The organism is Novosphingobium sp. SG720 (genome assembly GCF_012275365.1).
GTDB lineage: Bacteria > Pseudomonadota > Alphaproteobacteria > Sphingomonadales > Sphingomonadaceae > Novosphingobium > Novosphingobium rhizosphaerae.
The window spans coordinates 1-43,967 of the sequence record NZ_JAAZQN010000011.1; the positions used below are offsets into that span (position 1 = coordinate 1).

29 protein-coding genes, 2 tRNA genes and 3 pseudogenes are annotated in these 43,967 nt (G+C 63.8%); 17 read left to right on the forward strand and 17 right to left on the reverse strand.

What is annotated here, in order from left to right; all coding sequences use genetic code 11:
• Positions 1–234: 234 nt before the first annotated feature.
• From FHW94_RS22115 to FHW94_RS23490, 5 genes and pseudogenes are all read right to left on the reverse strand, one after another.
• Positions 235–555, reverse strand: coding sequence for a hypothetical protein (locus tag FHW94_RS22115; RefSeq protein ID WP_168558014.1), 321 nt, complete (start codon positions 553–555; stop codon positions 235–237).
• Between the two features lie 95 nt (positions 556–650).
• A complete protein-coding gene (locus tag FHW94_RS22120; RefSeq protein ID WP_022676098.1) occupies positions 651–1,736 on the reverse strand; it encodes an AI-2E family transporter in 1,086 nt (361 codons plus the stop codon).
• Complete coding sequence (locus tag FHW94_RS22125) at positions 1,733–4,300, reverse strand: cation-translocating P-type ATPase (RefSeq protein ID WP_168558015.1); 2,568 nt, start codon at positions 4,298–4,300, stop codon at positions 1,733–1,735. Before FHW94_RS22125 ends, FHW94_RS22120 begins: the two co-directional genes overlap by 4 nt.
• Before the next feature lie 256 nt (positions 4,301–4,556).
• Positions 4,557–4,964, reverse strand: a pseudogene (locus FHW94_RS23485) (IS5 family transposase); the annotation flags it as partial.
• Positions 4,904–5,368, reverse strand: coding sequence for an IS5 family transposase (locus FHW94_RS23490; RefSeq protein WP_349237588.1), 465 nt, complete (start codon positions 5,366–5,368; stop codon positions 4,904–4,906). The gene FHW94_RS23490 and the pseudogene FHW94_RS23485, both read right to left, overlap by 61 nt.
• Before the next feature lie 92 nt (positions 5,369–5,460).
• Between FHW94_RS23490 and FHW94_RS22135 the strand changes: the two genes are divergently transcribed.
• Entirely contained in the window at positions 5,461–5,820 is a 360-nt protein-coding gene (locus tag FHW94_RS22135; RefSeq protein WP_028657806.1) for a DUF2750 domain-containing protein, read from the forward strand.
• 261 nt (positions 5,821–6,081) lie between these two features.
• On the opposite strand, the pseudogene FHW94_RS23495 reads toward FHW94_RS22135, so the two are convergent.
• A pseudogene (locus FHW94_RS23495) lies at positions 6,082–6,397 on the reverse strand (helix-turn-helix domain-containing protein); the annotation flags it as partial.
• Positions 6,398–6,570: 173 nt separating this feature from the next.
• Between FHW94_RS23495 and FHW94_RS22145 the strand changes: the two are divergent.
• Positions 6,571–8,697 (forward strand): TonB-dependent siderophore receptor, encoded by a 2,127-nt coding sequence (locus tag FHW94_RS22145; RefSeq protein WP_168558017.1) that lies wholly within the window; start codon positions 6,571–6,573, stop codon positions 8,695–8,697.
• 1,465 nt (positions 8,698–10,162) lie between these two features.
• The gene (locus tag FHW94_RS22150) at positions 10,163–10,891 is read left to right on the forward strand and encodes a cistern family PEP-CTERM protein (RefSeq protein ID WP_168558018.1); all 729 of its coding nucleotides are present in this window, start codon (positions 10,163–10,165) and stop codon (positions 10,889–10,891) included.
• A gap of 47 nt (positions 10,892–10,938) precedes the next feature.
• Here the strand turns inward: FHW94_RS22150 and FHW94_RS22155 are convergent, their stop codons facing one another.
• The gene (locus FHW94_RS22155) at positions 10,939–12,471 is read right to left on the reverse strand and encodes a tetratricopeptide repeat protein (RefSeq protein WP_168558019.1); all 1,533 of its coding nucleotides are present in this window, start codon (positions 12,469–12,471) and stop codon (positions 10,939–10,941) included.
• Positions 12,472–13,023: 552 nt separating this feature from the next.
• Between FHW94_RS22155 and chrA the strand changes: the two are divergent.
• Both chrA and FHW94_RS23510 read left to right on the forward strand, forming a co-directional pair.
• Positions 13,024–14,328, forward strand: a pseudogene (chrA, locus tag FHW94_RS23755) (chromate efflux transporter).
• A gap of 23 nt (positions 14,329–14,351) precedes the next feature.
• Entirely contained in the window at positions 14,352–16,073 is a 1,722-nt protein-coding gene (locus tag FHW94_RS23510; RefSeq protein ID WP_246866352.1) for a Fe-Mn family superoxide dismutase, read from the forward strand.
• Between the two features lie 318 nt (positions 16,074–16,391).
• Here FHW94_RS23510 and FHW94_RS22175 read toward each other — a convergent pair whose 3' ends face one another.
• From FHW94_RS22175 to FHW94_RS22185, 3 genes are read right to left on the reverse strand one after another with little or no spacing between them, the layout of a single operon-like run.
• Positions 16,392–16,733, reverse strand: a complete 342-nt coding sequence (locus tag FHW94_RS22175) for a DUF3088 domain-containing protein (RefSeq protein ID WP_168558020.1) — start codon at positions 16,731–16,733, stop codon at positions 16,392–16,394.
• A gap of 19 nt (positions 16,734–16,752) precedes the next feature.
• Positions 16,753–18,150 carry a PepSY domain-containing protein gene (locus tag FHW94_RS22180; RefSeq protein ID WP_168558021.1) on the reverse strand — a complete coding sequence of 466 codons (1,398 nt, stop codon included), beginning with the start codon at positions 18,148–18,150 and terminating at the stop codon, positions 16,753–16,755.
• Between the two features lie 22 nt (positions 18,151–18,172).
• Positions 18,173–20,272: a TonB-dependent receptor gene (locus FHW94_RS22185; RefSeq protein WP_349237589.1), complete on the reverse strand. Its 2,100-nt coding sequence runs from the start codon at positions 20,270–20,272 to the stop codon at positions 18,173–18,175.
• A 380-nt stretch (positions 20,273–20,652) separates the two neighbouring features.
• Here FHW94_RS22185 and FHW94_RS22190 point away from each other — a divergent pair, with 380 nt between their 5' ends.
• The 5 genes from FHW94_RS22190 (at position 20,653) to FHW94_RS22210 (ending at position 24,204) form a co-directional block, all read left to right on the forward strand.
• Positions 20,653–21,324 carry a UTRA domain-containing protein gene (locus FHW94_RS22190; protein WP_168558023.1) on the forward strand — a complete coding sequence of 224 codons (672 nt, stop codon included), beginning with the start codon at positions 20,653–20,655 and terminating at the stop codon, positions 21,322–21,324.
• 78 nt (positions 21,325–21,402) lie between these two features.
• Complete coding sequence (locus FHW94_RS22195) at positions 21,403–21,678, forward strand: metal-sensing transcriptional repressor (protein WP_168558024.1); 276 nt, start codon at positions 21,403–21,405, stop codon at positions 21,676–21,678.
• A gap of 17 nt (positions 21,679–21,695) precedes the next feature.
• Entirely contained in the window at positions 21,696–22,682 is a 987-nt protein-coding gene (dmeF, locus tag FHW94_RS22200; protein ID WP_168558025.1) for a CDF family Co(II)/Ni(II) efflux transporter DmeF, read from the forward strand.
• Positions 22,683–23,273: 591 nt separating this feature from the next.
• Positions 23,274–23,732, forward strand: a complete 459-nt coding sequence (locus FHW94_RS22205) for an Arm DNA-binding domain-containing protein (RefSeq protein WP_168558026.1) — start codon at positions 23,274–23,276, stop codon at positions 23,730–23,732.
• Between the two features lie 256 nt (positions 23,733–23,988).
• Complete coding sequence (locus tag FHW94_RS22210) at positions 23,989–24,204, forward strand: hypothetical protein (protein WP_168558027.1); 216 nt, start codon at positions 23,989–23,991, stop codon at positions 24,202–24,204.
• 201 nt (positions 24,205–24,405) lie between these two features.
• Here FHW94_RS22210 and FHW94_RS22215 read toward each other — a convergent pair whose 3' ends face one another.
• Together FHW94_RS22215 and FHW94_RS22220 are read right to left on the reverse strand one after the other, a co-directional pair.
• The gene (locus FHW94_RS22215; protein WP_168558028.1) at positions 24,406–26,640 is read right to left on the reverse strand and encodes an EAL domain-containing protein; all 2,235 of its coding nucleotides are present in this window, start codon (positions 26,638–26,640) and stop codon (positions 24,406–24,408) included.
• A gap of 460 nt (positions 26,641–27,100) precedes the next feature.
• Positions 27,101–30,100, reverse strand: coding sequence for a TonB-dependent receptor (locus tag FHW94_RS22220; protein WP_168558029.1), 3,000 nt, complete (start codon positions 30,098–30,100; stop codon positions 27,101–27,103).
• 319 nt (positions 30,101–30,419) lie between these two features.
• On the opposite strand from FHW94_RS22220, the gene FHW94_RS22225 reads away from it, so the two are divergent.
• A complete protein-coding gene (locus FHW94_RS22225; RefSeq protein ID WP_168558038.1) occupies positions 30,420–30,914 on the forward strand; it encodes a gluconokinase in 495 nt (164 codons plus the stop codon).
• A 48-nt stretch (positions 30,915–30,962) separates the two neighbouring features.
• On the opposite strand, the gene FHW94_RS22230 is transcribed toward FHW94_RS22225, so the two are convergent.
• The 3 genes from FHW94_RS22230 to FHW94_RS22240 all read right to left on the reverse strand — a co-directional run bounded on the left by FHW94_RS22230 (position 30,963) and on the right by FHW94_RS22240 (position 36,138).
• The gene (locus FHW94_RS22230; protein WP_168558030.1) at positions 30,963–33,989 is read right to left on the reverse strand and encodes a glycosyl hydrolase family 28-related protein; all 3,027 of its coding nucleotides are present in this window, start codon (positions 33,987–33,989) and stop codon (positions 30,963–30,965) included.
• Positions 33,990–34,102: 113 nt separating this feature from the next.
• A complete protein-coding gene (locus FHW94_RS22235) occupies positions 34,103–34,780 on the reverse strand; it encodes an FCD domain-containing protein (protein WP_168558031.1) in 678 nt (225 codons plus the stop codon).
• Between the two features lie 14 nt (positions 34,781–34,794).
• Complete coding sequence (locus FHW94_RS22240) at positions 34,795–36,138, reverse strand: gluconate:H+ symporter (protein WP_168558032.1); 1,344 nt, start codon at positions 36,136–36,138, stop codon at positions 34,795–34,797.
• Positions 36,139–36,470: 332 nt separating this feature from the next.
• On the opposite strand from FHW94_RS22240, the gene FHW94_RS22245 reads away from it, so the two are divergent.
• The gene (locus tag FHW94_RS22245) at positions 36,471–36,680 is read left to right on the forward strand and encodes a LuxR C-terminal-related transcriptional regulator (RefSeq protein WP_210425824.1); all 210 of its coding nucleotides are present in this window, start codon (positions 36,471–36,473) and stop codon (positions 36,678–36,680) included.
• A gap of 611 nt (positions 36,681–37,291) precedes the next feature.
• On the opposite strand, the gene FHW94_RS22250 is transcribed toward FHW94_RS22245, so the two are convergent.
• Positions 37,292–37,365: transfer RNA gene (locus FHW94_RS22250), tRNA-Gln, on the reverse strand.
• A 545-nt stretch (positions 37,366–37,910) separates the two neighbouring features.
• Here FHW94_RS22250 and FHW94_RS22255 point away from each other — a divergent pair.
• From FHW94_RS22255 to FHW94_RS22275, 5 genes are all read left to right on the forward strand, one after another.
• A complete protein-coding gene (locus FHW94_RS22255) occupies positions 37,911–39,035 on the forward strand; it encodes a Ppx/GppA phosphatase family protein (RefSeq protein WP_168558039.1) in 1,125 nt (374 codons plus the stop codon).
• A gap of 19 nt (positions 39,036–39,054) precedes the next feature.
• On the forward strand, positions 39,055–39,771 hold the full coding sequence (locus FHW94_RS22260) for an RlmE family RNA methyltransferase (protein WP_168558034.1): 717 nt from the start codon (positions 39,055–39,057) through the stop codon (positions 39,769–39,771).
• A 98-nt stretch (positions 39,772–39,869) separates the two neighbouring features.
• Positions 39,870–39,943 (forward strand) — tRNA-Cys (locus FHW94_RS22265).
• A gap of 152 nt (positions 39,944–40,095) precedes the next feature.
• Positions 40,096–42,624 (forward strand): DegT/DnrJ/EryC1/StrS family aminotransferase, encoded by a 2,529-nt coding sequence (locus tag FHW94_RS22270; protein ID WP_168558035.1) that lies wholly within the window; start codon positions 40,096–40,098, stop codon positions 42,622–42,624.
• The gene (locus tag FHW94_RS22275; protein ID WP_168558036.1) at positions 42,621–43,682 is read left to right on the forward strand and encodes a glycosyltransferase family A protein; all 1,062 of its coding nucleotides are present in this window, start codon (positions 42,621–42,623) and stop codon (positions 43,680–43,682) included. The genes FHW94_RS22270 and FHW94_RS22275 overlap by 4 nt, the downstream gene beginning before the upstream one ends.
• A gap of 97 nt (positions 43,683–43,779) precedes the next feature.
• On the opposite strand, the gene FHW94_RS23105 is transcribed toward FHW94_RS22275, so the two are convergent.
• Positions 43,780–43,967 (reverse strand): hypothetical protein (locus FHW94_RS23105; protein WP_210425822.1); only part of this gene is annotated, 188 nt, incomplete at its 5' end.

Sequence of the window (43,967 nt, forward strand, 5' to 3'; positions counted from 1 at the left end):
GGATGAGCAGCGCGAGGCGCTCGCCTCCGGCACAATGACTGTCAGGATTGCAGCGGAAGATCGCCTTGTAGATGACCTCATGGCCGCGATAGCGAGCGCTGATCGTAACGGGGGTGAATGAGCGTCCAGTCCGCAGCACTTCACGTCTTCCCCGCCTTATACCCACTGTCCCGCGCCGCCTAGCACGGGAGTTGTCTCAAATTGCCCTTACTGAATCCCTTTGGGGCGTCCGTCTCAATGGCAGATGTTGCGGACGATCCGGAAAGTCCCCTCTGGGACGCGGATTGACCCGAACCGACCTTCGTTCATCGGCTCAAACATCGGCGCCAGGATGCCCAGGGCGGCGGACGGTCCGGAACGGCAGCTTGAAGCGCGCGAAACAGGATAGCCGCCATTCGGATACGCAAAAGCCCAGGGGACAGCACACGACCAGAATGCGAAGTTCGGCACCGGCAGATCCCGACCAACTGAAGCCGTTTCCCGGCGTGCGTGAACGGCATTCCTCCCGGAAGCCGCCAAAGCCATCCAATTCAGCGGTTCGGCAGCAGTGCGCATCTTTCGGTCTTTCAGGCCAGACCCCACGCGCCGCCGGCAAAGTATCGCGGGGCCGAACAAGCCTGCCGGAGGCGCCGCTGCAATCGCAGCAGCACCTATTCGGCGCGGTCGATCGCCGCAGAAGGTGCTGCGAGGCTCTGGATCTGCCACAGAGTCAGGAACAACGCGGCGATCACCGGGCCGACGACGAAACCGTTGAAGCCCATCAACTCGAACCCACCCAGCGTCGCCACCAGCACCAGATAGTCCGGCATCCGCGCCTCGCGACCGACCAGGATCGGGCGGACCACGTTGTCGACGCTGCTGACGATGAAGAACCCGCAAAGGAACAGGACCGCGCCCTGCCAGATCGCGCCGGTCGCGAACAGGTAGAGGGTTACCGGTACCCAGATCAGCCCCGTGCCGATCGCCGGGAACAACGAGAACACGCCCATCGCCACGCCCCACAGCAAGGCACCGGGAAGACCCAGCGCCCAGAACACCAGCCCACCCGTCGCGCCCTGCAGGATGGCGACGATCAGGCTGCCCTTGATCGTCGCGCGGATCACCGCAAGGAACTTGGCGGCAAGCATCGCTCGCTGGTCCGGCGCCAGCGGGATCGCGCTTTCAATCCGCGGGGCCAGCCTGCGCCCGTCGCGCAGCAGGAAGAAGGTAATGTAGAGCATCACGCCCAGCGACAGGAAGAAGGCGAAGGCATCCTGGCCGATACCCAGCATCTGCGCCGCGACGGGCTTGATGCTGTTCGCCAGGCCTTGTCCGATTCTCGTCTGGATCCCGACCACATCGCTCAGTCCCAGATCAGCCAGCCATGTCTGCACCCATGCCGGCAGGCGCGCCTCTGTTTCGACGAACATCCGCGCCAGATCGATCTCGCCGCTATGCAGTCGCGCGTAGAAAGCTGTCGCCTCGCGGAGCAGTGCGCCGCCGAGCAGCAGCGCCGGGCCGACAACAACGAGGGTGATGACGCACAGCGTTGCGAGGGCGGCTAGATTTTGGCGTTGCGGCATTGCCCGCAACAGGCGGCGGTTTAGCGGATCGAACAGCACCGCGGCGATGATCGCCCATAGAATTGCACCGGAAAACGGGGCGATGAGCCAGAAGAAGATGAGTGTGATCGCGCCGACCAACGCGATGAGGAAGAACCGCGAGGGGGCGGCGCCGGGATGCAAAGGTGCCGTCATTGCGCGCGTTCGGGCGTGGGGGCGAAGGCCGGCGCCTTGCCGGCGATCGCCCGTCGGACCAGCGGCTTGCACCCTTCGAGCAGGACGAGCAGCACGACGCCCAGGCCTGCCGCCAGCCCCATGTCATCCCAGGCGATCGATCCGAACGTCAGCAGCGACTGCGCCCATGGCAGGAACAGGATCGCTGCCGCCACCGCAACGATCGCGGCGACGACGTACCGCAGCGCCGCGTTGTGGCGAACCAGCGCATCGCGCAGCGAGGCATTGAACGACCGGTTCACGAGGATCAGCGCAACGATCTCGGCGACCAGCGCAAAGAAGACCAGCGCGCGCAACTCGGGCTCGGGCATCCCCGAGTGATGCTCCACGAGCAGCATGATCGCGACCATCCCGAAGGCAAGCCCGCCCTGGAATACACTCCAGACGATCATCGGTAGCGAGAACAGCGCCTCGGCCGGATCGCGCGGCGGACGTCGCATGGTGTCTGCCTCCTCGCGTTCGGCTTCGAACACCAGCGCACAGACCGGATCGATCACCATTTCGAGGAGCGCGATGTGGATCGGCCCGAACAGGATCGGCAACCCCAGGAACAGCGGCAGCAGCGCCAGTCCCGCGATCGGCACATGGACCGCGAAGATGAAGGCCATCGCCTTGCGGATATTGTCGTAGATCCGCCGCCCGAGCCGAACCGCCTGCACGATCGAGCCGAAATTATCGTCGATCAGCACAATCGCGGCGGCCTCGCGCGCGACATCGGTGCCGCGCTTGCCCATCGCGACGCCGATATCAGCCGCCTTGAGCGACGGGGCGTCGTTCACGCCGTCGCCTGTCATCGCGACGACCTCGCCCGTTGCCTTCAGCGCCTGGACGATGCGCAGCTTCTGTTCGGGCATGATCCGGGCGAAGACGGTGATGGTTGGTAGGCGCGCTGCCAGCGCGGCATCGTCGAGCTGTGCCAGTTCGTCCCCGGTGAGCACGGCGCCCGCGGCGATCCCTGCCTGCGTCGCGATCGAGCGGGCGGTTGCGGCATAATCGCCGGTGATCATCACCACGCGAATGCCCGCGCGCCGGCATTCGGCGACGGCAGCCGGCACGCTGGCGCGAAGAGGATCGGCCAACCCTACGAGCCCGGTTAGCGCATAGGCATAGTCCTGCTGCGTTTCTGCCCAGTTACGGTCCGGCGGGGTTGCCGTTGCGACGGCCAGCACGCGCATGCCGCGCACCGCCATCGCCTCGACGGCAGCGGTGAGCGCGGCGCTTTGGTCGGAGGGTAATCGACAGAGGCGGGCAATCGCTTCCGGCGCGCCCTTCGCCGAAAGGGTGAGAGCGTCTCCATTTTCCCAGACATTCGACATCGCCAGCAACTCGGGCCGCAGGGCATAGGCGTGCGTGACAGACCCGGTCGGCACCGGGATGGCAGCCACCGCCGACCGAGCCTGGTGGATCGCGATCTCCATCGGATCGGACGGTTCGACCGCGCTGGCGAGCGCCGCCGTGGTCAACAGAGGGTGATATGCATCGGGAAGCGGCACGTCCGGTGCCAGCGCGAACGTATCGCCCGACGGCAGCCAGAGCGTGGCGAGTGCCATGCGGTTCTCGGTCAGCGTGCCCGTCTTGTCGGTGCACAAAATCGTCGCCGAGCCAAGCGTTTCAATGGCTGTCGAGCGCCGGGTCAGTACCCCGGCCTTGCCGATCCGCCATGCGCCCATCGCCAGGAACACCGTCAGCACGACGGGAAATTCTTCGGGCAGCATCGACATGCCGATGGCGATTCCCGCCAACACCGCCTCGATCCAGCCACCGCGCAGCACGCCGTAGAGCAGCACGACCAGCAGCGCGACTGCGCCGCCGCCGATCCCGCACCAGGTGACGATCCGGGTTGTTTCGCGTTGGAGGCGCGGCGTCTGGGTATCCATCGTCGCGAGAGACTGTCCGATGCGGCCCATCGCACTGTGCGGCCCGGTGGCCGTCACGCGTGCGATGCCGCTCCCTCGGGCGACGAGCGTGCCGGCGTAGACAAAGGGCTGGTCCTCGCCGCCTGCACTGGCGGGCGCTTCGGCGCCAGGTTCACGCGCGACTACCTTGCCGACGGGCAGAGATTCTCCGGTCAGCAGCGACTCGTCGGCCTGGAGATCAGCGGCTTCGACCAGCACCGCATCGGCGGCGATCCGATCGCCTTGTTCCAGCACCAGCAGATCGTCGCGCACCACCTCCCGCCCCGGAATGTGTTGGCGCGCTCCGTCGCGGATCACCAGCGCCCGCGGCGCGGCGAGACCTCGCAGCGCCTCGAGTACATGTTCGGTGCGCGCCTCTTGGATCACGGTGACGACGATAGAGAAGGTGGCAAATGCCAGCAGGATCACTGCCTCGGTGCGATTGCCGAGAAGCAAATAGGCAATCCCGCCGAGAAGCAGCAGCGCGAGCATGGGTTCGCGCAGTACCTCCAGCGCAATTCGCAGCGCCGAGCGCCGATCGGGGCGGGGGAACTCGTTGGCGCCCTCCTCCGCGAGCCGGTCAGCCGCGCCCTTGGTGGAAAGTCCGTTACACTGGGCGGCTTCGGTCATAGCTCCAAGGTCTCGCAATCGAAAATCCGGGGGCGGCGGAGCAGTTTTGAACCAGTCCGAGGAAGGCTGGGAGCGGTCGAGGAGAGCAGACTAACAGACTTCACGCTCGCCCAAGCAGCTTTTCGAAGATCTTTCGGTGCTGTCGCTATCCAAGGTTGAGGGAGAGTCGTGGAAAGTGCGCCGGCCCTGGCATGCGCAGGCAGAGCTTCGCCGCGGCGGTCGAAATGCACAGCGGCCATCCGCAGACTGAAGCAGCCTAGGCGGCGTGGACAAATTTGAGCCAGTATCTGGCGGTGGCGAGATAGACCATTCCGAGGAAACTATTGGCAAGCTGGTCGTAGCGGGTTGCGATGGCGCGGTTGATCTTGAGTTGTCCGAACATGCGCTCGATGCGGTTGCGCAGCTTGTAGAGCGTCCGATCATGCCCGATTTTCACGCGGCGGTTTGACCGGCCAGGGATGACGGCCTCGATTTCCCGTTTGGCAAGGTCGGCACGGATTGCGTCGGCGTCGTAGCCCTTGTCGGCGAGCAAAGCGTCGGGTGCGCGCTCGGGTAGGCCGATCAAGGCGTCATAGGCCTTGCAATCTGCCGCCTCACCGACTGTCAGATGGAAGGCGAGCGGTCGTCCGAGCGCATCAGCCAAGCAGTGAAGTTTACTGGTGAACCCGCCCCGCGAGCGACCAAGAGCGCGTCGATGAGTCCCCCTTTTCCGCCCGCTGCCGAGACGTGGGCGCGAACGGTGGTACTGTCGATGCTGTAGTGACCGCTGTCCGCCATGATCTCAGCCAGCGTGACTGCCACGGTCTCCCAGACCCCGGCTTCGCTCCATCGCCTGAACCTGCGACAGATGGTGTTCCAGCTACCATATTTTGGCGGCACGTCGCGCCACGGAGCGCCGCAGCGGAGCCGCCAGAGGATGCCGTTGATGATTGAACGGTTCTGCTCGGGCGGCCTGCCGCGACCACGGTTCTCAGGTTCAATCGGCAGCAAGCCTTTCAAAATGCGCCATTCCGCCTCACTCAGGTCACCCCTGCTCAAGCCTGCCTCCAAAAAGCAGCCTTGAATCAACCCGCTCGGCTCGCGTCAAGCTTCCTCCGCGCACATGACGCTCGAAGTCCGCCTACTTGCGGGAATCAGGGTTTGATGCTCAATTTTGAACCATGAGCATTTCTGCAATCAACGCCGATGTCTTCGTCTCCGAAGTACTGAACAGCGCACAAGTATGGGGCATCAAGGATAGGGATGGCTTCCCGACCTCGACAAACGCGTCCGGCGAAACCGCAATGCCCTTTTGGTCGTCGGAAAATCGGGCCATGTCGATCATCAAAAGCGTCCCCGCGTACTGCGACTTCACCCCGGAGCCGATCTCGTTACCGACGTTCGTCGAACGGTGGCTACCCGGCTTGCAAAAGGACGGCCTCTATTGTGGGCTTAATTGGACCGGCGCACGCGCAACAGGATATGATCTATCTCCGGCTGATCTGATGGCCCGACTGGAGGCGGCCCAAAGAAAATCCTAATCCCGCGCAACAGCGAATTTGTCCACGCCGCCTAATCCACCCGCAAACGCGGCGATGCGTGGACCGAGTTTTATCCTCCTGCCACCACGACGACAGGGGCACCAAGCATGGCGGCTATCCCCCACCTGAAGACGCTCGCGCACAGCGCAGTCCACCTGACGCAGGAACCGCGTGCCGACGAGGACGCCCACAACAAGCTCGTGGAGATCTACTGTGTCACACTGCTCATGGCGTCAGACACCAGGGTCCTTCTCGACCATGGAGCCACTGGACCAGATCGATCAGGTGCCAACGCACGACGCCATGGACTGCCGGGAACGGGCCGCGCTCGACAATATCGACTAATGCCTGGCGCTGAGCATTGTTAAGTCGTGAACGGGCCCCGAGTGCCTTTCCATCAAGCAAGCCGTCGGGACCACGGGCATTGAACCGGAGCACCCAGCCCCGCCAAACTGAAGTCCGACACCACCGATAGAGCCAGAAGGCGGCGCGCTGGGTTCGCGTGCTTGGTCGTCCGCGCCAATCGGCGCAGTGACGCACCGTCAAAATCGTCCCGTAAACCAATCGCTGTCCCCATGGTGCCGATCTCCAATCTGCCGGCGCCATTGAGTCAGATTTCCGCGGTCTTGGGCATCCTCCGTGAGTCAGTCACCGCGCGGTGTGGTATAACTCCTCTCCACACCTAAAATGCGATTGACTCGCAATAGCGTTTTTGCATAGGAGGCCCCGCCGTGATGAAGAGGGGGTTCCATGACGCATAAATTCTTCCTGCCGTTCTTGTCCGCTACGATGCTGACAGGAGGTGCTGCTTGTTCTGTTGCCTCTGCGCAGGAGGTCGAACAGGCAGCGGATAAGAGGCGTGTCGATGAGGAGATCATCGTCGCCGGCCTCAAGCCCGATGAGGGCCAGAACAGGATCGGCGAGAATGGCGCGATGGGCTCGAAAGTCTTACTTGACACGCCCTATTCCCTGACCGTCGTCGATGCAGAGGACATTGCCCGGCGGCAGGCCAACAGCATCGCGCAGATCTTTGCCAACGATCCGTCTGTTTTCTCCTCGGCACCGGCGGGATCGACCAACTGGTGGGGTACTCAGATTCGCGGGCTAGGCGTGCGCAACTATTATATCGATGATGTACCGTTGCTGCTGTACTGGGGCGGCGACTTCCCGCTGGAGCCGATCGAAAGCGTCACTGCGTTGAAGGGCCTGACCGGCTTCATGTACGGCTTCGGCGCCCCGGGCGGTGTGATCAGCTATCGCACCAAGCGGCCGACCAGCGAGCCGATGCTGACGACCGAGATCGGCTATCGCACCAACAGCGTCTTTTATGCCCGGGCTGATGTGGGTGGCCCGCTCACCCGCGACGGCAGACTTGGCTATCGGGTCAATTTGGGCGGAGAAAAGGGGACCGCATATAACCAGGCCGGGGTGAACCGGCTGGTCGGGTCGCTGGCGCTGGACTATGCGATCAATCCCAACCTCAAATGGCACGCTACCGCGACATATGAGGACAGCAATCTTCAGCACGAGCCGTTCCAGTTCTACTGGGCAGACTATGTCGGGAGCGAATTGCCCCGCCCGACCTATGATTATTCTAAGCTCAACGTCGACAATAGCTATTACAAGGCGCGGACGCTGGCCACAGCCACCGGGTTCGACTGGGCGTTTGCCGATGGCTGGTCCGCACGGCTGACCTATGGCTACACGAGCAAATTCCATCGCTCGAACAAGATGTTCGTCTATATGCGCAATCAAGCTGGCGACTATGATGGCTATGCCTATAATTTTGCCGAGCTGGACAAGAACCATTTCGTGCAAGCGATAATGCAGGGCAACGTCGTGACGGGCCCGATCCGGCATGAGATCGTGGCGGGGGCATCCTTCCAGCTCATGGACAGCGCCTTTGGCTATAGCGACAAGGATTATTACTGGGGCAACGACTTCAATGGTAACATCTACCAGGATCAACCGTTTCGTGTGACGCGTCCGATCAGCTTCGGAACCGATGGCTGGCCGACACGGGAGCGGCAGGAGGCCTTGTTCCTGAGTGACACGCTGCATATTGGCGAGAATCTCCAGGCGATGCTCGGTGTGCGCCATACGCAATACAGGCTGTTTGATCTGGACGGGGATCCGTCGGTCGATTCCGGTTATCGGACAACGGCGGTGACGCCGACGCTCGCACTGATCTACAAACCCGCGCCCTATGTCTCGGTCTATGGCAGCTATGTCGAGGCGATGGAGCCGGGCAGCCGGGTCGGGGGCGAATATGCCAATGCGGGCGAGGTGCTGAAAGCGACGCTCAGCCGTCAATATGAAGTCGGTGCCAAATATGAGCATCAGCGGTTGAGCCTGACGTTGGCAGGTTTTCGGATCGAGCGCGCCGCCACGATCGATCGCATCGTCGATGGCGCGCGCCGGCTGACGCAGGACGGCCTGACGCTGTACAAGGGGGGCGAGGCGATCGGGAGCTATCGGCTCAGCGACGATCTCAAGCTGGGGGCGGGCGTGGTTTATCTCGATTCGAGCATTCGTAATGTGTCAGCCGGCAACGAGGATCTGCGCGGCAACGTGCCGGCAGGCGCGGCCAGATGGCAACTCACCAGCAATGCCGAATATCATGTTCCCGCCATTCCCGGCCTCAGCCTGCACGGCAATGTCCGCCATACCGGCAAAGCACCCACCAATGACAGCAACAGCCTCTACGTTCCCGCCTATACTACGGCGAACGCGGGCTTCCAGTTCGACACGCTGCTCGATGGACGCAAGGTGACTTTCACCGGCAACGTCAACAATCTGTTCAACGCCAAATACTGGACCCAGACCAACATTGGCGAGGGCATAAACGGGACCCTGAGCGTCCGCCTGTCATGGTGACGAGGCAAGATGGCGCCGACGGTGGGCCGGCTGAACGGCAGCCTAGCCCAATTTTGAACTTGGAACCTGCCGCTCCACAATCGGCTCAACCTAACTTGTTCCAAGGCATAGCGACGCCGAACGCGTGAACGTCGGCTTCTGCCTCGAGCCGACGTTCATCGGTCCACGTGGGCAGGGAAGAAACGTCCCCGGTCAAATTTTTCGTCCCTTGCCGCAGCGGGTGAATGAACGGCAGAATCGATGATCTCAAAAGCGGGTAGGAACGTCCGGGTTTGCGGCGGATTCGGCGGCGGGCGATGGCACTGAAACCGGCAAGTGTCGTCCAAAAGGCGCCGTGGCGGTTACGACGCCGTCTCAATCATCCTATTGGGGATGTGATTTGGCATACTCAGGCGACAACTCAGCCATCCAATAGCGGCGCACCGCAGCTTGGTGGTTACGGAATGCCACAAGCATTGCCGGATTTGACTGTGAAAAGGGTTTGCCACTTGCCCCTGAAATAGAATAGCGGGACCATTTATCAAGCGCTGTCTGGCAACGGGCTAGAACCGAATCTGCTTTTGCAATTGAGACGCCGCGTCCTTCCGGTACTTGTTCTCGAATGCAAGTAATCGCGCGGCTGATCGGGGTGTCGGGTGATCTGGTGCATGCTGGCAGCACTGCTAAGATCCCAAGCCAGGGAAGGCGTCTTGTAACTCTCATGGGGTTCCCGTAAGCTAGCGCTGAACCGGCCGCAATTCACCAACACAGGCTACACGTGGGGCCAGCGACATCAATAAACAAATGACCGCTTCCGGCGTACCAACTCAGGCGCCTGAACGGCGGCTTTTGGGGCGAACGCAGCAGAAGGCAGAGCGATGCTCAAATCCGCGGCTCACGCCCGGTTGCGTTCATTTGGTGTTCTGGAAAGCCGAACATGAGTGAGCCGTCTCGCCGCCCCACTCATGTTCAGTTCGCTGTCCGCCTGTGGCAGTGCCGCACCTCCGTCATTGCCGTCGATCCCCGACAAGTTGCCGTCCGATGTTCATGACGCAGAACCAGAGTTCGATCGTCGGGTTAATGCCGCTTATCCCATCGACTCGCTCGAGGAGGAAGCCGTTGCTGACCTGCACCGTGCCGGTTTTGAGGTCAGTTCCCGAGCGTCTGACGGTGATCGCTCTGCCGACAGCAAGCGAGCAGACACGATCTGCCAAACGGTCTGGTCGGTGCGATGGAAGGCGGATTCCGGGCGGCTGGGCGAGTTATTCGGCGTCTATGGGGCCCGCTGCCTTAGAGCTGGTTTCGAAGCTGCCTACAGGTAAGCCGCCGAGGCCAACGTACGCGACGACTTCGGTTTGTCGGAAAAATTTACATATCCGTCTGCAGCGGATTCTAATTGTCTATTGTTTTTAGAAATATCCCGAAATGGCATGAATTGTGCTTAACGCTGCATTAGGCATTGGGTAAGTGCGCAGGGGTAGGCGACATGAGATTCACAGCATATCGGGCAGGAATTGCCCTCGTAGCGTTCATGGCCATGTGTGGTAGCGCGAACGCAGATTCTATCACGCTCGGTTCCGGTGATATCGGTTCGAGCTTCACGCTCAATTACGATGGCTTTTCGAACGGAACGACGATTTCAGGCCTGACCGGATCGACCACGTTCAAGCTGACGGGCATTTCCGGCAACACCTATAATTTCGACTACACCGTCAGCAACACGTCGTCGGCGCCGGTGACGGACTCGCGCATTTCCAGCTTTGCATTCAACACCGATCCGAACATTTCGTCGGCTTCGAGCACGGGTGCCTATAGCTACACGACGCTGTCCTCGACCTATCCCAACGGGATCGGCACCGTGGACGTGTGCTTCAAGGATGCGCAGACGGGCAGTTGCGCTGGGGGCGGCAGTGGCGGATTGACCTTGGGTCAAAGCGGCAGCGGCACCTTCTCGCTGGGATTCTCGGCACCCGTCTCGTCGCTCACGCTCAGCGACTTCTATGTCCGCTATCAGTCGATCACCGGTGTGCCCGGCATTAGTTCGGCAAGCGGTGCGGGCACTCTGACCAGTTCGGGATCGACGTCGAGCACCAGCACCAGCACGAGCACCGGCGGTACGCCGGTTCCCGAGCCGGGCATGTTGGGCCTGTTTGGGGCTGGCGTCATTGGCCTTGCCCTCGCTCGCCGGCGGCCGGTTGCGCGATTGGCTCGCTAAAACGTCCGATGCCGGCTCTGCAGCGCGAGCAGCAGGGCCGGCGTCCATCAGCCAGTTTTGCCGGATTCCGCGGCCTGCAAATGGGCTTTGATGTTGGGGTTTGCAGGCGCCTTCGCTGCTGCATCGCGCAGTAGCTGCAATCCCCGTGCACGTTCGCTGGGTACGCGCAGCAATTGCCATCCTAACGTATCCATGATCGAAGGATTTTCAGGCGCAAGGGCGTAGGCTCTTTTGGCAAGATCCAACGCGCGAGCAGAATTGCCGACCTGGGCCTGGGCATAGGCAAGGTTGTTCAGGATCATGGCATTTCCGTTGGTGGACGCAAGGATGTGCTCGTAGCTGGCGATGGCCTGGCCCCAGTTGCGCGCCTTCATCGCGGCGTCGGCCGTGGCAAGTTCGCCAGCCAAGGCCCTTGGATCGGGAAAGCGTGCCCGTGCCGCCAGAGCAGCTGCCTGAGGATCGCCGGCACGCTTTGCAGCATCTGCTATCAGTCGGGCGTCTTCAGGTTGCAGCGCCTTGCCCGCATCGCTCAACGGCTTTAGCGTTGCGAGCGCGCCTCGGGCATCGTTGCCGGCAAGCTGCGCGCTTGCCAATTCCCGCCGAACAATTGCGCTCTGCGGGTTCCGCATTAAAATTGGCTCGAGACGGGCAGTTGCTTGGGCAGGCTGGTCGAGCATCACCAGCACGCGGGCGTAAAGCACGTCGGCTTCCTGGAGGCCTTCCAGGGTTTTCTCGTTCGCCTGAAGGATATCACGCGCCCCGGCCCAATCCTTTTGATCTGCCGCAAGGCGCGCGCGCAAATAGATCACGTTGCGATCTCGCGAATTGCCGAGTTGGGCAAGTGTCTGCTTCATGTCGCTGATGCGGCCGAGATCGCCTTGAATACCGGCTTTGCCGGCCAGCGCCGCCACGTTGCCAGGATAGCGCTGCGCGGCGCGCTCATAGGCGGCCAATGCGCGTGCCAAGTCGCCTTGTGCGGTTGCGACCTGGGCGTCGGCCATCATGACCTCTAGCAGGTCGCCGTCGCTGTGAAGCGCACGATCGATCTTGCTGCGAGCATCGGCCAGATTACCACTTTGAAGGTCTAGCTGTGCGGCAAGGGCCAACGCACGCGGATCGTTGGGTGCCTGTGCCAGTGCGGAGGCAATCGCCCTGGTCGCGCCAGGTCGATCCTCTTTCGCCAGGAGCGCCAACGCGCGCAGCCGTTCGGATGCAGGGTCGCTGGCGCGGGCCAGGCCGGAAAGCGTGCGATCGGGCAGACCGCGCTGAAGATCGGCTTCGGCGACAAGCTGCGTCATGTCCGCTGGGGCACGGCCAGACTTGGCCAGCTTGTCAAGCGATGTGGCCGCCGCTTCGCCGTTGCCCAGCGCCAGCGCATTGCGGGCGTGCAGTTCCAACAAGGCTGGATCGTCTGGCGTGGCCTCGAGAGCTATCGCGAGATCGGCCTGCGCAGCGGTATAGTCTCGTGCGGCATATTCACGCTCGGCGCGTTGGGCTGCAGCTTTGGGATCTGCGCCGCAGCCGAACAAGAGTATCGCTCCGAGGCCGCAAGTCGCCAGCCAGAGTGTTCGGTATTTCATCGATCCAGTCCTCCGCCCGTCCTTCTATTCATGGTCGGTTGCGTTTCTCCTACCAAAGGCGTCCTTTCTCGGTCTTTGTCTGTAGGTACCTTGAACTTATCTCACTCGGCAAGACGCAGGCGGTTTGGCTACCCCCTGCCTGCCCGCAAAGCAGACGTAGCCCTGCTCTCCGGCGACGGGCACGACCATATGAACTAGGGGCGGGTTTCGACGGACCGAATACGAACGAAGAACGTACAGTTTGAGGGCGGCAATGGCGGGACAGGAGGCGAGGGTGAGACGGGGCATGACGCCGACGTAGCATAGTGACAGGTCGCTGTGGGGAACGCCGATGCTGCAATCTTGTCTGCGTAGCTGGAGAGGTATCTGTTTAGCGTGCGGTCTGGCAAAGCAGTCAAGCTTGCCCTTGGATCAATCAAGATACTTGCCGTGATCGGGTTGCTGCACTAGGAGAGGGGGCACCGGGATAAAGCAACCTCCCGGCCAGGCGTTAGCCCAAGTGTTGCCTTTTCCGGCCTGTATTGTGCGGGCGGAAAGGTGATGGGCGCATAAATGACGACCTCTTCTTCCCATCCTGATTTTGCCGAACTGGTGCGCGTATCCGCCCGCATTGGCTGCCTCAGCTTTGGCGGGCCGGCAGGGCAGATCGCCTTGATGCACCGTGAACTGGTGCAGGAACGCGGCTGGATCAGCGAGGAGCAATATCTCCACGCTTTGAATTTCTGCCACCTGTTGCCAGGGCCCGAGGCACAGCAACTGGCCATCTGGATCGGCTGGAAGCTGCATGGCATTCGCGGAGGGCTGGCGGCGGGGCTGCTGTTTGTCATTCCGGGCGCGGCTGTCATTCTAGCGCTTTCGATGCTCTATGGCGCGGCGGCGCAGCTGGCGTGGTTTGCTGCGCTGTTCCTGGGGATCAAGGCGGCGGTTCTAGCCATTGTGGTGCAGGCGGTGTTTCGGCTTGCTGGCCGCGCGCTGGGGACGCGGTTCCGCAAGGGCGCGGCTTTGGTGTCGTTCCTTGCGCTGTTCCTGTTCAACGCGCCCTTTCCGCTGGTGGTGATCGGGGCGGGTCTGGTGGGTTGGCTGGTGGCGCACTGGCGCCCGGCGCTGCTGGGGTTGAAGGCGAGCGGTGTGGCCCCGCCTTCCTCGCCGCGCCCATGGAGGCATAGCGTGAAGGCGGTGTTAATCGGCGCTGCGGCATGGGCCGCGCCGATGGTGGCGGTGTTTGCCTTGCTGGGGCGCGATCACGTGCTGTGGCGCGTCGGCGTATTTTTCTCCAAACTGGCGGTGGTTACCTTTGGCGGTGCCTATGCCGTTCTGGCCTATATGGCGCAGCAGGCGGTGGGCGCGCAGCACTGGCTTTCCGCCGCCTAGATGGCCGACGGGCTGGGGCTGGCCGAAACCACGCCGGGGCCGCTCATAATGGTTACGCAATTTGTCGGTTATCTGGCGGCGTTTCGCAGCCCTGCACCTTTCACCCCGCTCGTGGCGGGCCTGCTGGGCGCGGGCTTGACCACATGGGTGACCTTTGCCCCATGCTTTCTGTGGGTTTTTGCGCTGGCGCCGTGGATCGAACGGCTTGAGCGCGCCTATGCGCTGAAAGGTGCGCTGGCGCTGGTCACTTCGGCCATTGTCGGGGTGATAGCCAATCTCTCTGCATGGTTCGCACTTCAGGTGCTTTTCCATGAGTTGCGGCCGGTCTCGGGCAACCTCAGCCTGCCGGTGCTTTCCAGTTTCGACTGGCGCGCAGGACTGATCGCTGCCGGTTCCGCTTGGCTGATCATCGCCCGCAAATGGAACATCATGCGTGTTCTGAGTCTCGCGGCGGCTTGTGGCTGGCTCATGTCGTTCCTCCTCTGACACCCACCATTTGGAGCATCCCCATGACTAACATGTCCCGCCGCAACGCTCTTGGCACTATCGCCGTCGGTGCCGCCGCAGTCGCAGTGCCGCTCGATGCTGGCGCGCAAACCCCTATTCCGTCTGCCACAGTGCCGGCCTTCGCTGGCAGCCACGCGCCCAAGCCTCTCAGCTTCGATGCCACCAAGCTCACCGGCCTGTCGGAAAAGTTGATACGCTCGCATTGGGAAAACAATTATCAAGGATCGGTCAAGGCGCTGAACATGGTCGAGGGGCGCCTTTCCGCCGCGATGGCCGACAAGGATCTGCCGCCGGTCATCTATGGCGACCTCAAGCGCGAGGAACTGCACCGCACCGGCTCGGTGATCCTGCACGAACTCTATTTCGAGCAATTCGGCGGTGATGGTGTGGCGAAGGGCACCATCCGCGAGGCGCTTGCGAAAAGCCACGGCAATTTCGAGGCTTGGGAGGCCGAATTTCGCCGCACGGCCATGGCGTTGGCGGGCGGCTCCGGCTGGTGCATTCTGGCGTGGAATCAATACACGAAGTCACTCCACAATTACTGGGCATGGGATCACACCAACGGCCCCGTCGCCGGCACGCCGCTGCTGGTGCTCGACATGTATGAACATGCCTTTGCCATCGACTATGGCGCGGCGGCGGCAAAATATGTCGAAGCCTTCATGCACAACATCGACTGGGCAGTGGTCGATGCCCGCTACAAAGCCGCCGCGCGGCTAAAGCTGGAACAGGGGAGTGCGATGAGAGGTTTTACACACGGCGGACTCATCGCGTTCCTTGCCCTTGGCGGGTGCACGCAGGCCCAGCCTTCCGTGCAGACGCCCTTTACGCTGGAGCGCGAGATTATCTTGCCCGATGTGAAAGGGCGGATCGATCATCTCGCGCTGGATGTGGCGCATCACCGGTTGTTCGTGGCCGAAATCGCCAATGGTTCGGTTGATACTGTCAACCTCGCTAGCGGGCAGCTGCGGCGCATCACCGGCCTGGCAGAACCGCAGGGGGTGGCCTACCTGCCTGGGCTCGACCAGTTAGTTGTCGCCTCCGGTGGCGATGGGACGGTGCGGTTCTTCAATGCCGCCACGCTGATGTCAGTGGGCAGCCTCAAGCTCGGCAGCGATGCTGACAACGTCAGGGTGGACAAGGCAAGCGGCCTTATGGCGGTGGGCTATGGCGCGGGCGCGATAGCGCTCATCGATCCGGTCAGGCGCGAGGTCGTCAGGACCATACCGCTGCCCGCGCATCCAGAGGGGTTCCAAATCGATGCGGCGAAGGGGCGGCTCTATGTCAACCTGCCGAATGCAGGTGCGGTGGCCGCCGTTGACCTCGCCGAGGGAACGGTGCTGGCCCGCTGGCGTGCGCCGCATCACCTGAATTTCCCGATGGCGTTGGGAGCGGAGGGGCAGACCCTTGCCATCGTTTCCCGCCTGCCAGCCTATCTGTCGATGCTCGATGCAGCCAGCGGGGCGGTTCATCTTGATCCGTCAACCTGCGGCGATGCCGATGATGTGTTTCGCGATGCCAGGCGGAAGCGATGGTATGTCAGTTGCGGCTCGGGCAAGGTCGAGGCCTTCTCTGAAACTGCCTCTCCACTCGGCTTTGTCAAAACCGGATCGTGCGCGCGCACTTCGCTCTATTCTCCCGATCTCGATCGCTTGATTGTGGCGGTGCCCGCCGGCTGGACCGGCGGCAGCGCCCGTTTGCTTGTCCTCAAACCCGAAAATTGATCTGAAAGGCATCCCCTTTTAGCCTTGAACACCATCGCCCCGCCGCCGAAAGGGCAGGTCCGGCGGTGGCGTCAACAAGCTGAGGGTGATGTCATCCCCTTGAAGTGATGCCCGTTGTCCTCTTTGCATGTTACCTATCCGCAAGCTTCCAAGCAGCTCCGACCTAAGAGACTGTTTGGAAATCCGGATTTGCCGGATTTGCCGCACCGGCCCACTCAACCACCCAACCTTCCATAGGGCACTATTGTTGGGGGGCGGGTGGGGGCGTGGGCCGGTACCGCAACGAAAATGGGCCTTGGCACATTTTCAAAACGGACTCTAACCAGCCGTAGGGAGATCGCATAGAACTGACAGATACTGCCGTATGTCCGCCTGATCATCGATAAAGGTTCGCTCGGTAAACGTGCGCGCAGCAAACCCAGGTGGTGCCGTGCGGCCTTCGGCAAGCACCAGTACTGGCACCGACTGGTGTGCTTCGCCCACCAAGGCAACGATCGGTAAGCGAGGGCGCTCAAAATCGACGTAGACCACATCGATTGTTTCGCGCAGCTGCGGGAAGAAGCTTAGCATTCCCTCGACCGGGGCTGAATCGCCGCAGTAGAAAGGGCCCAGCCCGGCATTGAAGAAGCCCGGCCGCATGAGAAAGAGTGTGTCCTTCATTTGCAAAACTCCCAAAGTGTCAAAGCGATTGGCGCAGGCGGCGCCAAGCGACAGCTATGCCGGTCACGCTGAACGCAACGCCAACCAGCATGAGCAGCAGAACCACGCCCTGGCGCAGCCAAGGCACCCCAACCAAGCCGGGAAAACGCCAGGTGTGCAGGGCGTAGTAACTCCAGGCATAGCGTTTGCGGCTCGCGTTGAGCACAGTCAGAAGGTGTCCATCGCGACCATCTATGATCAGGTCGGGCCGTTGTGCGGCAGGATCGGTCGCGATTAGCGCGTTGTCCGGGGCGCCTTCCGCCTGGGCGTAGAATGCATCGGGCGCGAGAGCGTGCAATTGCGGCGATCCGCCCTGGGGCCATGCCGCTCGCACACCCGTGACGATGGCCGCTGAAAGCCCGGGCGACGAAGTGGCGGCGCCCCTCCCGTCCCAAGTGGTCGTTATCAGTTGGCCGCCCACCATGCCGAAGGCCTTTTCGCGAAATTCGCCGGCCTGGCGTAACGCGGCCAAGGGCATGCCCGCAAGACCCGATGCAAGCGGCGCGCCGGCGTAGGCCGTTGTCTGGCCCGCAGTGGCCTGGCCGCGCGAGAACAGCCGCCCATGGTCCATCGACAGCCACCCGCTCAGCATCCATGTCAGCACGAACAAGCCGGTGAACAGGCCGAGAAGATGGTGCCAGCGCATCCATTTGCGCTGGTAGAACGTCAGCGCCGGCCGGGGCAGGCGCCGCGCCGCCAGCATTTGCACCACGCCCAGCACCGAGCCGGCAAGAGCCACGAGCAGGCATGTCAGCGATAGCCACCAAACGCCGTTGTCCCATAGGGGGAAATGTGCGCGGATCGGCGTGAAGTAGGCCCAATGCAGCACCGCGCCAACCCAGTTCCAGGTTCGCTCTCGCGCCGTGGTGCGCTGCACCAGCTGCCCGGTGACGGCGGACAGATAGTATTGCGTGCCTTCATCATCGCGCAGGTCAAGGCGGTAGAATGGCCGCAGCGGATCGAAGCGGTTGTGCACCACCCACTGGTCGTAAGCGAAGGGACCATGGACGCGGGCATTGGCGCCGAGCGTGCGCGCCGCTTCTGCCTGTGCGGCGGAAAGGGAAAGAGGGGGCAGCGTTCGTCCGGAAATGCCATCGATCACGATCGGTTGCTGCCCGGAAGAAACGAGATAGGTCGGCACGTCGCCCCGTTGCACCAGTTGCAGGGCTGTGGCTTCCGGGAACCGGTGCAGAGCGGCGGCCGGGGCGACACGCAGGGCGGCCACGTCGACCGGGCGTGCCAAAGCCAGTTGGCCGCTACGCGAAAGGGCTGGAAATGGCTGAAACAACAAGATTGCGCCGCTGGCAAACCACAAGGCAAAGATCACGCAGGTCGCCAAACCCAGCCAGCGATGAAACCAGGCGATTTGGCGAATCATGCGGTCTTTGCGCTGTCTCCGTTTAGAAGCGACCAAGGAAGCTGACCTCCACGCGACGTGGTTCGCCAAGCACGACCTGGGTGGGATAATAGATATCGGCCCATTGCACGAACGTCTTGTTCCAGACGTTGTTGACACGCGCGGTCAGCGAAACATGCGGTGAAAGCTCGTAAGTGGCATAGACGATGCCCGTCGCATAGGGATCGAGCACCAGATTGTTGGCCGTGTTGCCATAGCGTTTGCCCACGTATTTCACCCCGCCGCCCAGTTCGAGCGGCAGCCCGCCGACATGGCGCACCGTGGTCCACGCATTGCCAACCCATGCCGGGACGTTGGGGGGCGTGTTGCCGCTGGCCGCGATGCCATAGTTGGGATCGATGAAATCACCATACTTGGCATCGACATAGGTGCCGCTGGCCACCAGCGTCCAGGTGTCGGTCACTTTGAGCTGGCCGGACAGTTCCACGCCCTTGGAGGTTTGGCTGCCCACGTTGCTCAAGGTGTCGGTGCCCACCAGCGTCAGGATGTTGCGCCGCTTGATGTCGTAGGCCGCCAGCGTGATGGAGCCACGGCCGCCCAACAGGTCGGCCTTGACGCCCGCTTCGAACTGGCGAGAGGAACTCAGGCCGAAATTCTGGTTGGCGTTCACCAGGAAGATATTGGCCCCCACCGGGTCCTTGCCGGTGCTGAACGAGGCGTAAGCCGAGATCGTCGGGGCGATGTCGTAGACCAGGCCCAAGCGCCAGTTGAACAGCTTGTAGGTGCGGGCAAAGCTGCTGCCGGCGTTGAAAGTGCCGTCGACGTTGTAGTTCTGCCGGGTGAGATAGAGATTTTCCGCGCGCACGCCGCCCACGAGCTTGAGCTGGCCGGTCAGGCTCAGGACGTCTTCGCCGAATACCGCGATCTGGTCCCAGCGCGTGGGGCTCACCCGCTTGGCCAAGGGCCCGAACAGGCCCGGATCGGGATTGTAGGGATCGACGCTGTCGCCATCGGGGAAACCGCGCGAGCGGATGAAATCGAGATGGCTGTAGTCGAGGCCGACCACCACCTTGTTCGCCAGGCCCAGCACTTTGCCGTCAAGGCTCGCGCTCAGCTGGTCGCCCAGCAGATCCTGATTGTGGAACACGAAGAAGCGATCGCGATCCACTTTGCCGGTGGTGGTGTTGTAGGCATAGGTTTCGGCGTTGATCCACTGCCGCTCGGCATGGAACCAATAGGCGGTGTTGGACACAGTAAGGGTGTCTGACGGCTTCCAGGTCACGGCCAGGCGCGGCCAGACCTGCCAGCTGTTGTCGCGGCTGTCCGAGACGTTGTAGTTGACGAAGCGCATCGCGTGATCGACCACGAGCCCGCCCGACGAGGAGAGAATGCCCTCGATGGGGTCCTTGGCAGCAGAGCGAGGCACCAGCGGGGTGCCGAAATAGTTGGACAGCTTGTCCTTGAGATAATCGACGCTGAATTCCAGCGAGAAGTCGGCCGACGGCTGGTATAGCAAGGTACCGGTGAGATTGAGCGAGTGCGATCCGGCATTCTTCACGAAGCCATCGGTGGTGTGATAGCTGCTGTCGATGCGCAGCGCGACATCGCGCGACAGCACTTTGTTGAACCCGAACCCGGCGCTGACCGTGTTGAACGTGCCGTAGGAGCCCAGCATCTGATAGCTGTCGGCCGCCAGGTCGGCATGCTTGTTGACGATGTTGACGGCACCGCCCACGGCGCCTTGGCCATAGAGCACGGACGCAGGGCCTTTGATCACGTCGATACTGGCGATGTTGAAGGTATTGCCCGGCCGGTTGATCATGTTGGCCGGGCCGAGATAGAGGCCGTTGTGCAACACGGTAATCTGTTCGCCGGTGAAGCCGCGCATCGAGAAGAGCGAGGGATCGCCTGGCGATCCGCCGGACGTGACACCCGGCAGGCTCACCGTCGCTTCCTCCACCGTGCGGAAACCGCGCGTGAGGATTTCGTTGGCATCAATCTGGTCGATCGTGGCGGGCGTTTCGCGCACCGAAAGGTTGAGCCGGCTGCCGGTCGGGATGGCGGTGTCCAGCTTGCGCAGACGCCAACCGGTGACGGTGATCGCGCCCGAGTCTGCAGTGGTGGGTGTAGCTGAAGTTGCCACGTCCTGCGCAAAAGCTGCTCCAGGCGCAAAACTGGCAAAGGCCATCAAAGAGGCAGCCGAAGCCAAGCGACAATAGGAACGATGCATTGGTGAAACCCCCGTTTGCCCTGACCGTTTATTTGTCTAGTCAATTTAGCTTGACCTGCTTTGTGCACTGCGTCAAGGCGCGGATCCGAAAATTTGTCCGATGCGTCCGAACGCCCGGCATGCCATTGCGAAAGGCGGGGCCGCGCGCGTAGGTTGTCGGTCTGCCAAGGCGCGCGACGGAGGCAACGATCGCAACGACCCACTTTATCGAGGCGGCCCTGGCATCTGACCAGACCAGCCAAATTCCTTCGCTGGATGGCGAGGGGCCGCTTTGGCTGCAGATCCGCCGCTCGATGGCGTTGGCCATACTCACAGGCGATTGGCCTGCTGGAACCAAGCTGCCTTCAGAACTCTGGTTGGCGAACCATTATGCTGCTGCGCGCATGACGGTGAGCAAGGCGATTCAGAGCCTCGCGGCCGAAGGTCTGGTGGAGCGCCGGACCAAGGTGGGTACCATTGTCACGGCGCGAGCGCGCGAGCGGCCGGTGTTCGAAATTTGGGATGCCGCAGACGCCGTCCGCCATGCTGGTGGGCGCTATGGCTATTGGTTGCTCGATTGCGGTATGGTCCCGACAGATGCACCGCAGCGCGCCGAGCACGGATTGGATCCGCAAAAACCAGCCATTGAGATGCTGTGCTTGCATCTGGCTGATGACCGGCCATTCCAGTTGGAAGAGCGGCTGATCAATGTGAAGGCGGCGCCACGCATCACATGTCAGCCTCTCAAGGATGTGAGTCCCGGCCCTTGGCTGCTGGCCAACGTGCCTTGGACCGAGGCTCGCCACCGCATCATCGCGCGCGGCGCCACCGCCGTTGTCGCGCGCCATCTGAGCGTGCCTGAAGGTGCGCCCTGTCTGGTGGTAGAGCGCCGCATATGGAACGGCGACGTTCCGGTGACCTTCGCCAGATTGTGGTACCCGGGTGAAGATCACGCACTAGAGGGGCGCTTCCTCCCATCCTGGTGATGCCCGCATAGGGTTCGTTTGGGGCATCGCGGGTTTCATGCGTTGACTTCGCGCCCATATAGGGTAGGGGGGTACCCTATGGCGCATCTCAACATGGACTCCGAAGCACTCGTCAAGCGAGTGCGACGTCTTATCGGCCAACTCCAGGCCATCGAACGCGCGCTTGCAGAAGGCGGCGATTGCACCACAACTTTGCACCTGGCCGCTGCAGCACGCGGGGCGATGGGTGGCCTGATCGATGAACTGATCGAGTCGCATCTCAAGGCCCATGTCGCCGCACCAGGGCTTTCCGACGAAGACCGCGAAGAGAGCGCGCAGGCGCTTATCGCAGCCATCCGCCGTTACGCAAAGTGAGCAAGGGAGCGACTGCCATGAGCACGCACTATTCCGATACTCTCGCGGTATCCGCGGCCGCCCACGACCATGATTTCCTCGGAGCAGCGCATGATGCCAACGCGCGCCGCACCCGGCTTGTCGTAATGCTGACTGCGGCCATGATGGTCGGGGAAATTGTTGCCGGCTACGCGACTGGCTCGATGGCGCTGCTGGCTGACGGCTTTCACATGGCCACGCACGCCGGAGCCCTCAGTGTTGCAGCACTGGCTTATGCTTATGCGCGCCGCCATACCCACAACCCGGCCTTCAGCTTTGGCACCGGCAAAGTCGGCGATCTGGCCGGTTTTGCTTCGGCGCTTGTCCTGGCGTTGATCGCGCTGGCCATCGGCGTGGAATCGCTGGTGCGGCTGTTCACGCCCGCCACGGTCGCCTTTGGCGAGGCAACGGTTATCGCCGTGATCGGCCTGGCAGTGAATATCGCCAGCGCGGCTCTTCTGGGCCACGGTCATGACCATGGCCATGGCCATGACCATTCGCATCATCATGATCATCATGATGATGATGACAATGATACCGATCATCGGCACGGGCACCATCATCACGCACATGGCGACAACAACCTGCGGTCTGCCTATGTCCATGTGCTCGCCGACGCGCTCACATCCGTTCTGGCGATCCTGGCGCTGCTGGCGGCCCGTTATCTGGGCTGGGTCTGGCTCGATCCAGTCATGGGCATCGTGGGTGGTCTGGTCATTGCGCGGTGGGCCTGGACACTGATGCAGGATACCGCAGCAGTGTTGTTGGACCGCACGCACGGCGGCATAGCTTCCGCTGTTCGCGCAAAGATGAACGCCGCGGGCGATGTTCAACTGACCGACCTTCACGTTTGGCGCATCGGCCCTGACGCGCACGCGGCGATTATAAGTGTGCGCACGCTGGGTGCGCCACTTGCTACTCCAGTCTTGCGGGATCGCCTCAACGGCATCGAGTCTTTGCGACACGTGACCATCGAGCAGCACTGACACGTCGGGCCATGGACCTGCTTCGGTCTGCAACGCGATGCCGCGCGTTGCATGCGCGCCGGGTGTTCAAAGCAATGACCAGTTGGCCGCTGCGGCGCTGCGGGCGACGGGAATAATTGTGAAGGCGTACAGATCGCGCCCACAGTAGTGGCTTAATTAGCTGGGCAAGTCGCCAGCCCTGCCATCTATGATGCTATGGCAGGGCTGGCTCGAAGGAGCACAGCCCGTTGTGGACCTACGTACCCGCCGTGCGCCGCTACGGAGCCAAAATTACGTTCCTCACGTAAGACACGTTCACGTGCTAACCCGTTCGCGGGCCTTTGCGCGCGATGGGAACAGCTGCACTGGCTGCGTAGCAAAATGCAGGGTCCGGAGAACGGGGGACTAGACGGGGGACTGAATTTTCCCATTTGAAAAATAGTCTTTTAAAATAAATGGGTTGAACGCTTGTTCGAGTCTTCTCGACCGTGCGAGCACCCCTCGCAGGGCTGCTCACAAAATCGCCAAATGGCTGAAAACAGCCATTTCTTGCCTCACCGCAACCCATCGTGTATCCTCCCACTGCACGCAAAACGGGGGGCAGACGGGGGATTGAAACCACCCCTTTTTTCCCCGCTGAGGAAAGGATCGGTAAAGCAGCACATCCTCTCGCACGTCGCCGCGCGCAATGCGCCACCCGGCCACTATGGTGACGGTGCGAGCCTGTGGCTGCACAAGCTTGAACGGGCCAGGGGCAAGTGGGTGCTGCGCTACTTCCTCAAGGGCCGCCGCTGCGAAATGGGACTTGGGCCTTGGCCCGATGTTTCCATGGCCGATGCCAGAGCCGCCGCGGCCCGCGCCACCTTGAGCGCCGGGCAGTGCCCGATCGAAACCTGCTGCCAGCAGAACCGGGTGATCGCGCGCCTGACGGTCGCCCAGGCGATCGCCAGCTGTTTCGAAGCGCGCAAGGCCCAGCTCAAAGGCGCTGGCGCGGCCGGGCGCTGGCTGTCCCCGCTCACCGTCCATGTCATTCCCAAGATCGGAGATCGCGCGATCGAGGACATCGACTAGCACGCCCTGCGCGACTTGCTGGCGCCGATCTGGCATACCAAGCCTGAAGCGGCGGCCAAGGCGTCTGACCTTTACCCACGCTGCCGCGCTCGGGCTCGCCGTCGATCTCCAGGCCTGTCTCAAGGCATGCGCTCTGCTGGGTAAGCAGTGCCACGAGACCGAACACATTCCCGCCCTGCCTTATGCCGAGGCGCCCAAGTTCTATCAGTGGTTGGGCACGCTCGCCACGACAGCCGCACGGGCGTTGCGCTTCCTGATGCTGACCCTTGCCCGCACCAGCGAAGTGCGGCTTGCCACCAGCGATGAAATCGAGGGTGAGGTCTGGAGTCTGTCGGCCAAGCGCACCAAGACCAACGAGAGCCGCCGCATTCCCTTGGTGGCGGAGGCGCAGGCCCTGGCGGCTGGCCCTGACCAGCACATGGGCCGGCGCCGCCCAGGCAACAGAATGCTAAAATCCGCAACATGCTGTTGAATACCGCTGGTTATCCTGCGCTGTGCGGCAGCCCCTTTTCCAGCTGGCCGTAATTCCGAGATTATCGCCTGCTCTTCGTCCGGCAGTCCAATCCGTCAGCCAAACGCCGCTTGGCATCAACCGACGAATCTTCAATCAACCTTTGCCAACGAAACTGAGGCGGCGACATGGCGCGGCGGGCAGGGTGGGAGATCTGGCGAGTTACCCGGCTATGCGCGGGCGAGCCGCTTCGCTCTGCGCTGACCAATGCGCGGCAAACGCGACAAAAACTTTTGAATGCAGTGGATAGCTGAACAGGTAGCCCTGCATGAGGTCGCCACCGATGTTTTGCAGCTTGATGGCCTGCGAGGCGGTCTCCACCCCTTCCACGATACAGGCCAGCCCAAGCGAATGGCACAAGGTGACGACCGCATCGATGATCGATATGCTGTAGCGGTTGTCAAAATTAAGGGCAAAGCTGCGATCAAGCTTTACCTTGTCAAGCGGCAGGCGGTGGAGATTGCTCAGGCTGGAATAGCCAGTGCCAAAATCGTCCAGCGCAACCTGTATGCCGATCGCGCGAAACCGCTGGAGGGCCGTGATCGCCGCGTCAAGGTTGCGCATCACCGCCGTCTCAGTCACCTCGATACACAGGCGGTGCGGATCGACAGACGATTTGCGGACCATGGCGAGCATCGCATCGACCGTGTCGACGCAATGTAGATCGCAGGCCGATACGTTGATCGAGAGTGTCTTTTCAGGTGGCAGAACCTCCAGCAGCTCTAGCGCGTGACGCATGGCCTTTCGCGTCACCACATGGATCAGAGTGCTGCGTTCGGCTATTTCGATAAAGCGCTGCGGCTCGACCGCGCCGAGGCGCGCGCTCGTCCAGCGCGCCAAGAGTTCGCCGCCCACCACGGCGCCCGATTTCATCGAAACAATCGGCTGCACGTCGAAATGCAATTCGTTTTCGAATTCGCTTGCGTGCAATTCGGCTTCAATAACGTGATCGTCCAGCAGCCGGTGTTCCAGCTCAAGGTTGAATTGAACGGCCCGTCCGGGCTTTTCCCGCTTGGCATGGTAGAGCGCATGGTCTGCACGCTTGGCAAGATCGACCGGTCCGAGCTCGGGGTCGACGAAAGTACCAAGCCCGATCGACACCCCCACGCTGATCTGGCGATCGCAAATGCGCATTGGCGCGGCGACGACCGCGCATATCCGCTCCGCGAGCTCCAGCGCGGCTTTCCCATCCAGCCGCGCGATCATCGCGAACTCGTCCCCGCCCACGCGATAGAGCCTGGCGCTGGCCCCCGCCGTATCGTGAAGCAAGCGGGCTACCTCTACCAGCACGCGGTCTCCTACCAGGTGCCCGAACGTATCGTTGATCGGTTTGAAGCGATCGAGATCGATCAACCCTACGGTCAGGGCATGGAGATTGGCCGGGATCGCCGCGCTTTCCAGATCGGCATGGAAACGCCGCCGGTTGTATAGCCCGGTGAGCTCGTCGCTGTCGGCCAGCAGCCGCGCCTCGCGCTCCTGTCGGCCAGCTTCGATGGCGCTGAGCGACTGGACCGTGAGTTCATGATTGAGACTGTGAATGCGGCGCGCGATAATGGCGGCGACAGCCAGAAACAGCACAATGCACAAGATGATCACCGGTAGCAATTCGCGAACGGCCAAAGACCCGGGAGCAAGGCGCTTCCAGGCAATCGTGCCGATCACCGCGCCCGACCAATCCCGCACCTGCGTCGAGGCTTCGTCCGGTGCGAGGGTGTCATCTGGCGACCAGCGGAGCTGCCGCAACCCAAAGCCTTTGCCCCATTCGTCCAGCAATTTGGCATCGAGCAGGCGTATATCGACAAAGATGCGATACGTGGATCGGTCGAGGGTTGCCGGGCCGTGTTCTCGCACGATCGGCGAAAACGCGATCAACGCCGGGGTCTTGCCGGCCTTGCCGATCAGCACCGTCGCATCGCCGCGCTTCCTGACGGCGGCCTCGTTCGGCGGAACGCGGGCAAGCAAGGCCTGGAGCGTGTCGGGCCCGATCAGATCGGCCAGAGGAGGCTCGTGCCCCGTGGGAAGATGCGCGAACAACGTGTGCCCGCTAGCATCGATCACATATCCCAAGCCGATCGGCGTGCCCCATTGCGACACGATCCAGGGATCGTCCATGGTGCCATAGGCATGGGCATAGGCATCATTCCAGTGGGCATTGATGAATGTTTCGTTGCTGATGCGCGAACGTTCGCGGTCGATGGCCCCGGAAATCGAGATCGCGGCCAGTTGATCGGCATGCTCGTCGGCATTACGGACAAGGACATTGACGATCAGCACCGAGGTCAACACGGAAAGGCATATTAGCACGGTAAGCAACGTCGCATTGGACGTGCTGCCGGCCCGCGATACGCGCAACGCAATGCGGTATATCTTCCCGAGCGCGGCGTAAAAAATTGCCATCGAGAGAAGCTGCTCGAAACATATTAAAGTGGGGTGAATCTTCACCTCGACCGGCCCGGTGTGGATCGGTATTTGCCGCGCGGACGTTAGGGGCTGTCGCTTACCTCGCACAACATGGGATTACGCATCCATTCACGGATCGCGGATGCACGCCAGCCTGTGCAGCGCGGGCCGGTCGAACCGTTGGGGGGGCAAAGTGGCCGGATCCGTGCGCGCGGAGACTTTTACGAACCAGCTTTCATGGTCGGACGCGGTTCGCCGACATCAATTCAGATCGCGCCATCGGAGCCAAAGCCCAGATGCACTTAGGGCCGCGCCCTGTCAGATGCGCCGCCTAGCATGGCCAGAGTATCGGCTATATCGCGTTCCTGCTCGGCGGGAATGGATAGGCCTGTGGCAACACCGGGCAAAAAGGACCGCCGGTCCCTGGGAGCGGGACCGGCGGTGAGGGAGGGGCTGGTCAGAAGCTGGCGCGCACGCCGATACGATACATCCGCCCGATGACATCGTAGAGCAGCGGGTTCACGTCGATCCCGGTGTTGGTCTGCGGCGATCCGGCAGGATCGTGGTTGAACAGGTTGTCCACTTTGGCATAGGCGGTGATCGCCTTGGTCACGTTGTAGGTGGCGCCCACGTCGAAATAGAACGCACCGGGCATGCGGTTGTTGTCGATCGTAGGGTGGAGCGTCGCCTGTTGCGCGGTCTGCACCGGGCAATTGGTCTGGCATTCGATGTATTCGTTGCTGATCTTGCCCGCGCTGAACCAGCGCTGGGTGAAGGTCAGGCTGAACGTATCGGTATCCCAACTTTCCGTGGCGAGCACTTTCCACTTGGGCGTGGCCCCGGCGTTGACGCCGGCCCCCTGGGTGGGAATAGTGTTGGGCAGGCCGATATCAGTGATGTAGTTGCGCACATTGGTGGCCAGCGCGCGCAAGGTCAGGTTGCCGGGCAGCTCGAGGCTGTCGAGCCGGAACTGGTAGCTGGCCTCGATATCGAAACCGTCGGTGAAGATCGATGCGAGGTTGAACGCCTGCACGTTGACATAGGGCGTGGCGGCATTGAGATCGAAGGCGCTGCACAGTTGCGTCACCCCGCCATAGCAGTAGTTCACTTCCTGCTGCGCGCTGAGCGAAGACACTACGCCTTTCACCTTGATGCGATAGTAATCGACCGAGAGGTTGAGCCCCGGCGCCCAGCCGGGGCGTGACAGTACGATGCCAGCCTCGGTGTTGCGCGCGATTTCCGGCTTGAGCGCCGTGTTGCCGATCGTGTTCTGCTGCACCGTGACGGGCTGGTTGTTGTTGAACGGGTTGGTCAGCCCCGGCACGGTGACCGTGATCGGCGCGGCATAGAGCTCGCTGAGATTGGGCGCCCGCACGTCGCGCGAGGTCACCGCGCGCAGGCGGATGCCGTCCACCGGCGTCTGCCAGGTGCCGCCGACCTTCCAGGTGTAGACCGTGCCCGAGGTGCTGTAATGCGTGGCGCGGCCCGCCAGGTTGAGATTGGCTTTGCCCGCGCCGGGCGTATCGACCAGCGGCAAGTTCGCTTCAAGGAAGCCTTCGTAGACCGAATACTTGCCGCTGCCATCGTGATAGTTGCCCGCGTACCAGTTGTTGCCGGCGGTGTTTAGCAGCGGATCGGCCGGATAATCGGCGGTGTTGGGATTGCTGGCGGTGACCCCGTTGCCATAGGGATCGCCTTTCACGCGGTAGAATTCGTGGCGCCACTCCCCGCCGAATGCCAGCGAAACCGGGCCGGCCCAGGTGGAAAAGGGCTGGTTGTTGAACGCGATGCTGGCCACGTCCTGGGTCTGGCGGGTATGCTGGTGCGGGCCGTGGGCCGGGGTGATATAGGCCAGCGTCGCCGCGCTGGGGGTGGCGCCGCCGATGATGTTGAGCGGCACGCAGCCGCTGGCGCGGGCGGCCGCATCGGCGCAGGCGATGGTGCCGTCATCCAGGCGCACCGCCTGAATCGCCGCGTTGTAGCGGGCGTTGAGCGTGATGTTGCTGACGGTGATGTCGGTGATGTTTTCGCCATGCTCGACATAGGCGTCATAGTGCAGGTCGCTGCCCAGGAACGGAATCTTGCCCTTGGCCCCGGCGACGAAGCGGTACTGCTGGCGCACCGGATTGACGTTGATGAACTTGGGCAGCACCGCGTTGCTGACGCCATACTTGAAGCTGGTGATGCCGTTGGCCGCGCACAGATCCTGGATCGAGGTGGGCACGAACGGGTTGGAGCACTGCAGGGTGAGGGAATTCGCCTTGGCCGCGCCCGGATTGGGCGTGTTGTTGGAAGTGACGCGCGCCACGTTGACCGTGGCATAGACCTCGTTGTCGGGATCGATATCGAAGCCGATGCGGCCATAGCCATTGGTGCGGGTGATTTCCGATTGCAAGCTGGTGCCATTGCCAACGTTGCCGGAAAGATCGCCGCCCACGCAGAAGCCGTTGTTGCAGCCGGTTACGGTGCCCGCGGCGTTCTTGTCCGGCACGCCATTGGAGCCGTAGACGAAGATGAACGGCTTGCCGCTCTGGTCGAAGGCAATCCCTTGGAGCGGGCCGGCGGTGATCAGGCCATACTTTGTGTATTGATAGGCTTGGGCATGCTTGCTGTTGCGGTATTGCGGCGTGCCATCGGTGTGCAGCCCGGTGTTGATGAGCGTTTCGGTCTCGTACCAGTCGCGCCCGTTGGGGCCGGGGCCTTCGCCGAAACCATAGGCGGGGATGCCATTCTCATGGCTGTATTCGCCGCTGACCACCACGTGCAGACGGCCATCCATGAAGGATTTCCCGGCTGCGGCCTGGAACGTGTAGTTGTAATCGTCACCATAAGTGGTGATGCCGTTTTGCGCGTTGGCCTTGAACCCTTCGAAGTGGGTGTTGGTGACAAAGTTGACCACGCCGCCCACCGCGTCCGAACCATAGGACGCCGAGGCGCCACCGGTGACTACGTCCACCCGCTCGACCAGCAACTGCGGGAACAGGCTGATATCGGGCACGCCGGTGACATTGGCGCCGACCACGCGCTGCCCGTCGAGCAAGGTGAGCGTGCGAATCGGCCCAAGGCCGCGCAGGCTGAACGAGCTAAGCCCCTGGGTGCCGCTGGACGTGCTGTTGGTGCCATACGTCGCACCGGTGCTGCCCTGGAGCGAGGGCAACTGGGCGATCGTGGTAAAGATGTTGGGCTGCGCGCTCTTGGCGATCACTGCCGCGCTGAGCACCTGGGTGGGGGTGGGCGCGCTGAAGCCGCTGGAGGTGATGCGCGAGCCGGTGACGACGATCTCCCCGGTGCTGGGCGCGGGCGCCGGTGCCGGGGCAGGGGTTTCGGGCAAAGCGGCCGGCGCGGCCTCTTGCGCCAGCACCGGGCAGGCCCAGGCCAGCGCCAGGAGTGCGCTGCCTTTGGCAAGGGCGGTGCGCAGTGGCCTGCTGGTCGACTGGGCAATGGGCGTGGTGGTCATCGAAATCTCCCCCATGGATAGTCCCTTGGCCGGTGGCACTGCCCCAGCCTGGCTTGGTACCGCTAACAATCTTGTGCGTGGTCCTGGCGCTGGCAGCCGGGTTTCCTCGTGGTGAGGGCATAGGGCCGCGCAGCGCCTGGCGCAGCCGCGACCATGGTCCTAATTGGGCGGGCGCCGCCGACGCGGCTAAGGACGCTGTTGACATGGCTGTCATGCAACCCGGGCGGCGCGCGCCGTGCGGAGACGGCAAAGCAGGAAGGACAGGAACGTGTCGGGCAAGATTGCAGGCCGCAGCGTGGCGCCGCTGGCCATCGTGGTGATGGGCGTGAGCGGCAGCGGCAAATCGACACTGGGCGCGGCGCTGGCGGGGCGGCTGGGCTGCCCATTCCTGGAAGGCGATGGATTCCATTCGGCGGCGAACGTCGCCAAGATGCGCGAGGGTATCGCCCTGACCGATGCGGACCGCTGGCCCTGGCTCGATCACCTGGGCGCAGCGATGGGCCAGGCGGTGCGGCAAGGCGGCGTGGTGGTTGCGGCCTGTTCCGCGCTCAAGCGCGCCTATCGCGAGCGGCTGGCTGCCGCGACAGCCGAGCCGATCGCCTTTGCCCTGCTCGATGCGCCCTTGGCGGAGTTGGCCCGGCGCATGGGCAACAGGCCAGGGCACTACATGCCGCCGAGCCTGCTCGATAGCCAGTTGGACACGCTGGAGCGACCCGGCGCGGATGAGCCGGCGCTTACTCTCGATTCCACGCAGGGCCAGGATCGGCTTGCCGACGCGATCCTGGCCTGGATCGCCCAGCGCCTCGCGGCTTAGTTGCTGCGCGCATTGTAGCGTTGCAGCTCGCTTGCGGGTTCAGTTCCCTCAGGGCCGCGCGGCGAAGAGGGCGTGGTGGGTGAGGATATAGAGCGTGCGCCCGTCCTTGCCGCCGAACAGCAATTGCACGGGCCGTTCGGGCACGTCGATCCGGTCGATCGGGCGGCCTGCTGCGTCGTAGACGAAGACTTGGCCATTGGCGATGTAGACGCGTCCGTCTGGCCCTGATGCCACACTTTCCCCGCCGCGATCGGCAAAGGGTTGCAGGTCTGTCACCGCGCCGCCCGCGCCGAGGCGGGCGGAATAGGTCCGGTCTTCTGACTCGTTGCTCAGGAATACCCGCGCGTCGGGCCTGGCGGTAACCAGGCCATAGGCATCGAGCGTATCGGAAAAGCGCCAGCCGAGATGGTCGGCCGGGCCTTGTTGGAACACGCGATAGGCGGGGATGGCAAGGCTGCCGTCGAGCGAGACATATTCCTGCGCCTTTGGCAGCGCCACATCGCGGGCGAACATCTCTGCCAGGGTGGTGAAGCGGTAGTTCGCCGGATCGAGCTGGCTGCGAAACTCACCGTTGACCCAGAGGTTGCCGGGCAGGGCGGTGAGCCGGTCGGGGGCCGGTGTCATGGCGGCGGCGGTGGGCGGGATCACCGTCAGCGCCTGCGCTGATGTGCCGGGTTTGAACGCATAGACTGTGCCGTTGCGGCCGAGCGCGGAGAGCACGATCAGGTTGCCCGCCCGGTCCATCGCCAGGTTGACCGGATCGAGCGGGGAATCGCGTTCGGTGGTCAGCCCTTCGGTCTCGCTCCAGCCGTGAATGCGCTGCTGGAAATGATCGATGAAATAGAGCTTGCCCTGCGCATCGACCACGCCGCCGCTGGCGGAGAAGAAGCCGTCGGCGAGTTTGGTCACCGGCACCTTCGTCGCCTCTGGCACAACGGGATTGGCGGGTACGTCGAGCATGGCAAATTCGCGCTCGCGCACTTCCAGGCCGTGCGTCACGTCGAGCAGCGCGTTTTCGAATGGAAACTTGCTGGCGCGCAGGAACGTGGCGCAGCCGTTTTCATCGCAGGTGGCAAAGCCGCTTTCGGCGTTCACGTGCACGTTGCGCAGGCGAATATCGCCCGAACGCTCGATCCGCACGGCGGCCCGCGCCGGCTGGCGCGAACGGGTGACGCGATAGGCGTGGAGGTTGGCGATCAGGATATTGCGGGATTCGCGGATGTCGAACGAGACCGCGTCCGGGCTCTCGCCGGCTTCCTCCTCGGTCTGTGGCGCCAGGAATTCCCAGTTGGCCACGCGGGTGAGGCCAAATTCGGTGCGGACATGGTGCTCGGCCGAAATCTGGTAGACATGGCCGGGCGTCTGCGTGTCGGACACGATCATGCCGGCCTGGGCATAAGTGTTCGGAGTCCAAATATTGGCGAAGGTGCCGCCACCGCCGGCATTGACCCACAAGCTGGGATATTGGCCGCCCCAGCGCCGGCGCGGGTCCTTGTCGGCGGTGTGGGTGTCGTTGTAGGGATCGAAGCGGGTGCCGTCGGCCGCCAGAGTGCCGTGGCCGCCCTGGAATTTTACGTCTTCCACCAGCGAATTGGTGCCCGATTGCCACAATAGCGCGGTGGCGCGCGGGTTGATGCCGCCGGTGAACAGGCCCAGGCCGGTGACGATGGCGTTCCCCCCGGCTGGCGCCAGGACCAGCGCGCGCGGGGCGCCCACGCCCTGGAACGCGGGCGTGCCATCGGGCAGCACGATCTGGGTGAGATCGGGGTGGAGCCCGATCAGCACGCTATCGGGCCGCAGGGCCAGCGTATCGGTGACGAGGTAGCGGCCGATCGGGAAATAGAGCACGCGGTGCGTGGCGATCGCGCGTTGCAGGGCGGCGGTGTCGTCGGTCCGGCCATCGCCGCTGACCCCCAGTGTGCGCACGTTGGACCATTGCGCCGGCGCGGGCAGGGGGCGGATCGCGGGGACACCGGGCCGGGGCAGGGCGGCAAGCGCGGCCTGGTCCATGCGCGTTTCATACGTGCCGGGCAGGCCCAGGCCGGGCAGGGTGAGACCGTGGCTGAAGCTCTTCACCCGGTATATCGGCGCGGCGCCGGCCACGGTCTTGCCGCTTTCGCGAAAGCGGGCAAAGACCGGGGTGCGGCTGGCCACGGCATTGTCGAAGCCGATCTGGGTATAGGCGTTGCCGGCGTTGGCGATGAGCACACCAGCCTGGCTGACGTTTTCAAAGCGCACGTTCTTGCCCCACAGCCAGTCGCCATAGCCCTCGTCGATGGCGATCCCCACCGGCACATTGCGCAGCGCCACGTTGACCAGGGTGAGGCCTGCCTCGTGCTCGCGAATGGCGGCCTCGCGCTGGCCATCAAACGTGGCGTCGAGCAGCGTGAACGGCCAGGCGGGAGAGGTCTTTTCGCTCAGGATGCCATAGCGGCCGCCGTGGAAATGCACGTCCTGCGCCATGTTGCCCACCTGGTAGGCACCGGCCAGGCCCGAACCGACCTGAAAATCCATGTGCCGCAGATAGGCATGCTGCGCGGCGTGGAAGCGTACGCCCACCGCCGCCGGATTACCCGCGCCGATGGCAATGTCGATATTGGCCATGGCCGAATAGAACGCATCGGAATTGGCATCGGCGATGGCCGGATTGAACGGCACCGCGTCGGGCGGAGGAAACGGCACTTTGCCGTCTCCGGCCGTGGGGCTTCCCTTTGGACCGCGCCCGGTGAAGATCACCATGGTCGCCACGCCCTGCTGGAAGCCCGGTGTGGCATCGCCGAGCACGAGCACGGGCCGGGTCTTGCCGGTGCCGATCAGGCGCAGGCCTGGCCAGAGGAACAGCGAGCGGCTAATGCGATAGCGCCCACTGGGCAGAAAAACCACGCCTTCGCCCCGTGCCCCGGCCTGATCCAGCGCCTGCTGGATCGCGGCACTATCGTCGGCGTTGCCATCGCCCACCGCGCGCACGGTGATCGCCTGGGCATCCCTGGGCGCCTGGTCGAACACCGACGGCCCCTTGGCCTGCGCCAGGGTTGGGGCGAGCGCAATGGCCGCCAGAATGCTTGATCCGATCATCCAGGCCTGCCGTGGCATTGCGTTCTTCTCCTCACCCGATCAGGCCGGGATAGCCGCTGCCGCCCGCCGGGGCAGGCGCGACCATGGTCTTAACTTTTCGGTATTTGCGGCGCTCAGGGCATCAGCCGCTTGCGCCCCTGCCACAGGTGCCAGCGCATCGCGAGCGCGGCGGCATCGCCATCCTGGGCGCGGATGGCGTCGACGACCAGTTCGTGCTCCTCGATCATGGCGTTGATCGCGGCGGGCGGGCGGGAGCGCGAGATATCCACCCCGGCACGCAGAATGCGGTCGATTTCGTCGTGCATGTGATCGAAGCTGGAGACGAAGATCGGGTTGGCCGTCGCTTCGAAAATGGCGCGGTGCAGTTCCATGTCTTCCACGTGAGCCGGGCCGCTCGCTTGCAAGGCGGTGCGTAGTGAGTCCATCGCGCGCTCGATCACCAGCATCTGCTCGGCCGAGCGGCGCTGCGCGGCGAGGCGCGCCGCTTCTGCCTCGAGCACCAGGCGCACTTCATAGCTGCCCATTGTGGCGGCCAGGTTCTGCATCGGCAAGTGGCTACCCAGCCGTTCGGACGGTCGCCGCTTGACGAACGAGCCGGCGCCGCGCCGCGCTTCGGTAAACCCGTCGGAGGCAAGGCGGACCAGCGCCTCGCGCACCACCGTGCGCGACATGCCGAACATTTCTGCCAGGCGCGTTTCGGAGGGCAGGCGATCGCCGATCTGGAGATCGTCGGTGTTGATCAGTTCGACGATCCCGGCATAGGCGCGATCGGCCAGGCGTTCCTCGTGCATGGTCCTCCCTTTTTTCAAACGAGCCATCCGGCGGCCAGTACCAGCACCAGGCCCACCACCGAAATCAGCGTTTCCAGCACCGACCAGGTGCGGAACGTATCGGGCGTGCTGGTGCCGAGATAGCTGCGCACCAGCCAGAACCCCGGATCGTTGACGTGGGAGAAGAACACCGAGCCTGCGCCAATGGCAAGCACGGTCAATTCCGGCGAGGCTCCGGTGGCGGCGACCACCCCGGGCATGATGCCGGCGGCGGTGATCGTGGCCACCGTGGCTGATCCGGTGGCAAGGCGAATGCACACCGCCACGGCCCAGGCCATGGGCAGCGCGGGAATGCCGCCGTGGGCGGCGAGATGAGCCAGGAAATCGGCCAGCCCGGCCGAGACCAGCACTTGCTTGAGCGCGCCGCCCGCCCCGATCGCCAGGATGATCGCGCCGGCCGGGGCCATCGCTTCCTTCCAGATCGCGCCCTGGATCGCCGGCGCGCTAAATCCCCGGCCGAACAGCAGCGGCAGGGCGACAAGATTGGCGAGAACCAGCGCGAGCACCGGATTGCTGGCCAGGCCGAGCCAGGCGAGATGCGGGGCAATGGCTGGCGGCGCCACGGCGGCAACCTGACCGGCGGCGATCAGCACCACCGGCAGCAGCACGCAAAGCAGCGCGCGGCCCACGCCGGCTGCGGCGACGAGCGGCACGGCGGGCGTCATCACCGGGGCGTCTGGCCGAACCCGGCGCGCGATCCACAGCGCAAACAGCGGGCCAGAGACGATCGCCGTGGGCACGCCGATCAGCAGGCCATAGAGCATGGTGCGCGGCAGGCTGGCATGCAGCGCGTCCACCGCCAGCAGCGGGCCGGGATGGGGCGGCACCAGGGCATGCAGCGTGGAGAGGCCGGCCAGCGCCGGCAGCAGCAGGCGCAGCCGCGTGGTGCCGGCATCGGCCGGCCCGGTCATCGCCGCGGCGGCCGCCGCCGCGATCGGCAAAAGCAGCACCACCCCCGTTTCGAAGAACAGCGGCAGTCCGATCAGCAGCGCCACCGCCATGCTCAGCCACGGGGCCGCGGCCGGCCGGCCATGGTTCAGAGCGCTGCGGGCCAGCGCGCCCGCCCCGTCGGACAATTGCAGCATGGCTCCGAGCGAAAGGCCTAGCGCGACAACGAGACCGGTGCCGCCCAGCACATCCCCTGCGCCTTTCTGCACGGCCTTGGCGGTTTCGGCCATGGGCATGCCGACCGCGATGCCCACGGCAAAGGCGCCGCAGAGCAGGGCGAGGAAGGGATGGAACCGCCCACGCACGATCAGGGCGATGGCTAGGCCAATGCCGAGAAGGGCGGCCAGGACCAGGCGCAGATCCTCGCTCATTGCGCTACCGCCGCCCACGCTGACACTGCCCGCGCGTTCCTTGCCCCGATCCGTGATGGCCCATCCTGCTCTCCTCTCGCGCCACGGCGCTGGCTGCCTGTGATTGTTCTGCGAAAGTTGTATAACAGATATGCGCTAATTTCAGCAATAAATCGTGTATTGACGGAATAACTCCGGCATAATATCAAAAAGCTGTCTAACCGATCTTGGACTTCGCAATGCTGGTCCGAGCATGGCAGACGCGCGGCAGATGCCGCAACGGTAGGCGATAGGGAGAGACAACGGTGAGCGACTTTGCCCCTACCAGTGGCCCGGACCAGCCGGCACAGCGCCTGTCAGAGGCGCCTGCCGTCCGCCTGACCCCCACCCAGTTCAAAGTGATGCAGGGCGTGCGCTCCGGCCAGCTCAACAAACAGATCGCCTATGACCTGGGCATCGCGGAAAAAACCGTGAAGGCCCATATGACCGCCCTGATGCGCAAGCTCAACGTGCGCAACCGCACCCAGGTGGCGATCGCCGCCCAGTCGATTCTGGCCCGGTAAGTTTTCGGCAAATAGATTTTTAGGGGCCGCAGCAGCAAGGGGGCGTTTGCGGGAGAAGGCGAAGTCGTCCACGGCGGATCTCATCGATGCCGATGCCGGCAAGCCGAGACCGGCATGGGCGGCGCTTCGCTGGCTTCCAGCACGCTGCCTGAACAGCGCAAAACAGCATCAGCATCGCATAGCCGGGCCGGGATGCGTCGCCCCGCTGGGATGCGATTGGAATTTTGCAGGCCGGTCATGCCGATACATCGGAATCAAAACTGCTAGGCGGCATGGTCCATATCGCCACCGCCAGATACTGGCTCAAATTTGTCCACGCCGCCTAGCGCTGCATTGAAGTAGTGTTGGAGGCGGCCAGGACAGGAACCGCAAGGGCGGGAAGGCATATTGGCTGCGATTTGCGCTGTGCTCAATATCGCCAGTATCTCGATCGTCGAGGAGATCATAAGGTACAGCGTGGGCGACGCCCATTCGCATCCTGTGGCCTGGAATGGCCTTCAACTTTGTTTCAAGATCAGCCGCACTGCTCACGCATTGTGGGGTAGAATGTGGGGGCAGAAAACGGACAAATCAGCCAAATTGCTGAAAAACCGTAAAACTTCTGAAGATCCTGGATGCCCCGCGAGGATTCGAACCTCGATTGACGGAGTCAGAGTCCGTAGTCTTACCTTTAGACGACGGGGCATCGGGAGGCGCCCCTCTAGGCGGGCCATTTCAGAGCGTCAACCCACTTTTTCACCGCCACGAGCCGGCTGCCAGAGCGGCTTCCGGGGCGAACCTTGCCGGGCGGGCGCCATGACGCTACGGTGACGATCAAGTACCCGACCGGCACCGATGCGGGCGGGAAAACATAAGCGAATTTGCATCATGGCGGAATCCACTCCGCCGGCCAGGGGACGAGGGCCGCGATCCGGCGGACGGAAGAGGCAGCGAGGGCCGCGCAAGGCCGCGCCCGTGCCCGATGCCGCCGGTCAGTCGCCCACCGTCACACCGGCCGGCCATAGCGCGGCGCAAGGCGCCGTACCGGCAAAGTCCAAAAGCAAGGCCCGTGGGCGGGGCCGCGCCCGTGTTGCCGCGCGCAAGGGCAACCGCAAGACGATCGGCAACGGCGCTGCCCCAGTTGCTGCGCAGACCGCACCGGCGCCACTGGGCGTGGACATTGCCGCGCCAGACGCGCTTGCCCCCGATCTCTTGCCCGAGGCGGAAGCGAATGCTGCGGCGCCGCATGTGATGGTGCCCCAGTTGGCGCCGGAATCGGTGTTTGCGCCGCAGCCAGGGTCCGCGCTGGGCGGTGCAGGCGCGCGCGCCTGGCACAAGCCGGTGCCGTTTCATCGCCAGGCCTATGCCGCGATCGACCTTGGCACCAACAATTGCCGCCTGTTGATCGCTCGCCCTGCAGGCGGCCATTTCGTGGTGATCGATGCCTTCAGCCGGGTGGTGCGGCTGGGCGAGGGGCTGGCACAATCCGGCCGCCTTTCCGATGCGGCGATGGATCGTGCGCTTGCCGCGCTGCATGTCTGCGCCGAAAAGCTCAAGAAGCGCAATGTGCACCTGGCGCGTTCGGTGGCGACCGAGGCCTGCCGCCGCGCCAGCAACGGCGCCGAATTCATCGAACGGGTTCATCGTGAGACCGGCATCCGGCTCAACATCATCACCGCGCAGGAAGAAGCCCGGCTGGCCGTGCTCGGCTGTCATATCCTGCTCGAACATGGCGATGGCCCGGCGATGATCTTTGACATCGGCGGCGGATCGACCGAAATGGTCCTGGTCGATCCGGCCGATCCGGTGCCGCGCATCCTGGATTGGCAAAGCGTGCCCTGGGGCGTGGTCTCGCTGACCGAGGGCGTGGGGCCGATTGCCGACAACCCTGCCGCGCGCGCCGCCGCCTATGCCGAGATGCGCGCGCGCGTGGCCGAGGGCTTTGCCCCGTTCATCGAACGCATCGCGCCCACTCGTGCCCAGGCCCTCGCCGATGGCGCCATTCGCCTGCTGGGCACCAGCGGCACGGTGACCACGCTGGCCAGCCTGCACCTCGGGCTGCCGCAATATGACCGGCGCGCGGTCGATGGGCTGATCGTGCCCACCCAATCGATGCGCGCCATCAGCCAGAAGCTGGCCCACCTGTCCCCGGCCGAGCGGATCGCCGTGCCCTGCATCGGGCGCGAACGCTCGGACCTGGTGGTGGCCGGCTGCGCGATTCTGGAAACCATCTTCGACATCTGGCCAGCCGACCGGCTGGGTATTGCCGATCGCGGCATCCGCGAAGGCATCCTGCGCTCCCTCATGGCGACCGGCGGCGATGCCGTGCGCAGCCGCGAGGCCTTGCGCCAACTGAATAGCGGAGCAAATCTATGAGCCGTTCCGGAGTCATCCTATGAGCCGTTCCGGCAAGGACCCGCACGAGCGCCTGAAAACCGCCAAGAAGCGCACCGCGTCTTCGGCCCGGTGGCTCTCGCGCCAGATCAACGATCCTTATGTGAAGCAGGCCAAGGCCGACGGCTGGCGCAGCCGCGCCGCGTTCAAGCTGATCGAACTGGACGAGCGCTTTGCCCTGCTCAAGGGGCGGCAGCGCGTGGTCGACCTTGGCATTGCGCCTGGCGGATGGAGCCAGGTGGTGCGCAAGAAGGCGCCGCAGGCCCGTGTCGTGGGCATCGATCTTTTGCCCACCGAACCGATCGAGGGCGTGACCATCTTCGAGATGGACTTCATGGCCGACGAAGCCCCGGCCGCGCTGGAAGGCGCGCTCGACGGACCGCCCGACCTCGTGCTGTCCGACATGGCCGCCAACACCGTGGGCCACAAGCAGACCGACCACTTGCGCACCATGGGACTGGTGGAAACGGCGGTGGACTTTGCCATCCACACCCTGGCGCCGGGCGGGGCATTCGTCGCCAAGGTCTTTGCCGGGGGTACCGACGGCGATCTGCTGACAATCCTCAAGCGCAACTTTTCCAGCGTGAAGCATGCCAAGCCGCCGGCCAGCCGCAAGGATTCCTCGGAGTGGTACGTGATCGCGCAAGGTTTCAAGGGTCGGGCGGAAACACCCCAAGACCAAGGTCTTGGCGAGGCAGACGTGCACGGCCGGGGATAATCCCGGCCGGGGCCAAAGAATCCCGTTGCGATGCGCGCCGCTCTCAGCTAACCGCCCCTCTCCCACCCGTGGCCCTTGTTAGGGGCCGCGCGAAGAGAGGCCCGATGGCGGAGTGGTGACGCACCGGACTGCAAATCCGTTTACGCCGGTTCGATTCCGGCTCGGGCCTCCATTTCCAGCGCTCGGCAAAAGTTTGGCGGCCATGCCGGCGCTTCCGATCTCGCCGGTCTGCATTCTAAAGCATTGCTAACGGCATCTTAGGGATGGCAAGGCAAACAGGTGGCGTCGCCTGTTATGGGCTTTGCTGCCAGGAACGCCGTGTCGATGCCTTCGATTCCGCTCATCGCGCCCAATCCGCCGCGTCTCAGCAGCATGGCCCAAGGCCTTGCCGCGATCGAGGCGCGTGCCATTTTCAGCAATGGCGGCCCTGCGGTGCGGGCATTCGAAGCGGAAGCGACTGCGCAATTGTTTGGCGGGCAGGGCGATTGCCTGGCCGTGGCCAATGCCACGCTGGGCCTGATCCTGGCCATACGTCATGCCGCCGCCAAGCGTATCCGCCCCGGCGCGCTGGCGCTGGTCCCGGCCTTTACCTTTGCCGCCACCGCGCAGGCCGCCCAGTGGGCCGGGCTCACCCCGCTGATCCACGATGTGGATCCACAGACCTGGGCCTCTGATCCGCGCATCGAAGAGCAGTTGCTGGCCCGCCATGGCGAGCGCGTGGCCGCCATCGTGCCCTATGCCGCATTTGGCCGCAGCCTTGATCTCGATCGCTATGCATGGCTGGCGCGCCGCCATGGCGTGGCGGTGGTCATCGACGCGGCCGCCTCGCTCGGCAGTTCCGATGCGGCCGGTCGCAATTTCGGCGCGGGCGCGCCTTTTGCCGTGGTGTACTCGATGCACGCCACCAAGACCTTTGCCACGGCAGAGGGCGGGCTGGTGCATAGCGGCGACAAGGCCCTGGTCGCAGCGTTGCGGCAGATGACCAACTTCGGCTTTGGTAGCGCGCGGGCGGCAGAAATGCCCGGCCTCAATGCCAAGTTGTCGGAAGTGGGCGGGCTACTCGCCTCGGCCAAACTCGCCGAACTGGGCCAGGTCTGCGACCATCGCGCTGCCCTGGCCGACGCTTATCGCGCCGCACTGCCCCGGTTGGGGCCCAGGTTTGCCGCGCCGGCGCCGATGGAGCAGGGGCGGCAGGCCTTTCAGTTCTGGTCGCTGCTGCTGCCGCCCGAACTGGCCGGCCAGCGCGCCGCGCTGATCGCTGCCTTGGCGGCCAAGGGCATCGGTAGCGGGCATTATTTCAGCCCGCACCTGGGCCAGCAGCCGTGGTTCCAGGCCAACGCCTTGATCGAACCCGTGCCGGTGAGCGACGATCTGGGCGCGCGCGTCCTGTCCCTGCCGATCACCGATGGCATGAGCCTGGGCGACGTGGACGTGGTAATCGATCATCTGGCTGGCGCCGTGGCCGCGCTTGGCCGGCAGGAAGGGAGCAGAGGAGCGAGCGCCATGCCCGCGAGGACCACGCATGAAACGGTGCTGATCGGCGGCGGCCCGGCCGGAACGGCAATGCTCACGGCGGCGAGCAAGCAGAACCGGCTGGCGGAACTGGCCGGCGGCCTTGCCGTGGTGGAACAGGGCGATGCCCTGGGGCGCGGCGAATTGGGTCGCTATGCCATCCGGTCCGACAGCACGGCCGAAACCTTTCTGAGCGCGGTGAAGGACAACGTTCATCCCGAACTGGCCGCCCTGGTCGATCATCCGGCCGGGCTGGGCATGGCACGCCATATTGGCGCCTTGGGCGCACCACTGGTGGAAGCCGGCGACCTCTTGGCCGTGACCGGTGATCGCTTGCGCGACGTGGCGCTGGAGCATGGCGCGCGGGTCTTGACCGGCCATGCTGCCATCTGTGCGCGGCGCGAAAGCGACGGTCGCTGGCGTACCACCGTTCGCGATGGTGCGGGGCAGGCGCAGGACCTGGTATCACGCCATATCGTCCTGGCGACGGGCGGCCAGCAATGCCCGCAGTCGGTGCAGGATGCCAAGATTGCCGGGGGCACGTTGGGCGCGATTGCCGGTGAGCGGTTGGTGCTGTCCGACGCATTCCTGCGCCTGGGCGGGCCCGAAGCCTTGCGAGAGCGCCTGGCCGACGTGCGCAACCCGCGCATTGCGATCGTTGGCGGATCGACCAGCGCGGTGGCGGCGGCGGTTCTGCTGCTCAAGTCCGATCCCGCGTTGCCGTTGGGTGCGGGTGCGATCACCTTGATGCATCGCCGCCCGCTGCGGCCGTTCTACCCCTCGCGCGAGGCGGCGCTGGCCGAGGGTTTTACCGATTTCAGCGACGCCGATGTCTGCCCGGTCAGCGGCTTTGTCTATCGCCTGGCCGGCTTGCGGCTGGAAGCGCGGGAACTGGTCTTGCGCATGCTGGCCGTGGGCGGGCGTGCCCCCGATCCGCGCCTGGCGCTGTTTCAACTTGGCCAGCATGACGACGCCACGGCCCGGGCCGTGCTTGATGCGGCAGACGTGGTGATCGGCGCCACGGGCTATCGTCCGCGCGCCTTGCCATTGTTCGATGCGGATGGTGCTCCGATCGTGCTCGCGCCCGATGCGCCTGAACCAGGGCCGCTGGTCGACCGTCACTGCCGCGTGCGCGATGCGGCGGGCCAGGTCGTGCCCGGCGTCTACGGCATCGGGCTGGCCGCCGGGTTCGTCCCATGGGGGCCGCTGGGCGGCGAGCCCAGTTTCCGTGGCAATGCCAACGGGCTGTGGCTGTGGCAAAACGATGTGGGCCAAATGATTGTCGATGCAATCCTGCCGGCCGCTGCCCAGGCGCCAGGGGCGCAGCAGGCCGTTGCATGACCGACGCGCCGCTGATCAGCGTGGTGATGGCGGCCTATAACGGCGGTCCGCTGATCGAAGAGACCATTGCCAGCGTGCTGGCGCAGACTTTGGCCGATTTTGAACTGGTGGTGGTGGACGACTGTTCCACCGACGACACGCTGGATCGGCTACGCCGCGTGCGCGACCCGCGCGTGCGCGTGATCGCGGCAGAGCGCAACGGCGGGCCGGTGGTGGCGCGCAACACGGCCTTTGCTGCTGCGCGAGGGCGCTACATCGTCGGGCTGGACCAGGACGACTTGTGCCACCGCACCCGCTTTGCCGCGCAGCACGCTTTTCTCGAAAGCCACCCCAATGTGGTGCTGGTGGCTTCGGCGGTCGATCTTTTGCAAGCAGGAGCGATCCTGCCGCCGCGCGCACCGCTGCAAACCTCGCCTTCATTGCTCGACTGGCGCTTGCAGTTGGGCAACCCACTGGTGTGGTCTTCGGTGATGTTCCGTGCCGATGCGGCGCGGCGGCTCGAGGTGTTCGAGCGAACCGACCGGCTCTATGCCGAGGACTTCGATTTCTACCATCGCCTGGCCCGCTTCGGCGCGATCGCGCGGATCGACACGCCACTTGCCACCTATCGCATCCATCCCGGCGGCGCGTCGCAACGCTATGCCGCGCGCATGGAGCAAAGCGCGGTAGAAGTGCTCGCCCAGCCCTATGCTGCGCTGTTCGGCGCCCATGCCGCCGAGGCGGCACGGCTGGTGCTGCATCATTTCACCGGCGGGGTTCCGGCGCCCGATCTGGCCGCGCTGCAAGAGGTTGGGCGGTTGGTCGGCGTGGTGCACGAACATTTCGTGATGACGCGGCAGCCCGATGCAACGGATCTGGCGCTGATCATGGCCGAGTACGGGCGCCTGTGGTGGCGCCTGGCCGATGCATGCGTGCGTTCGGGCACATTGTCGCGGGCGCAGGTGGCCGCACATTGCCCCGCCGGGCTGACGCGCAATCCCGCCTCGCGCATGCGTTCGGCCACGTCCTTGCTGATCGGAACGGGGCGGGCCCTAGCGTCGCGACTCAAGCAGGCCTGATTCTCGGCTTTCGTGCGTCCAAGAGAATCATGCGGACCGCATGCGGGGCAGGAAAAAAGCCAGAAAATTGACATCCAAATATCTGAAAAATATCAATTTATGGCGCCTGTGGAAGGAATGTGGAAAAATGGCCGTTGACGGTTGGGGAGAGCCTCCATATATGCCGCTTCACCGATGCGGTGCAGCCGGTTTTTCCGGCGGCTTGGTTGTTTCCAGGTGCTGCGGTGTTGGTCGCCAGATAGCTACGGACGGCTTTGGTTTCCGGTGATGAACCGGGGATTGATT

Bases quoted from the DNA above. Each gene is read 5' to 3' on its own strand.
- FHW94_RS22115 (WP_168558014.1), bottom strand. From the start codon at position 555: ATGCGCACTGCTGCCGAACCGCTGAATTGGATGGCTTTGGCGGCTTCC.
- FHW94_RS22120 (WP_022676098.1), bottom strand. From the start codon at position 1,736: ATGACGGCACCTTTGCATCCCGGCGCCGCCCCCTCGCGGTTCTTCCTC.
- FHW94_RS22125 (WP_168558015.1), bottom strand. From the start codon at position 4,300: ATGACCGAAGCCGCCCAGTGTAACGGACTTTCCACCAAGGGCGCGGCT.
- FHW94_RS22135 (WP_028657806.1), top strand. From the start codon at position 5,461: ATGAGCATTTCTGCAATCAACGCCGATGTCTTCGTCTCCGAAGTACTG.
- FHW94_RS22145 (WP_168558017.1), top strand. From the start codon at position 6,571: ATGACGCATAAATTCTTCCTGCCGTTCTTGTCCGCTACGATGCTGACA.
- FHW94_RS22150 (WP_168558018.1), top strand. From the start codon at position 10,163: ATGAGATTCACAGCATATCGGGCAGGAATTGCCCTCGTAGCGTTCATG.
- FHW94_RS22155 (WP_168558019.1), bottom strand. From the start codon at position 12,471: ATGAAATACCGAACACTCTGGCTGGCGACTTGCGGCCTCGGAGCGATA.
- FHW94_RS23510 (WP_246866352.1), top strand. From the start codon at position 14,352: ATGACTAACATGTCCCGCCGCAACGCTCTTGGCACTATCGCCGTCGGT.
- FHW94_RS22175 (WP_168558020.1), bottom strand. From the start codon at position 16,733: ATGAAGGACACACTCTTTCTCATGCGGCCGGGCTTCTTCAATGCCGGG.
- FHW94_RS22180 (WP_168558021.1), bottom strand. From the start codon at position 18,150: ATGATTCGCCAAATCGCCTGGTTTCATCGCTGGCTGGGTTTGGCGACC.
- FHW94_RS22190 (WP_168558023.1), top strand. From the start codon at position 20,653: ATGGCGTTGGCCATACTCACAGGCGATTGGCCTGCTGGAACCAAGCTG.
- FHW94_RS22195 (WP_168558024.1), top strand. From the start codon at position 21,403: ATGGCGCATCTCAACATGGACTCCGAAGCACTCGTCAAGCGAGTGCGA.
- dmeF (WP_168558025.1), top strand. From the start codon at position 21,696: ATGAGCACGCACTATTCCGATACTCTCGCGGTATCCGCGGCCGCCCAC.
- FHW94_RS22210 (WP_168558027.1), top strand. From the start codon at position 23,989: ATGCTGACCCTTGCCCGCACCAGCGAAGTGCGGCTTGCCACCAGCGAT.
- FHW94_RS22215 (WP_168558028.1), bottom strand. From the start codon at position 26,640: ATGGCAATTTTTTACGCCGCGCTCGGGAAGATATACCGCATTGCGTTG.
- FHW94_RS22220 (WP_168558029.1), bottom strand. From the start codon at position 30,100: ATGACCACCACGCCCATTGCCCAGTCGACCAGCAGGCCACTGCGCACC.
- FHW94_RS22225 (WP_168558038.1), top strand. From the start codon at position 30,420: ATGGGCGTGAGCGGCAGCGGCAAATCGACACTGGGCGCGGCGCTGGCG.
- FHW94_RS22230 (WP_168558030.1), bottom strand. From the start codon at position 33,989: ATGATCGGATCAAGCATTCTGGCGGCCATTGCGCTCGCCCCAACCCTG.
- FHW94_RS22235 (WP_168558031.1), bottom strand. From the start codon at position 34,780: ATGCACGAGGAACGCCTGGCCGATCGCGCCTATGCCGGGATCGTCGAA.
- FHW94_RS22240 (WP_168558032.1), bottom strand. From the start codon at position 36,138: ATGAGCGAGGATCTGCGCCTGGTCCTGGCCGCCCTTCTCGGCATTGGC.
- FHW94_RS22255 (WP_168558039.1), top strand. From the start codon at position 37,911: ATGGTGCCCCAGTTGGCGCCGGAATCGGTGTTTGCGCCGCAGCCAGGG.
- FHW94_RS22260 (WP_168558034.1), top strand. From the start codon at position 39,055: ATGAGCCGTTCCGGCAAGGACCCGCACGAGCGCCTGAAAACCGCCAAG.
- FHW94_RS22270 (WP_168558035.1), top strand. From the start codon at position 40,096: ATGCCTTCGATTCCGCTCATCGCGCCCAATCCGCCGCGTCTCAGCAGC.
- FHW94_RS22275 (WP_168558036.1), top strand. From the start codon at position 42,621: ATGACCGACGCGCCGCTGATCAGCGTGGTGATGGCGGCCTATAACGGC.